Annotated in this window: 43 protein-coding genes and 1 pseudogene; 25 read left to right on the top strand and 19 right to left on the bottom strand. The window is 72.3% G+C overall.

From position 1 onward, the window contains the following. Positions 1-129: 129 nt before the first annotated feature. The 3 genes from ACZ6C1_RS17380 to ctaC are packed head-to-tail and all read right to left on the bottom strand — an operon-like array spanning position 130 to position 3,241. Positions 130-528 carry a cytochrome c oxidase subunit 4 gene (locus ACZ6C1_RS17380; RefSeq protein ID WP_469241828.1) on the bottom strand — a complete coding sequence of 133 codons (399 nt, stop codon included), beginning with the start codon at positions 526-528 and terminating at the stop codon, positions 130-132. Beyond that, positions 525-2,273 (bottom strand): aa3-type cytochrome oxidase subunit I, encoded by a 1,749-nt coding sequence (gene ctaD, locus ACZ6C1_RS17385; RefSeq protein ID WP_469241830.1) that lies wholly within the window; start codon positions 2,271-2,273, stop codon positions 525-527. The genes ACZ6C1_RS17380 and ctaD overlap by 4 nt, the downstream gene beginning before the upstream one ends. Next, entirely contained in the window at positions 2,270-3,241 is a 972-nt protein-coding gene (gene ctaC, locus ACZ6C1_RS17390; protein ID WP_469241832.1) for an aa3-type cytochrome oxidase subunit II, read from the bottom strand. Before ctaC ends, ctaD begins: the two co-directional genes overlap by 4 nt. Before the next feature lie 645 nt (positions 3,242-3,886). Between ctaC and ACZ6C1_RS17395 the strand changes: the two genes are divergently transcribed. Then, positions 3,887-5,266 (top strand): aminotransferase class V-fold PLP-dependent enzyme, encoded by a 1,380-nt coding sequence (locus tag ACZ6C1_RS17395; RefSeq protein ID WP_469241834.1) that lies wholly within the window; start codon positions 3,887-3,889, stop codon positions 5,264-5,266. Between the two features lie 14 nt (positions 5,267-5,280). Here ACZ6C1_RS17395 and ACZ6C1_RS17400 read toward each other — a convergent pair whose 3' ends face one another. Next, positions 5,281-6,255 carry a carbohydrate kinase family protein gene (locus ACZ6C1_RS17400; RefSeq protein WP_469241836.1) on the bottom strand — a complete coding sequence of 325 codons (975 nt, stop codon included), beginning with the start codon at positions 6,253-6,255 and terminating at the stop codon, positions 5,281-5,283. Positions 6,256-6,383: 128 nt separating this feature from the next. Here ACZ6C1_RS17400 and ACZ6C1_RS17405 point away from each other — a divergent pair, with 128 nt between their 5' ends. Next, a complete protein-coding gene (locus tag ACZ6C1_RS17405) occupies positions 6,384-6,596 on the top strand; it encodes a hypothetical protein (protein ID WP_469241838.1) in 213 nt (70 codons plus the stop codon). Positions 6,597-6,672: 76 nt separating this feature from the next. Then, positions 6,673-8,214, top strand: a complete 1,542-nt coding sequence (locus ACZ6C1_RS17410) for a hypothetical protein (protein WP_469241840.1) — start codon at positions 6,673-6,675, stop codon at positions 8,212-8,214. Between the two features lie 131 nt (positions 8,215-8,345). Here the strand turns inward: ACZ6C1_RS17410 and erpA are convergent, their stop codons facing one another. Further along, positions 8,346-8,702 carry an iron-sulfur cluster insertion protein ErpA gene (gene erpA, locus ACZ6C1_RS17415; RefSeq protein ID WP_064071056.1) on the bottom strand — a complete coding sequence of 119 codons (357 nt, stop codon included), beginning with the start codon at positions 8,700-8,702 and terminating at the stop codon, positions 8,346-8,348. Between the two features lie 258 nt (positions 8,703-8,960). On the opposite strand from erpA, the gene nadA reads away from it, so the two are divergent. Continuing rightward, the gene (gene nadA, locus ACZ6C1_RS17420) at positions 8,961-10,148 is read left to right on the top strand and encodes a quinolinate synthase NadA (protein WP_469241842.1); all 1,188 of its coding nucleotides are present in this window, start codon (positions 8,961-8,963) and stop codon (positions 10,146-10,148) included. A gap of 271 nt (positions 10,149-10,419) precedes the next feature. Here nadA and ACZ6C1_RS17425 read toward each other — a convergent pair whose 3' ends face one another. The 5 genes from ACZ6C1_RS17425 to ACZ6C1_RS17445 form a co-directional block, all read right to left on the bottom strand. Then, positions 10,420-13,533 (bottom strand): efflux RND transporter permease subunit, encoded by a 3,114-nt coding sequence (locus tag ACZ6C1_RS17425; RefSeq protein WP_469241844.1) that lies wholly within the window; start codon positions 13,531-13,533, stop codon positions 10,420-10,422. A gap of 129 nt (positions 13,534-13,662) precedes the next feature. Beyond that, positions 13,663-14,352 (bottom strand): response regulator, encoded by a 690-nt coding sequence (locus tag ACZ6C1_RS17430; protein WP_469241846.1) that lies wholly within the window; start codon positions 14,350-14,352, stop codon positions 13,663-13,665. Beyond that, positions 14,349-15,533, bottom strand: coding sequence for a sensor histidine kinase (locus ACZ6C1_RS17435; RefSeq protein ID WP_469241936.1), 1,185 nt, complete (start codon positions 15,531-15,533; stop codon positions 14,349-14,351). Before ACZ6C1_RS17435 ends, ACZ6C1_RS17430 begins: the two co-directional genes overlap by 4 nt. 362 nt (positions 15,534-15,895) lie before the next feature. Further along, positions 15,896-16,174, bottom strand: coding sequence for a PspA-associated protein PspAA (gene pspAA, locus ACZ6C1_RS17440; protein ID WP_469241848.1), 279 nt, complete (start codon positions 16,172-16,174; stop codon positions 15,896-15,898). 12 nt (positions 16,175-16,186) lie between these two features. Further along, the gene (locus ACZ6C1_RS17445; RefSeq protein ID WP_469241850.1) at positions 16,187-16,993 is read right to left on the bottom strand and encodes a PspA/IM30 family protein; all 807 of its coding nucleotides are present in this window, start codon (positions 16,991-16,993) and stop codon (positions 16,187-16,189) included. A gap of 240 nt (positions 16,994-17,233) precedes the next feature. Between ACZ6C1_RS17445 and ACZ6C1_RS17450 the strand changes: the two genes are divergently transcribed. The 4 genes from ACZ6C1_RS17450 (at position 17,234) to ACZ6C1_RS17465 (ending at position 21,593) form a co-directional block, all read left to right on the top strand. Further along, positions 17,234-17,830: a DUF3043 domain-containing protein gene (locus ACZ6C1_RS17450; protein WP_469241852.1), complete on the top strand. Its 597-nt coding sequence runs from the start codon at positions 17,234-17,236 to the stop codon at positions 17,828-17,830. Then, the gene (locus ACZ6C1_RS17455; RefSeq protein WP_469241938.1) at positions 17,827-18,624 is read left to right on the top strand and encodes a class I SAM-dependent methyltransferase; all 798 of its coding nucleotides are present in this window, start codon (positions 17,827-17,829) and stop codon (positions 18,622-18,624) included. Before ACZ6C1_RS17450 ends, ACZ6C1_RS17455 begins: the two co-directional genes overlap by 4 nt. A gap of 72 nt (positions 18,625-18,696) precedes the next feature. Further along, entirely contained in the window at positions 18,697-20,457 is a 1,761-nt protein-coding gene (locus tag ACZ6C1_RS17460) for an ABC transporter ATP-binding protein (protein WP_469241854.1), read from the top strand. A gap of 59 nt (positions 20,458-20,516) precedes the next feature. Next, positions 20,517-21,593: a S1C family serine protease gene (locus tag ACZ6C1_RS17465; protein ID WP_469241856.1), complete on the top strand. Its 1,077-nt coding sequence runs from the start codon at positions 20,517-20,519 to the stop codon at positions 21,591-21,593. Positions 21,594-21,760: 167 nt separating this feature from the next. Here the strand turns inward: ACZ6C1_RS17465 and ACZ6C1_RS17470 are convergent, their stop codons facing one another. After that, complete coding sequence (locus tag ACZ6C1_RS17470) at positions 21,761-21,970, bottom strand: hypothetical protein (protein WP_469241858.1); 210 nt, start codon at positions 21,968-21,970, stop codon at positions 21,761-21,763. 80 nt (positions 21,971-22,050) lie between these two features. Between ACZ6C1_RS17470 and ACZ6C1_RS17475 the strand changes: the two genes are divergently transcribed. The 6 genes and pseudogenes from ACZ6C1_RS17475 to ACZ6C1_RS17500 all read left to right on the top strand — a co-directional run bounded on the left by ACZ6C1_RS17475 (position 22,051) and on the right by ACZ6C1_RS17500 (position 27,459). Next, a complete protein-coding gene (locus ACZ6C1_RS17475; protein WP_469241860.1) occupies positions 22,051-23,250 on the top strand; it encodes a bifunctional adenosylcobinamide kinase/adenosylcobinamide-phosphate guanylyltransferase in 1,200 nt (399 codons plus the stop codon). Positions 23,251-23,309: 59 nt separating this feature from the next. Continuing rightward, positions 23,310-24,383 carry a nicotinate-nucleotide--dimethylbenzimidazole phosphoribosyltransferase gene (cobT, locus tag ACZ6C1_RS17480; RefSeq protein ID WP_469241940.1) on the top strand — a complete coding sequence of 358 codons (1,074 nt, stop codon included), beginning with the start codon at positions 23,310-23,312 and terminating at the stop codon, positions 24,381-24,383. A gap of 103 nt (positions 24,384-24,486) precedes the next feature. Then, positions 24,487-24,817 (top strand): annotated as a pseudogene (locus ACZ6C1_RS17485) (phosphatidylglycerol lysyltransferase domain-containing protein); the annotation flags it as partial. Further along, positions 24,814-25,632, top strand: coding sequence for a hypothetical protein (locus tag ACZ6C1_RS17490; RefSeq protein WP_469241862.1), 819 nt, complete (start codon positions 24,814-24,816; stop codon positions 25,630-25,632). The pseudogene ACZ6C1_RS17485 and the gene ACZ6C1_RS17490, both read left to right, overlap by 4 nt. A gap of 741 nt (positions 25,633-26,373) precedes the next feature. Beyond that, complete coding sequence (locus ACZ6C1_RS17495) at positions 26,374-27,192, top strand: adenosylcobinamide-GDP ribazoletransferase (RefSeq protein ID WP_469241942.1); 819 nt, start codon at positions 26,374-26,376, stop codon at positions 27,190-27,192. A gap of 63 nt (positions 27,193-27,255) precedes the next feature. Beyond that, entirely contained in the window at positions 27,256-27,459 is a 204-nt protein-coding gene (locus ACZ6C1_RS17500; protein WP_073752079.1) for a cold-shock protein, read from the top strand. A 6-nt stretch (positions 27,460-27,465) separates the two neighbouring features. Here ACZ6C1_RS17500 and ACZ6C1_RS17505 read toward each other — a convergent pair whose 3' ends face one another. Genes ACZ6C1_RS17505 through ACZ6C1_RS17525 form a run of 5 tightly spaced genes read right to left on the bottom strand, consistent with a single transcriptional unit; the run spans position 27,466 to position 33,974 of the window. Further along, positions 27,466-28,260, bottom strand: coding sequence for an endo alpha-1,4 polygalactosaminidase (locus ACZ6C1_RS17505; protein WP_469241864.1), 795 nt, complete (start codon positions 28,258-28,260; stop codon positions 27,466-27,468). Continuing rightward, positions 28,257-28,865, bottom strand: a complete 609-nt coding sequence (locus ACZ6C1_RS17510; RefSeq protein ID WP_469241866.1) for a spherulation-specific family 4 protein — start codon at positions 28,863-28,865, stop codon at positions 28,257-28,259. The genes ACZ6C1_RS17505 and ACZ6C1_RS17510 overlap by 4 nt, the downstream gene beginning before the upstream one ends. A 19-nt stretch (positions 28,866-28,884) precedes the next feature. Continuing rightward, on the bottom strand, positions 28,885-30,342 hold the full coding sequence (locus tag ACZ6C1_RS17515) for a hypothetical protein (RefSeq protein WP_469241868.1): 1,458 nt from the start codon (positions 30,340-30,342) through the stop codon (positions 28,885-28,887). Continuing rightward, complete coding sequence (pelF, locus tag ACZ6C1_RS17520) at positions 30,342-31,880, bottom strand: GT4 family glycosyltransferase PelF (RefSeq protein ID WP_469241870.1); 1,539 nt, start codon at positions 31,878-31,880, stop codon at positions 30,342-30,344. Before pelF ends, ACZ6C1_RS17515 begins: the two co-directional genes overlap by 1 nt. 39 nt (positions 31,881-31,919) lie before the next feature. Continuing rightward, positions 31,920-33,974: a hypothetical protein gene (locus ACZ6C1_RS17525; protein WP_469241872.1), complete on the bottom strand. Its 2,055-nt coding sequence runs from the start codon at positions 33,972-33,974 to the stop codon at positions 31,920-31,922. 305 nt (positions 33,975-34,279) lie between these two features. Between ACZ6C1_RS17525 and ACZ6C1_RS17530 the strand changes: the two genes are divergently transcribed. From ACZ6C1_RS17530 to ACZ6C1_RS17555, 6 genes are all read left to right on the top strand, one after another. Next, positions 34,280-35,800, top strand: coding sequence for a leucyl aminopeptidase (locus tag ACZ6C1_RS17530; RefSeq protein WP_469241874.1), 1,521 nt, complete (start codon positions 34,280-34,282; stop codon positions 35,798-35,800). A gap of 293 nt (positions 35,801-36,093) precedes the next feature. After that, entirely contained in the window at positions 36,094-37,482 is a 1,389-nt protein-coding gene (lpdA, locus tag ACZ6C1_RS17535) for a dihydrolipoyl dehydrogenase (protein ID WP_351821644.1), read from the top strand. 57 nt (positions 37,483-37,539) lie between these two features. Next, entirely contained in the window at positions 37,540-39,330 is a 1,791-nt protein-coding gene (sucB, locus tag ACZ6C1_RS17540; RefSeq protein ID WP_469241877.1) for a 2-oxoglutarate dehydrogenase, E2 component, dihydrolipoamide succinyltransferase, read from the top strand. Between the two features lie 165 nt (positions 39,331-39,495). Further along, positions 39,496-40,119 carry a GntR family transcriptional regulator gene (locus tag ACZ6C1_RS17545; protein WP_469241879.1) on the top strand — a complete coding sequence of 208 codons (624 nt, stop codon included), beginning with the start codon at positions 39,496-39,498 and terminating at the stop codon, positions 40,117-40,119. A gap of 277 nt (positions 40,120-40,396) precedes the next feature. Next, positions 40,397-43,087 carry a pyruvate dehydrogenase (acetyl-transferring), homodimeric type gene (gene aceE / locus ACZ6C1_RS17550; protein WP_469241880.1) on the top strand — a complete coding sequence of 897 codons (2,691 nt, stop codon included), beginning with the start codon at positions 40,397-40,399 and terminating at the stop codon, positions 43,085-43,087. A gap of 53 nt (positions 43,088-43,140) precedes the next feature. Continuing rightward, positions 43,141-44,106 (top strand): helix-turn-helix transcriptional regulator, encoded by a 966-nt coding sequence (locus ACZ6C1_RS17555; RefSeq protein ID WP_469241882.1) that lies wholly within the window; start codon positions 43,141-43,143, stop codon positions 44,104-44,106. 18 nt (positions 44,107-44,124) lie between these two features. Here ACZ6C1_RS17555 and ACZ6C1_RS17560 read toward each other — a convergent pair whose 3' ends face one another. Beyond that, a complete protein-coding gene (locus tag ACZ6C1_RS17560) occupies positions 44,125-45,060 on the bottom strand; it encodes an SDR family oxidoreductase (RefSeq protein WP_469241884.1) in 936 nt (311 codons plus the stop codon). A gap of 98 nt (positions 45,061-45,158) precedes the next feature. On the opposite strand from ACZ6C1_RS17560, the gene ACZ6C1_RS17565 reads away from it, so the two are divergent. After that, positions 45,159-45,677 carry a DUF4240 domain-containing protein gene (locus ACZ6C1_RS17565; RefSeq protein ID WP_469241944.1) on the top strand — a complete coding sequence of 173 codons (519 nt, stop codon included), beginning with the start codon at positions 45,159-45,161 and terminating at the stop codon, positions 45,675-45,677. On the opposite strand, the gene ACZ6C1_RS17570 is transcribed toward ACZ6C1_RS17565, so the two are convergent. Continuing rightward, a complete protein-coding gene (locus ACZ6C1_RS17570) occupies positions 45,678-46,175 on the bottom strand; it encodes a GNAT family N-acetyltransferase (protein WP_469241886.1) in 498 nt (165 codons plus the stop codon). A 33-nt stretch (positions 46,176-46,208) separates the two neighbouring features. Between ACZ6C1_RS17570 and ACZ6C1_RS17575 the strand changes: the two genes are divergently transcribed. Further along, on the top strand, positions 46,209-47,114 hold the full coding sequence (locus tag ACZ6C1_RS17575; RefSeq protein WP_469241888.1) for a TIGR01777 family oxidoreductase: 906 nt from the start codon (positions 46,209-46,211) through the stop codon (positions 47,112-47,114). 872 nt (positions 47,115-47,986) lie between these two features. After that, positions 47,987-49,258 (top strand): NAD(P)/FAD-dependent oxidoreductase, encoded by a 1,272-nt coding sequence (locus ACZ6C1_RS17580; RefSeq protein ID WP_469241890.1) that lies wholly within the window; start codon positions 47,987-47,989, stop codon positions 49,256-49,258. A gap of 18 nt (positions 49,259-49,276) precedes the next feature. Here ACZ6C1_RS17580 and ACZ6C1_RS17585 read toward each other — a convergent pair whose 3' ends face one another. Then, entirely contained in the window at positions 49,277-50,740 is a 1,464-nt protein-coding gene (locus ACZ6C1_RS17585) for a regulator (protein WP_469241892.1), read from the bottom strand. Positions 50,741-51,013: 273 nt separating this feature from the next. Here ACZ6C1_RS17585 and lipB point away from each other — a divergent pair, with 273 nt between their 5' ends. Continuing rightward, positions 51,014-51,862 (top strand): lipoyl(octanoyl) transferase LipB, encoded by an 849-nt coding sequence (gene lipB, locus ACZ6C1_RS17590; protein ID WP_469241894.1) that lies wholly within the window; start codon positions 51,014-51,016, stop codon positions 51,860-51,862. A 181-nt stretch (positions 51,863-52,043) separates the two neighbouring features. Continuing rightward, positions 52,044-52,997 (top strand): lipoyl synthase, encoded by a 954-nt coding sequence (gene lipA, locus ACZ6C1_RS17595; RefSeq protein WP_469241896.1) that lies wholly within the window; start codon positions 52,044-52,046, stop codon positions 52,995-52,997. The last annotated feature ends 148 nt before the right edge of the window (positions 52,998-53,145 follow it).

Genomic DNA, 53,145 nt, shown 5'->3' on the forward strand with positions numbered 1-53,145 from the left:
GCGGGGGTGTTGCACAAAAAAACCACAGGAAGCCGCCCCCCCCCACCCCCCCCCCCCCCCCCCCCCCCCCCCCCCCCCCCCCCCCCCCCCCCCCCCCCCCCCCCGGGCCCCTTGTCGAAGCGCGACCGCTTACTGGTTCTGGTTCTCGCCCCGGTAGTACTCGAAGACCCAGCCCCACAGACCGATCAGGATCAGCGGAGCGGAGAAGTACAGCAGCCACCAGCCGAGCGCGATGCTCAGGAAGGCGAACGCACCGCCGATCGCCAGGGAGAGCGGCTGCCAGCTGTGCGGCGAGAAGAAGCCGACCTCACCGGCCTCGTCCGCGACGTCGGCCTCCTTGTCGTCCTGGGCCATGGCGTCCACTCGCCGGGCCGTGAAGGCCAGGTAGTAGCCGATCATGATCGCCAGACCGAAGGCCAGGAACAGCGCCGTCGTACCGGCCGGCTCCTTCGACCACACGCCATAGAGGATCGCCATGGCGAGGATGAAGATGCTCAGCCAGATGAACATCTTGCCCTGGATCTTCACTTGCCGACCTCCTTGCCACCGAACAGCGCGGTGTCCTTCTGCCCGTGGTTCTCGAGCTGGCCGACAGCGGCGATCTCAGGGTGATGCAGGTCGAACGCCGGGGATTCCGAACGGATGCGCGGCAGCGTGAGGAAGTTGTGCCGCGGCGGCGGGCAGGAGGTCGCCCACTCCAGCGAACGGCCGTAGCCCCACGGGTCGTCGACCTCGATCTTCTTGCCGTACTTGGCGGTCTTCCAGACGTTGTAGAAGAACGGCAGGATCGACATGCCCAGCAGGAACGAGGCGATCGTGGAGATCGTGTTCAGCAGGGTGAAGCCGTCGGCGGCGAGGTAGTCCGCGTAACGACGCGGCATGCCCTCGGCACCGAGCCAGTGCTGCACCAGGAACGTGCCGTGGAAGCCGATGAACAGCGTCCAGAACGTGATCTTGCCGAGCCGCTCGTCCAGCATCTTGCCCGTGAACTTCGGCCACCAGAAGTGGAATCCGGCGAACATCGCGAAGACCACGGTGCCGAAGACGACGTAGTGGAAGTGCGCGACGACGAAGTACGAGTCGGAGACGTGGAAGTCCATCGGGGGCGAGGCCAGGATGACACCGGTCAGACCACCGAAGGTGAAGGTGACCAGGAAGCCGATCGTCCAGAGCATCGGTGTCTCGAAGGACAACGACCCCTTCCACATGGTGCCGATCCAGTTGAAGAACTTCACACCGGTCGGTACCGCGATCAGGAAGGTCATGAAGGAGAAGAACGGCAGCAGCACACCGCCGGTGACGTACATGTGGTGCGCCCACACCGTCACGGACAGACCGGCGATCGCGATGGTCGCGGCCACCAGGCCGATGTAACCGAACATCGGCTTACGGCTGAAGACCGGGATGATCTCCGAGACGATGCCGAAGAACGGCAGGGCGATGATGTACACCTCTGGGTGACCGAAGAACCAGAAGAGGTGCTGCCACAGCAGCGATCCGCCGTTGGCCGGATCGAAGATGTGGGCGCCGAACTTGCGGTCGGCCTCCAGCGCGAAGAGCGCGGCGGCGAGGACCGGGAAGGCGAGCAGGACCAGCACACCGGTCAGCAGCACGTTCCAGGTGAAGATCGGCATGCGGAACATCGTCATGCCCGGAGCGCGCATGCAGATGATCGTGGTGATGAAGTTGACCGAGCCGAGGATCGTGCCGAAGCCGGAGAAGGCCAGACCCATGATCCACATGTCGGCGCCGACACCCGGCGAGCGGACCGCGTCCGACAGCGGCGTGTAGGCGAACCACCCGAAGTCGGCCGCACCCTGCGGGGTGAGGAAGCCGGCCACCGCGATGATCGAGCCGAAGAGGTACAGCCAGTACGCGAACATGTTCAGCCGCGGGAACGCCACGTCGGGCGCGCCGATCTGCAGCGGCATGATCCAGTTGGCGAATCCGGCGAACAGCGGCGTCGCGAACATCAGCAGCATGATCGTGCCGTGCATCGTGAACGCCTGGTTGAACTGCTCGTTCGACATGATCTGCGTACCCGGACGGGCCAGCTCGGCGCGCATGAAGAGCGCCAGCAGACCGCCGATGCAGAAGAAGACGAACGACGTGACCAGGTAAAGCGTGCCGATCGTCTTGTGGTCGGTGGTGGTCAACCACTTCACGACCACACCGCCGGGGTGGCGGCGCCGAACGGGCAGCTCGTTCTCGTACGGCTCACGCGAGCCGTCGGCTGCCTCGGCGGCACCCTGAGGTTCGTTGAGGATGCTCACAGTTGGTTGCTCTCCGAGTTCCTGGCCGAGTCGGTGATCTGCATGCCCGCCGGGATGTAACCCGTCTGCCCCTTCTCGGCCAGCTCCTTCAGGTGCTGCTGGTAGCGCTCCGGGGAGACGACCTTGACGTTGAAGAGCATCCGGGAGTGGTCGACGCCGCAGAGCTCGGCGCACTTGCCCTTGAAGGTGCCCTCCTCCGTGGCGGTCACTTCGAAGACGTTCACGTTGTGACCGGGGAAGACGTCCTGCTTGAACAGGAAGGGGACGACCCAGAACGAGTGGATGACGTCACGGGAGGTCAGGATGAACCGGACCTTCTCACCCTTCGGCAGCCACAGGGTCGGGCCGGGGTTGCCGTTCTGCGGATTCCGCGTGCCCGGGATGCCGTAGTCGTAGACACCCTCGGCCCCCTGGGGGAACTCCTTTTGGTACTTGTCAGGAACGACGGCGAGTTCCTTGGCGGGCGTGGCGCCCGTGTCGGCCTTGCCGTCGACGTTCTCGATGTAGTTGAAGCCCCAGCTCCACTGGTAGCCGACCACGCTGATGGTGTGGGCGGGCTTGTTGGAGAGAGCCAGGAGCTTCGACTCGTCACGCGCGGTGAAGTAGAAGAGCACCGAGACGATGATGAGCGGGGTCACCGTGTACAGCGCCTCGATGGGCATGTTGTACCGGGTCTGCGGAGGAACCTCGACCTTGGTGCGGCTACGCCGGTGGAAGATGACGCTCCACAGGATCAGGCCCCAGACCAGCACGCCCGTGGCGAGCGCAGCCGCCCACGAGCCCTGCCAGAGGGAGAGGATCCGCGGGGCCTCCTCCGTCACCGGGGTGGGCATACCAAGGCGGGGGAAGTCCTCCCAGTTGTACGAGCAACCGGAGGCGGTAGCCAGGATCAGGCCCGCAGTCAGCACCTGCGGCAGCTTCCGCCGCATCGGGCGCCGCGACGAGCGGTCGGAGCCGTTGGGACTCACGTAGCGCCTTCCCGAGAGTCTCGCCCGCGCGGTCGGCTGCGGCCGTCACGCTGGTCGGTCGCCGGCCCTGACGCGGGCAGGGGTTTGGATGTTTATGCGGACCAAACCCTACTGGACGCTATTTGGGGTCGCGCGGGGAGGGTGCCCAACGCGCCGCAGGGCACCCCGAAGGGGTGTTCAGGGCCGATTTTCCGAGGGTCCTGCTCGGACTTCGGCGCGGGGTGCGCTCCGCTTCGGTGCGGGGGTGCGCTCCGCTTCGGTGCGGGGGTGTGCTGCGCTGCGGTGCGGGGGTGTGCTCCGCTGCGGCGGTGGCCCGGCGCCGGGAGGCGTCCCGCTCCGGGGGCGCGGTGCGGCGCCGGGAGGCGTCCGGCCCCGGGGCGCGGTGCGGCGCCCGGAGGCGTCCGGCTCCGGGGCGCGGTGCGGCCGGATTCGGTTCGGGGTGCGGCCCTGGCGGCCTTCGGCCGGGGGTCTGCTTCGGTTCGGGGGGCGGCCCGGACTCGGGGCGGTTTCGGTCGGGGCGGCCTGCTTCGGTTGGGGTGCGGCTGGGACTCGGGGGCTCGGATGCGGGGGTGGGCCGGGCAGCCCAGGGTCGTTTCCGTCGCGGCCGGGGCCCGGGGTGGGGCCCACCGGAGTTAGCGTGGCTGCGTGCCCTATTTCGATTCCGCTTCCGCCGCCCCCCTCCACCCGGTTGCCCGGCAGGCCCTGCAGGCCGCGCTGGACGAGGGGTGGGCCGATCCCGCCCGGCTCTACCGGGAGGGGCGGCGCGCCCGGCTGCTGCTGGACGCGGCGCGGGAGGCGGCCGCCGAGGCGGTGGGGTGCCGTCCCGACGAGCTCGTGTTCACTCCTTCGGGGACGCGCGCGGTTCACTCGGGGGTTGCCGGGGCGCTCGCCGGGCGCCGCCGGGTGGGGCGGCATCTGGTCGTGTCGGCGGTGGAGCACTCGTCCGTGCTGCACGCGGCGGCCGCACACGAGGCGGACGGCGGGGCGGTGACCGAGGTGCCGGTGGACCGGGCCGGGCGGGTCGCACCGGACGCGTACGCCGCCGTGTTGCGGGACGACACCGCGCTCGCCTGCCTCCAGTCAGCCAACCACGAGGTGGGCACCGAGCAGCCCGTGGCCGACGTGGCCGCGGCGTGCCGGGAGGTGGGCGTGCCGCTCCTGGTGGACGCCGCCCAGTCACTGGCGTGGGGCCCCGTGCAGGGCGATTGGTCCGTGCTCACGGCAAGTGCCCATAAATGGGGCGGCCCTGCGGGGGTCGGATTGCTCGTTGTTCGCAAGGGTGTGCGGTTCGCCCCCCAAGGACCGGCGGACGAACGCGAGTCGGGCCGGTCGGCCGGGTTCGAGAACATCCCGGCGGTCGTGGCGGCGGCGGCCTCCCTGCGGGCGGTCCGCGCGGAGGCTACGGCGGAGGCCGGGCGGCTGCGGGAGCTGGTCGAGCGGATCCGGACGCGGGTGCCGGAGGCGGTGCCCGATGTGGAGGTGGTCGGCGATCCCGTCCGGCGGCTTCCCCACCTGGTGACGTTCTCGTGTCTCTATGTCGATGGGGAGGCGCTGCTGCACGAGCTGGACCGGGCGGGTTTCTCCGTTTCCTCCGGTTCGTCGTGCACGAGTTCGACGCTGACGCCCAGCCATGTCCTGCGCGCCATGGGCGTGCTGTCGGAGGGCAATGTCCGGGTGTCGCTGCCGTTCGGTACGGCGGAGGCGGACGTGGAGCGGTTTCTGGAGGTGCTGCCGGGCACGGTGGCGGGAATCCGGGAGCGGTTCGGGGCGCCGGCGGCCGGGCCCGTGACCGGGGACGGGGAGTCGCTGGTGGTGGACGCGCTCGGCAGGCGGTGCCCGATCCCGGTGATCGAGCTGGCCAAGGTGTTCGGCGACGTTCCGGTCGGCGGCACCGTCACGGTCCTCTCCGACGACGAGGCGGCCCGCCTGGACATCCCCGCCTGGTGCGGGATGCGCGGCCAGGAGTACGTCGGTGAACGCCCGGCGGACCACGGCACGGCGTACGTGGTCCGCCGGACGTCCTAGGGACGGCGGGGCCGTTACGGCAGGTGCGCCTGGACCTCGGCCGCCGCCTCATGGCCGTACGCCTTGGTGAAGCGGTCCATGAAGTGGGTGCGGCGCAGGGTGTACTCCTGGGTGCCGAGCGTCTCGATGACGAGGGTGGCCAGCATGCAGCCGACCTGGGCGGCGCGCTCCAGGCCGACGCCCCAGGACAGGCCGGACATGAAGCCGGCGCGGAAGGCGTCGCCGACACCGGTCGGGTCGACCTTGGCCTCCTCCTCCGGGCAGCCGACCTCGATGACGGGTCCGCCGACGCTCTCGATGCGGACACCCCGCGAGCCGAGGGTGGTGACGCGGTGGCCGACCTTGGCGAGGATCTCCTCGTCGGTCCAGCCGGTCTTGGACTCGATGAGCCCCTTCTCGTACTCGTTGGAGAAGAGGTACGTCGCCCCTTCGAGGAGCGTGCGGATCTCGTCGCCGTCCATCCGGGCGATCTGCTGCGAGAAGTCGGCGGCGAACGGGATGTTCCGCGCGCGGCACTCCTCCGTGTGGCGGAGCATCGCCTCGGGGTCGTCCGCGCCGATCGACACCAGGTCGAGCCCGCCGACCCGGTCGGCGACGGCCTTCAGCTCGATCAGGCGGGCCTCGCTCATCGCGCCGGTGTAGAAGGAGCCGATCTGGTTGTGGTCGGCGTCGGTGGTGCAGACGAAGCGCGCGGTGTGCAGGACCTCGGAGATCCGGACGGACCCGGTGTCCACGCCGTGCCGGTCGAGCCAGGCACGGTACTCGTCGAAGTCGGAGCCCGCCGCACCGACCAGGACGGGGCGCGTGCCGAGCTGCCCCATGCCGAAGCAGATGTTGGCCGCCACCCCTCCCCTGCGTACGTCGAGGTTGTCGACCAGGAAGGAGAGGGAGACCGTGTGCAGCTGATCGGCGACCAGTTGGTCGGCGAATCGGCCGGGGAAGGTCATGAGGTGGTCGGTGGCGATGGAGCCGGTGACTGCGATACGCACGGCTGGGTGCTCCTGCGGGAAGGTGGAGTTGACAGTTCACGCTACCGGGTCGGCGGCACCCCCCACATGCGGAAACTACCCGATAGTAGGTCTTTTTCGGTCGGCTCTCACGTGCGTACGGTGCGTTCATGTCGAAGTTGAGCGTTCCGCGTGAGCAGCACGAGTCCGATGTGAGCCTGGCAGAGCTGCGCGGGGACAGCGCGCGCATGGTTCCGCACTGGGTGGATCCGGCGGAGGCCGCGCCCGTTCCGGCCCCCGTGTCACCGTCCCTGATCCATGGCGTGGTCGTCCCGCCGGCGTCCGCCCGGCTGATCGACGCCGCGCCGGAGTACGGCGCCTGAGGGAACCGAGTGCTCCTCGGCTCCGTCCCACGGGTGTCTCCCGTAAAGGGGCCACGGCGTACGAAGGAGCATTGCGGTGAGCAGTACGGAGCCGGAGCCGGCCACGGAGCCGACACAGGAGAGCCCTCGCCGGGGGCGTTCGCCGCTCGCCGTCGCCTCGGTGGCGGCGGCGGTGCTGCTCGCCGGGGGCGGCGGTGCCTACTTCGCCACGGTGGCGTCGGACGGTGACGACCGGCGTGGTGGCGTTCCCGCGGCGGGCGCCGCGCAGCCGCCGCCGCTCGCCCTCGACGGCCACACCGAGAGCGGCGCGGGGCCGGGCGGGTCACCGGGCGGCGGCCCGGGCATCGCGCCCGGTGAGCCGGACCCGGACGGGGTGGTCTACCGGGCCGCGGGCGCGCTGCCGAAGGGGCCGGACTCGGCACACCTGTACCGGCCGTCGGGCACCGTCGGGGCCGACGAGGTGGCCAGGCTGGCCAAGGCGCTGGGCGTCGACGGCACGCCCAAGGCCGCCGGCACGGCCTGGAAGGTGGGACCGGACAAGGACGGTTCGGGCGCGACGCTGCAGGTGGAGCGGCAGGCCCCGGGCGTCTGGACGTTCGGGACGGCCCCGGTCGGCGACAACTGCCTCAAGGGCAAGGAGTGCCCCACCGGCGGGCAGTCCCCGGGCGGGAAGCCCCAGGGAGGACAGCCCCAGGGTGGCGCGCGGCCGGTGAGCGAGGAAGCCGCGAAGAAGGCGGCGGCCCCGGTGCTGAAGGCGCTGGGCCAGCAGGACGCCGAGCTGGACGCCACCCAGGTGATGGGCGCGGTACGGGTGGTGAACGCGGACCCGGTCGTGGGCGGGCTGCCGACGTACGGCTGGTCCACCGGCATCCAGGTGGCCGCGGACGGCACGCTCAGCGGCGGCAGCGGCCGGCTGAAGGCACCGGTGGAGAGCCATGAGTACCCGGTGATCGGCGCGGCCGAGGCGCTGAAGCTGCTGAACGCCGGGGCCGGTGACGGCCGGGTGGGCATCGGCGGTGGCGGCAGCGGCGGGAACATCGGCGGGTGCGCCACGCCCGCGCCGCTGGAGGACTCGGGAACCAAGCCGGTCGCCCCGTGCGGGCCGAAGCAGGGCCCGGCGGCCAAGGAGACGGTGACCATCTCCAAGGCGGTCTTCGGGCTGGCGGCGCACTACACGGCGGGCCGCCCGGCGCTCGTACCGTCCTGGCTGTTCGAGGTGGCGCCCAAGGGCGACGCGCGGCCGTTCACGATCACCTATCCGGCGGTGGCGCCCAAGCATCTGGTGCCCGCGCCGCCCCTGCCGGCGCCGCGCCCGGAGCCGTCCGGCACGCCGGGGACGCCGGGGACCGGGAAGGCGCCGCGGCAGGTCGAGTCGTACAGCCCGGACGGGAAGATCCTGACCGCGCGCTTCTGGGGCGGGGTGTGCAGCAAGTACACCGTCGAGGCCGAGGAGAGCGGCACGCAGGTGAAGCTGAAGGTGGTCGAGACGCCGATCGAGCCCGGCCGGGTGTGCATCCTGATCGCCAAGGAACTGACCGGCACGGTGACGCTGGACCAGCCGGTGGGCGACCGGCAGGTCGTGGACGCGGCGAGCGGTGAGCGGGTGCCGCGGAGGTAGTCCTTCGGGTGCGGCACACGGCGGAGCCCGGCGACACGCGGCGGAGCCCTGCGACACACAACGGCACACGGCAAAAGGCGGCGGCCCCGGGGATGGTCCGGGGCCGCCGCCTTGCGTTTCCAGCTCCAGCTTTAGCTGAAGGAGTCGCCGCAGGCGCAGGAGCCGGTGGCGTTGGGGTTGTCGATGGTGAAGCCCTGCTTCTCGATCGTGTCGACGAAGTCGATGGAGGCGCCGCCCAGGTAGGGGGCGCTCATGCGGTCGGTCACGACCTTGACGCCGTTGAAGTCCTTGACGACGTCGCCGTCGAGCGAACGCTCGTCGAAGAAGAGCTGGTAACGCAGGCCGGAGCAGCCACCGGGCTGAACGGCGACGCGCAGTGCCAGGTCGTCGCGGCCTTCCTGGTCGAGCAGGGCCTTGACCTTGGCCGCGGCGGCGTCCGACAGAAGGATGCCGTCGCTGACAGTGGTCTTCTCGTCCGATACGGACATCTGCTTCTCTCCCGGGTTGTACGGAGACTGCTTGCCGACCGGTTGCAACCGGCGGGGCCGCGGATTCATTCCGGGCACAGCGCTTGTCTTTCCCTTTCATGCTCGCACATCGGGCCCCGGGCAAGCACCGACCTGTGGAGGGGGGGATGTGTCACATCGACACTATGGCCATCGTCAAAGTGACGTGAAGCGGTTATGATAGATAACGTCATTTAGACGAAAAGGCTCTCCGCAGAAGTTCTCCGCAGAAAAGAAAGGGTGCGTGACGTGACCACCGCCCAGCCCCTGGACGTCCAGCCGTCGCCCCTCGCCCTGCTGCTGCTCGGCCGCGAGGCCGACCCGAAGAGCGAGCGGGGAGTCGACTGCCCCGGCGACCTCCCCTCGCCCTCGGACCCCGACCTGGTCGAGCGTGCCCGCGCGGCCAAGGAGAAGCTCGGGAACAAGGTCTTCGTCCTGGGGCACCACTACCAGCGTGACGAGGTCATCCAGTTCGCGGACGTCACCGGCGACTCCTTCAAGCTCGCCCGGGACGCGGCGGCGCGGCCGGAGGCCGAGTACATCGTCTTCTGCGGCGTGCACTTCATGGCCGAGTCGGCGGACATCCTGACCCGTGAGGAGCAGAAGGTCGTGCTGCCGGACCTGGCGGCCGGGTGCTCCATGGCCGACATGGCCACGGCCGAGCAGGTCGCGGAGTGCTGGGACGTACTGACGGAGGCGGGCGTCGCGGACGTGACGGTCCCGGTCTCGTACATGAACTCCTCCGCCGACATCAAGGCCTTCACCGGCAAGCACGGGGGCACCATCTGTACGTCCTCCAACGCCAAGCGGGCGCTGGACTGGGCGTTCGAGCAGGGCGAGAAGGTGCTCTTCCTGCCGGACCAGCACCTGGGGCGGAACACCGCCGTGCGGGACATGGGCATGTCCCTGGACGACTGCGTGCTGTACAACCCGCACAAGCCGAACGGCGGCCTGACCGCGGAGGAGCTGCGCGGCGCCAAGATGATCCTGTGGCGTGGCCACTGCTCGGTGCACGGGCGCTTCTCACTGGACTCCGTCAACGACGTGCGGGAGCGCATCCCGGGCGTGAACGTGCTGGTGCACCCCGAGTGCAAGCACGAGGTCGTGGCGGCGGCGGACTACGTCGGCTCGACCGAGTACATCATCAAGACCCTGGAGGCGGCCCCGGCCGGCTCGAAGTGGGCGATCGGTACGGAGCTGAACCTGGTCCAGCGTCTGGCGAACCGTTTCGCCGGGGAAGGCAAGGAGATCGTCTTCCTCGACAAGACGGTCTGCTTCTGCTCGACCATGAACCGCATCGACCTGCCGCACCTGGTGTGGGCGCTGGAGTCGCTGGCCGAGGGCAACCTGGTCAACCAGATCCAGGTCGACCGCGAGACGGAGAGCTTCGCGAAGCTGGCGCTGGAGCGGATGCTGGCACTGCCGTAGCGCTTGCGCTGCCGTAGCGCTTGCGCCGCGTATGTACGCCCGAGGGGCGCCCCGCCGGTTGCGGGGCGCCCCTCGGGCGTTCGGTGGGTGCGGGCGGGCTGAGGCGGTGGGTGCGGGCGTGGCCCCTCCGGGCTCGCCTTGAGGGCGGCGGCCTCGGGCCCGGACACGGGAGCCGTATCGGCGCCGCCGGCCTCTGCGTGGGGTGCCCCTGCACGGCCCCGCCCCGGCCGTACGCCGGGTGCGGGGTCGTGCCTGGCCGGGCGCGCGGGCGTTACGCGTTGGCCGGGGCCGGGGACTTCTCCTCGGCGGGTGCCGACTTCGCCGCGCGCTTGGCCTCACGCTTGGCGCGGCGCCGCTCCTTGCGGAGCTCCACCATCGCGTACAGCGTCGGGACCAGGAGCAGGGTGAGCAGCGTGGACGTCACCAGGCCGCCGATCACCACGACCGCGAGCGGCTGGGCGATGAAGCCGCCCTCGCCCGTGATGCCCAGGGCCATGGGGAGGAGGGCGAAGATCGTCGCCAGGGCCGTCATCAGGATCGGGCGGAGGCGGTGACGGCCGCCCTCGATGACCGATTCGATGACCCCGAGGCCCTGTGCCCGGTACTGGTTGATCAGGTCGATCAGCACGATCGCGTTGGTGACCACGATGCCGATCAGCATCAGCATGCCGATCATCGCCGGGACGCCCATGGCTGTTCCCGTGGCCACCAGCAGGCCGATGGCTCCCGTGGCCGCGAAGGGGATGGAGACCAGCAGGATCAGCGGCTGGACCAGCGAGCGGAAGGTCGCCACCAGGAGCATGAAGACGATCGCGATCGCCGCCAGCATCGCCAGGCCCAGGTTGGCGAACGCCTCGTCCTGGTCCTCGGAGACGCCGCCGATGGACGCGGTGGCGCCGTCGGGCAGATCGAGTGCGCTGATCTTCGACTGGAGCGCGCTGCTGACCGCGCCCGTGTTGTCCCCGGTCGGCTTCGCCGTGATGGTCGCCGCGCGCGAGCCGTCGATGCGGGTCATCGAGACCGGGCCGGGGACCAGCTTCACCTCGGCGATGTCGCCGAGCTTCACGGGGCCGAGCGGGAGCGCCTTGAGGTCCGACAGCGTCCTGGCGGGCGTGGCGGAGGTGATCACGACGTCGCGCTCGGTGTCGTTCAGGACCGCCTTGCCGGCCGGGGTGCCGCGTACGGACTGGGCGACGGCCATGCCGAGGGCGGCGTCGGTGAACCCGGCCTCCGCGGCCTTCGCGGTCGCCCGGACCGAGACGCGGGGGACGGACTGCGAGAGGTCGCTCTGGACGTCGGTGACGTCCTTGAGACCGGCGACCTCGGCGCGTACCTGCTCGGAGGCCTGCTTGAGGATGTTCGCGTCGGCCGCCTTCACCACGACGCTCAGGTCCTGGTTGCCGAAGCCGTCGCCCGCCGCGATGGTCGTGTCGCCGATGCCGTCGAGCTTGCCGAGCTCGGCGTCGATGCGGTCACGGGCCTTCTCGTACGAGGCGGAGTCCGTGAGCGTGACCTGGTACGAGGCCTGGTTGGCGCCCGTACCGCCGCCGAAGGCCGCCATGAAGCCGGACGAGCCGACGGTGACCTGGTAGTCCTTCACCTCGTCGACCGAGGCGAGGGCCTTCTCGACCTTCTTCGCCGCGGCGTCCGCGGCCTCCAGGCTGGTGCCGGCCGGCAGCTCCTGCTTGATGGAGAGGACTTCCTGCTCGCCCTGGTCGAAGAAGTTCGTCTTCAGCAGCGGCGCCATGCCGAAGGTGCCGACGAGGACGACGATCGCGAGGGCCACGCTGGTGAGGCGGCGGCGGGTGGCGAAGCGCAGGACGGGGACGTACATGCGCTGGAGGACGCTGCGGGACTCCTTCGCCTCCGCCTCGCGGCGGGCCTCGTCGGGGTCCGCCGACGTCCCCTTGGGGGCGCGGAGGAACCAGTAGGAGAGGACGGGGACGACGGTCAGCGAGACGAGGAGGGAGGCCAGGAGCGCTGCCGTGACGGTGAGGCTGAACGAGCCGAACAGCTCGCCCACCATGCCGCCCACCAGGCCGATGGGGAGGAAGACCGCCACGGTGGTGAGGGTGGAGGAGGTGACCGCGCCGGCCACCTCGCGCACCGCCGTGAGGATCGCCGCCTGGCGCTCCTCGCCGTAGCCGAGGTGCCGCTTGATGTTCTCCAGGACCACGATCGAGTCGTCGACGACCCGGCCGATCGCGATGGTCAGCGCGCCCAGGGTGAGCATGTTGAGCGACAGGTCGCGGGTCCACAGGACGATCAGGGCGAGGACCACGGAGAGCGGGATGGAGACCGCGGTGACCAGGGTCGAGCGGAGGGACGCCAGGAAGACCAGGATGACGATCACGGCGAAGAGCAGACCGAGCGCGCCCTCGGTGGTCAGGCCGGAGATCGACTTGGACACCGCCGGGCCCTGGTCGGAGACGACCGTCAGCTCGGCGCCGGACCCGAGGTCCTCGCGCAGGTCCGGGAGCTTGTTCCGGACCGCTTCCGAGATGGCGACGGCGCTGCCGTCGTTGTCCATGGTGGCCATGACGGCGAGGCTGGGCTTGCCGTTCGTTCGGGTGAGGGAGACCCTGCGGGACTCCTCCTGCTTCACGGTGGCGATGTCGCCGAGGCGTACCGCATCGCCCTTCTCGGGCTTGATCGTCAGGTCCTGGATCTGCCGCAGCGAGGTGAAGCCGCCGCCGACCTGCACCGTGCGGCTCTTGCCCGCCTCGGAGAAGGAGCCGGCCGGGACGGTCGCGCCGCCCGCCTTCAGCGCCTCGGACAGGGTCATGGGGTTGAGTCCCGCCGCGGCGAGCTTCCGGTCGTCCGGCGTGACGGAGACCTGGAGGTCCTGAACGCCGTCGATCGACACCTGGCCGACGCCGTCGATGTCCTCCAGGGCCGGGACGACGGTCCGCTCGAGCTGGTCGGCGAGCGCCTGCTGGTCCTTGCCCGAGGTGACGGCGAGGACGACGGTCGGGATGTCGTCGGTCGAGCCGGCGACGACCTGCGGGTCGACGTCCTCGGGCAGCTGCGCGCGGGCGCGGTTGACGGCCTGCTGGACGTCGGCGACGAGCTGCTTGGTGCCCTCGTCGCCGTAGTCGAAGGTGGCCATGATGAGGGCGTTGCCCTCGCTGGCCGTGGAGGTGACGCCCTTGATGCCGTCGACCGCCTTGATGGTGCTCTCGAGCGGTTCGACGACCTGCTTCTCGACCACATCGGGGGAAGCGCCCTGGTACGGGGCGAGGACCGACACCATCGGCAGTTCGATGGAGGGCAGCAGCTGTTGCTTGAGCTGCGGGATGGCGATCGCCCCGAAGACGATCGCCACGATCGACATCAGCCCTATCAGGGCCCGTTGCGCGAGGCTGAATCTGGACAGCCAGGACATGGGGTCTCTCTTCTGTGGCGGATCGGCAGGTCTTCATACGATCAGCCACCGAGGAGGGGGATCCGTCGCCCCCAGGTCCCGTTTACTTATCCCCCGCATACACCGAACGGAGTACTCGGGCGTGCGCGCTCACTCCACCCTGGGACGTACCAACCCCGACTCGTAGGCCGTGACCACGAGCTGCGCCCGGTCGCGGGCGCCGAGCTTCGCCATGGCCCGGTTGACATGGGTCTTGACGGTCAGCGGACTGACCTCCAGCCGCTCGGCGATCCGGTCGTTGGAGTGTCCGCCCGCGACGAGGACGAGGACCTCCCGTTCGCGCACGGTGAGGGCGGCGAGCCGCTCCGAGTAACCCTCCCCGTCCGGGCGGGCGGCGTCCGAGCTGCCGCCCTGAGCGAGGAACTTGGCGATCAGCCCCTTGGTGGCGACCGGCGACAGCAGCGCCTCGCCGGCGGCGGCGATCCGGATGGCGTTCAGCAGTTCGTCCGGTTCCGCGCCCTTGCCGAGGAAGCCGGACGCCCCGGCGCGCAACGACTGCACCACGTACTCGTCCACCTCGAAGGTGGTCAGCATGACGACGCGTACACCGGCCAGGTCGGGGTCCGCGCTGATCAGGCGGGTGGCGGCGAGGCCGTCCGTACCGGGCATGCGGATGTCCATCAGCACGACGTCGGCCCGCCGCGAACGCGCGAGGGCGACGGCCTCGGCACCGTCGGCCGCCTCTCCCACGACCTCCATGTCCGGCTCGGAGTCGACGAGCACCTTGAACGCGCTGCGCAGCAGCGCCTGGTCGTCGGCGAGCAGCACCCTGATGGTCATGTGGCCTCCCCTGTACGTGCCGTGAGGGGAAGTATCGCCTGGACGCGGAAGCCCCCTCCGTAGCGGGGGCCCGCGGTGAGGGCGCCGCCGAGTGCGGTGACGCGCTCACGCATGCCGATGAGACCGTGGCCGCCGCTGTCGTCGGTCTTCTCGGTGGGTACGCCGTTGTCGAGGACCGTCACCTCGACGGTCCGGCCCACCCGGACGACGCTCACCTCGGCCTTGGCGTCCGGGCCCGCGTGCTTGCGCACGTTGGTCAGCGCCTCCTGGATGATCCGGTACGCGGCCAGGTCGACGGCCGCCGGGAGTGGGGTGCCCTGGTCGGTGCGGGCCAGCTCCACCGGGAGGCCGGCGTGGCGGAAGGTGTCGAGCAGCTCGTCGAGGACGGCGAGGCCCGGGGCCGGTTCGGTGGGCGCCTCGGGGTCGCCGGACTGGCGGAGCAGACCGACGGTGGCGCGCAGCTCGTTGAGGGCGGAGCGGCTGGCCTCGCGGACGTGCGCGAGGGCCTCCTTGGCCTGGTCGGGGCGCTTGTCCATGACGTGGGCGGCGACGCCGGCCTGGACGTTGACCAGCGCGATGTGGTGGGCGACGACGTCGTGCAGGTCCCGGGCGATGCGCAGCCGCTCCTCGGCGACCCGGCGGCGCGCCTCCTCCTCGCGGGTGCGCTCGGCGCGTTCGGCGCGCTCGCGAATGGCGTCGACGAAGGCACGGCGGCTGCGGACGGCGTCCCCGGCTGCGGCGGCCATGCCGGTCCACGCGAAGACGCCCAGGTTCTCCTGGCTGTACCAGGGTGCGGAGCCGCACAGCATCGCGGCGCCCGTCAGCACCGTCATCGTCAGCAGGCCGACCCGCCAGGTGGTGGGGCGGTCGGTGCGCGAGGCGACGGTGTACAGCGCGACGACGGCGCTCATGGCGACCGGGGCGGGGGGATCCTCGGCGACGTGCTCCAGGAGCGTGACGGAGCCGGTGACCAGCAGGACGCCCAGCGGATTGCGGCGCCGAGGGACCAGGGCGGCGGCCCCGATCAGCATGAGCAGCACGCTGCTCGCACCGGGGGTCCGCCCCCCGAAGTCGGGCCCGCCGTGCGGCCCGCCGTGCCGGTCGACGAACGAACCGGCGACCATGCACACGAGCACGCCGAGGGCCAGGACGCCGTCGAACGCGAGGGGATGCTCCCGCATCCAGCCCCGCCCGCGCGCGAGCCGTTCTCCGAGGTTGGTCACGGAGGAAAACGGTACGGCCTGCCCAACCACCCACCGGCTCGCACCGGGGATCCGACCCGGGGTGGGGCCGTGCCGGGCCCCCCGCAGGGGTTGGCTGCGACGGGCGGGCTTCCTCTCCCGGCGCCCGGGGCCGCCGGCCCCGAGAAGGTGAGTTCGGAGGGGCCCGCCCCACCACCACCGGGCAGGCACCGCACCGCGTAGGGGGCAAGCCCACCAGGGTGGCACCCGGCGGACAAAAACCCGGAGGCCCGGGCCGGAGCGCGAGGGTCCCGGCGCCGGGCACGAGGGTGTTGGAGTGGGCGGTCCGCCCACCGGGGGTGTCAGCCGGGGATGAGGCCGTCGTCGGAGAGCATGGCGCGGACCTCTTCGAGCGTCGCGTCCGGTGCCGGAAGGATCAGTTCGGAGGGTTCGAGCGCGTCGTCCGGCAGCGGCTCGCCCAGCTGGCGCACCGTGTCCAGCAGGGCGTGGAGCGTGCGGCGGAAGCCTTCGCCGTCGCCGCCCTCCATTTCCGCGAGCAGTTCGTCGTCCAGCTTGTTGAGCTCGGCGAAGTGGCTGTCGGCCAGCCTCACCTGGCCCTCCCCCATGATCCTGACGATCATGACGCGTCGTCCTTAGCTCTTGTCGAACCGGGTCTGGGACTGCGACTGCGACTGCTGCTGGGCCTGGTCCTGCGGGGTGCCCGCGCCGCCCTCCAGGGCCTGCTGCGAGGTGGTGCCCCCGGCCAGCTCGGCCTTCATCCGCTGGAGCTCCAGCTCGACGTCCGTGCCGCCCGACAGGCGGTCCAGCTCGGCCTGGATGTCGTCCTTCTGGAGGCCCGACTGGTCGTCCAGCGCCCCGGACGCCAGCAGCTCGTCGATCGCGCCGGCCCTCGCCTGGAGCTGCGCGGTCTTGTCCTCGGCGCGCTGGATGGCGACGCCGACGTCGCTCATCTCCTCCGAGATGCCCGAGAACGACTCGGCGATGCGGGTCTGTGCCTGGGCGGCGGTGTAGGTGGCCTTGATCGTCTCCTTCTTCGTACGGAAGGCGTCGACCTTGGCCTGGAGGCGCTGCGCGGCGAGCGTCAGCTTCTCCTCCTCGCCTTGGAGGGTCTGGTGCTGCGTCTCCAGGTCCGTGACCTGCTGCTGGAGCGCGGCCCGGCGGGAGAGCGCCTCGCGCGCCAGGTCCTCCCGGCCGAGTGCGAGCGCCTTGCGGCCCTGGTCCTCCAGCTTCGCGGACTGGCTCTGGAGCTGGTTCAGCTGCAGTTCCAGGCGCTTGCGCGAGGTGGCCACGTCGGCGACGCCGCGGCGCACCTTCTGGAGCAGCTCCAGCTGCTTCTGGTACGAGTAATCAAGGGTCTCGCGCGGATCCTCGGCCCGGTCAAGGGCCTTGTTTGCCTTCGCGCGGAAGATCATCCCCATACGCTTCATGACACCGCTCATGGGCTTCGCGCGCCCCCTTCTGACGGACTTCGGCTCCAGCACTCCAACAGAACCCACAGTACGGGCCCCACATCCATTACCGCACTGTTCGGGCGCGGATGCGCTCATCCCCAAGGACGACTGCGGCCGCCTCCGGTCCGGCGCAAGGAGTAGGGATCCCTCTACGGGGACGCGGGCCGTTGCCGGATCGTTCCCCGCGGGGGTGGGGTCCCCGCGGCGTACCCCGTACCCTTGGGCTTTGTGTTCCGTAGCCGTTCGAAGGAAGAGAAGGCCCCCACCGACAAGGTGACGGCGGACCTCTCCAAGCAGCCCCGCGACCCCCAGGCCCCCAAGGGCCGCCCGACCCCGAAGCGGAGTGAGGCCCAGACCCAGCGTCGCCGTGCCCAGACCGTGCCGACCGACCGCAAGGAGGCCATGCGCCGCCAGCGCGAGGCGCGCCGTGCGGACCTGGCCAGGCAGCGCCAGGCGCTCGCCAGTGGTGACGAGCGTTATCTGCCGGCCCGCGACCAGGGTCCGGTCCGCCGTTACGTCCGCGACTTCGTGGACTCGCGCTTCTGCGTCGCCGAGTTCTTCCTGCCGCTGGCGGTCGTGATCCTGATCCTGTCCAGCCTGCCCAACACGCAGCTCAAGAACATCGCCCTGCTGCTGTGGCTCGCGGTGATCGCCCTGATCATCGTGGACTCGATCGGCATCTGGCTCCGGCTCAAGAAGCAGCTCAACACCCGCTTCCCGGACGAGCCGAAGCGCGGCGCCGTGGCGTACGGCCTGATGCGTACGCTCCAGCTGCGCCGACTGCGGCTGCCCAAGCCGCAGGTCAAGCGTGGAGAGCGGCCCTGAGCACTTTGGTCTCCGGTTTCGGAGGCGCATCGGGGAACTGGCTGGACGGGCTCGGCGGACTGCGCAACACGGTCCGTCAAGAGCTCGTCGCACGCCAGCTGGACGAGCAGATAGCCGCCCGCTACCCGGTGGGACAGCGGCTGCGGATCCTCGACGTCGGCATGGGCCAGGGCACTCAGGCTCTGCGGCTGGCCCGGGCCGGGCACACCATCACGGGCCTGGAGTCCGACCCCGAGATGCTCAGAGCGGCCCGTGAGGCGCTGGCGTCCGAGCCGGCCGGCATCCGGGAGCGGGTCCGGCTGATCGAGGGGGACGGCCGGGAGACCGGTGTGCACTTCCTGCCCGGCAGCTTCGACGTGGTGCTGTGCCACGGCGTGCTGATGTACGTCGAGGAGCCGGACGCCATGCTGGCGGGGCTCGCCCGGATGCTCGCGCCGGGCGGTCTGCTGTCCCTGCTGGTGCGGAACGCGGACGCGCTGGCCATGCGGCCCGGCCTGGCCGGGGACTGGTCGGGGACGCTGGCGGCGTTCGAGTCCGACACGTACGTCAACAGGCTGGGACTGCCGGTGCGGGCCGACCGGCTGGAGACCCTGACCGCGACGCTGGCGGGGATCGCCGCGCCGCTGCAGGCCTGGTACGGGGTGCGGGTCTTCACCGACCTGGTACCGAACGAGGAGGGGCTGCCCGCGGCCGAGGAGCTGGAGCGGCTCCTGGCGGCGGAGGACCGGGCGGGGCGCACGGAGCCCTACCGCCGGGTCGCGGCACTGCTGCACCTGTGCGGCGTACGGGGCTGACGGCGGGGGCCGTCGGCGGGGTCAGGTGATCGGGGGGTTCTCGCGTCTTCCTCCGACGTGAGCGACGTGAGCATGACGGAAACGGACAACACGCCCAAGCTGCCCGCCCGCGAGACCTGGCGGGCCCTGTACCGGCACTTCCGGCCGCACCGCTGGACCGTCGCGTTCGGCACCCTCCTGGCCCTGATCGGTGCGGGCACCGGGATACTCCAGCCCCTCGCGGCCAAGGAACTGGTGGAGCGCCTCGGCCAGGACCAGCCCGTCGGCCAGGTGCTTCTGGCGCTCACCGCGCTGGTGGTGCTCGGGACCGCGATCGAGTCGGTCGGCGCGTACGTCCTGGAGCGGACCGCCGAGTCCGTGGTGCTCGCCGCCCGCCGCACCCTGATCGGCCGGCTGCTGCGGCTGCGGCTGCCGGAGGTGGAGCGGACCCAGCCGGGCGACCTGATGTCGCGGATCACCTCCGACACGACCCTGCTGCGCGCGGTGACGACCGACTCGATCGTGTCGGCCGTGACGGGCGGTCTCGCGTTCCTCGCCACGCTCGTGATGATGGCCGTGATGGACGTCGTCCTCCTCGGGGTGACGCTGGGCGTGATCGTGCTGATCGGTGGCGCCATGGCGCTGGTGATGCCGCAGATCTCCCGGGCGACCCGGCGCTCCCAGGAGGCGGTCGCGGAGATATCGACCCGGCTGGAGCGGGTGTTCGGCGCGTTCCGCACGGTGAAGGCGTCGGGCGCGGAGGAGCGCGAGGCGGCGGTCGTGGAGGCCGCGGCCGAGGAGGCGTGGCGGCAGGGGCTGAGGTCGGCGAAGTGGCAGGCGGTGTCCGGGTCGTCGGTGGGGCTGGCCGTCCAGGTGTCGTTCCTGGCGGTGCTGGGCATCGGCGGGGCGCGGGTGGCGTCGGGCGCGATCTCGGTGGCGGACCTGGTCGCCTTCCTGCTCTACCTCTTCTACCTGACCGAGCCGATCTCCAAGCTGGTGTCGGCGGCGACCGAGTACCAGGTCGGTTCGGCGGCCGTGGCCCGCATCGAGGAGGCCGAACGGCTGGCGGCGGAGAGCCCCGGCCCGTCCGGCGCCGCCCGGGGCGGCCCGCCCGCGACCGTCACCTTCGAGGACGTCACCTTCCGCTACCGGGACGACCTTCCGTACGTCCACCACGGCGTCTCCTTCGAGGTGCCGGGCGCCGGCATGACGGCGTTCGTGGGACCGTCGGGCGCGGGCAAGACGACGGTGTTCGGTCTGGTCGAGCGGTTCTACGAGGCGACCGGCGGCCGGGTCCTGGTGGACGGCAGGGACGTACGGGACTGGCCTCTGGCCGAACTGCGCGCGGCCATCGGCTACGTGGAGCAGGACGCCCCGGTACTGGCCGGGACGCTGCGCGAGAACCTGTGCTTCGCCGCGCCGGGGGCGACGGAGGAGGAGCTCCGCGAGGTGCTGGTGCGGGCACGGCTGGACGCGCTGGTGGACCGGCTGCCGGACGGGCTGGAAACCCTGGTCGGGCACCGCGGCTCCAAGCTGTCGGGCGGTGAGCGGCAGCGGGTGGCCATCGCGCGGGCGCTGCTGCGCAAGCCCCGGTTGCTGCTGCTCGACGAGGCGACCTCGCAGCTCGACGCCGTCAACGAGCTGGCGCTGCGGGACGTGGTGGCGGAGGTCGCCCGGGAGGTGACGGTCCTGGTGGTGGCGCACCGGCTGTCGACCGTGACGCTCGCGGACCGGATCGTCGTCATGGAGGCGGGGCGGGTACGGGCGGTGGGCACCCATGCGGAGCTGGTGGCGGCCGATCCCCTGTACGGGGAGCTGGCGGCGACCCAGTTCCTCACGGCCACCGCGGGGTGACCCCCTGATCGGGTGCGCAGCGGGCGCCGCACGAGCAGGGCGAAAGGGATACTCCGGACATGGATGTCCTTCGTGTGCTCGCGCCCCTGACCTCCGTGGTCTGCGCGGCCGCCCTGGTGGGCGGCTGTTCGGCCGGCCTGCCGCCCACGGGCAGGCCGGCCGCCGAGCCGCGGGCGGCCACGGCCCGGGCGGCGGCGCCGGAGGCCGGCCGGGCGGCCGAGCTGGAGGACGACTACCGCAACGCCATCAGGGACGTACTGCCGTCGGTCGTGCAGATCGAGGCCCGGACGGGTCTGGGCTCCGGCGTCGTCTACGACGAGCAGGGGCACATCGTGACCAACGCGCACGTGGTGGGGCGGGAGAGGACGTTCAGGGTCACCATCGCGACGGGTGAGGAGTCGCTGACGGCCAAGCTGGTCTCCAGCTACCCGGAGCAGGACCTGGCCGTGATCAAGCTGGACCGCCGCCCCGACGGGCTGAAACCGGCGACGTTCGGCGACTCGTCGAAGGTGGAGGTGGGCCAGATCGTGCTGGCCATGGGCTCACCGCTCGGCCTGTCCGGCAGCGTCACCCAGGGCATCGTGTCCGCGACCGGACGGACCGTCAGCGAGAGCCGGTCGGGCGGCGGTACGGGTGCGACGATCGGCAACATGGTCCAGACGTCCGCGGCGATCAACCCGGGCAACAGCGGGGGCGCGCTGGTCAATCTGGACAGCGAGGTCATCGGCATCCCGACGCTGGCGGCGGCGGACCCGGAGCTGGGCGGCAGCGCGGCGCCGGGCATCGGCTTCGCCATCCCCGCATCGATGGTGCGGACGGTCGCCGACCAGATCGTCCGGACGGGCCGGGTCACCGACTCGGGCCGGGCGGCCCTGAACATCACCGGCCGCACGGTCCTGACCGACGACTACCAGCCGGGCGGCGTCGCCATCGTGGAGGTCTCGCCCGGCGGCGCGGCGGCGGACGCGGGCCTGAGGGCGGGCGACATCATCACCAAACTGGACGACGAGCGGATCACCACGATGACCTCCCTGCTGGAGGCCCTGGCGTCGGCGAAACCGGGCGACCAGGTGACGGTGACGTACACCCGCGGCGGTCGCTCGGCGACGGCACGGGTCACGCTGGGCGAGATCTGAGTGACGTGGGCGCCATGCAAGCCATGACCGGCCGGAATCTGCGCGTCGTACTGGAGGCCGGTCCGTCGTGGCGAGCCGAGGCACGGCAAGGTGACTCCCGAGAACACAGTCCCCGCCCATGAACGGCCCCGCCCCTTCCGGGGCGGGGCCGGCCCGTCAAGACTCGGTCACGCGTCTGCCGCGGCGCGGAGGCTCATCCGGTAGATCTCCGAACCGTCGTCGAAGAGCGTCACCTGTTCGGCACCGCCCTCCAGGAGCTCCTTCCAGACCTCGCCGATCCAGGACTCCGCGTCTCCCTGGGTCGTGAACTCCTCGGGCTCGACCGCCGGTGCGACCTCCGCTCCGTCAGACCCCTCGAACCGCCACGTCCATGCCATGTGGGCCTCCAGATGATCGGTTTCCTGCCCGCAGCGTAGCCGGGCGCGCACCCCGCGCGGGGACGCGGGAGGATCGTCCCGTGGAAGTGACTCTGCTCGGTACCGGCGCCCCCGAGGGCCTGCCCCGCCCCGACTGCCCCTGCGCCGCCTGCGCCGCCGCCCGCGGCACCCGGGCGCGTGCCGCCACCGCGCTGCTCGTGGACGGGGCGCTGCTGCTCGACCTGACGCCCGGAGCCGCACTGGCGGCCGCGCGGGCGGGGCACTCCTTGACCGGCGTACGGCAGGTGCTGCTCACCCATCCGCACGACGGGCCGGCCCTTGAGCTGCCCGCCGGGCTGCCGGCGGCGGGGCGGGTCCCGGACGGGCGGGAGCTGACGCTGATCAGCGGGCACCGGGTCCGGGCCGTGCCCATGGACTCGCCCGGGACCGGCTACGAGGTGACGTCGCCGGAGGGGCTGCGCCTGCTGTACCTGCCGCCGGGCGGCGCCCCGGCCGGGGTCGCCGGGGTACGGCGGCCCTACGACATGGTCCTCGCCGACGTCGTCGCCCGGCCGGACGGGCTGGCACGCCTGCGGGCGGCCGGGGCCGTGGGGCCGGCGACGGACGTGGTCGCGGTGCACCTGGACCACGACGTGCCGTCGCCGCGGGAGCTGGACCGGCGGCTCGCCGCGGCGGGGGCGCGGGCGGTTCCGGACGGGACGACGCTGATCGTGGGCGAGTACCACGAAGTGCCCGACGTGCCCCGGCGCACGCTGGTGACCGGCGGGGCGCGGTCGGGCAAGTCCCTGGAGGCCGAGCGGCGCCTGGAGGCGTTCCCGGAGGTGGTGTACGTCGCGACGGGCGGCTCTCGAGACGGCGACACCGAGTGGGCGGCCCGGGTGACCGCCCACCGCGACCGGCGGCCGGGCTCGTGGCGTACGGAGGAGACCTGCGAACTGGCTCCCCTGCTGGCCCAGGACGGGCCACCGCTGCTGATCGACTGCCTGTCGCTGTGGCTGACCGACGCGATGGACCGGGTCGGTGCCTGGGACGACGACACCTGGGCCAAGAGCGGGGAGCGGGAGCTGGGCGAGCGGGTGGCGGAGCTGGTGGCGGCGGTGCGGGCCACCTCCCGCACGGTCGTCGCGGTGACGAACGAGGTGGGGGCGGGAATCGTGCCGGGGGACGCGGGCAGCAGGCGGTTCCGTGACGAGCTCGGGCGGCTGAACGCGGCGTTCGCCGACGAGTGCGAGCACGTGCTCCTCGTCGTCGCCGGGCAGGCCCTCGTGCTGCGCGGGTGACCTTCCGGCACCCCGGCGAACGCGGGGGCGGCGCCTGTACTGTTCGTCGAATGAGCAGGCTGAATCTCGACGACTTCTCCGATCTGATCGAGCGCCCCGACAGCGGTACGCGGCGTGACGCCGAGGAACGCCGGGAGCGCCTCACCGTGCCGCCGGGCGCGCTGGGGCGTCTCGACGAGTTGGGCGAGTGGCTGTCGGCCGCCCAGGGGGCCGTCCCGGTGCGGCCGATCGAGCAGCCGCGTGTGGTGCTGTTCGCGGGGGACCACGGGGTGGCGAAGCTGGACGTGTCGGGGCGGCCCGCCGGCGGCACGCACGAGCTGGTGCGTGCCGCGCTGGACGGGGCGAGCCCGGTCGCGGTGCTGGCGCGGCGGATGAACGTGCCGGTGCGTGTCGTCGACGCCGGGGTGGACTGCGATCCGGAGCTGCTGCCCGCCGACGTGGTGCGCCATCGGGTGCGCCGCGGCAGCGGCCGTATCGACATCGAGGACGCCCTCTCCCCCGAGGAGGCCGAGCAGGCCGTACGCCTCGGGATGGCGATCGCCGACGAGGAGGCCGACTCGGGCACCGACCTGGTCGTGCTCGGCGACCTCAGCGTCGGCGGCACGACGCCCGCCTCGACGCTGATCGCCGCCCTGTGCGGGACGGACGCCTCGGTGGTGACCGGCCGGGGCGGTGCGGGGATCGACGACCTGGCGTGGATGCGCAAGTGCGCGGCGATCCGTGACGCGCTGCGCCGGGCGCGGCCGGTGCTGGGCGACCAGCTGGAGCTGCTGGCGGCGGTCGGCGGGGCGGACCTGGCGGCGATGACCGGGTTCCTGTTGCAGAGCGCGGTGCGGCGGATGCCGGTGATCCTGGACGGCGTGGTGTCGGCGGCATGCGCGCTGGTGGCCCAGCGTGCGGCGTTCCGAGCACCGGACTGGTGGCTGGCGGGTCAGGTGAGCGGTGAGCCGGCGCAGTCGAAGGCGCTGGACCGGATGGCGCTCAACCCGCTGCTCGACCACGGCGTGACCGTCGGGGAAGGAGCCGGGGCCCTGCTGGCGCTCCCCCTCGTCCAGGCGGCCGCGGCGTTGGCGGCCGAGCTGCCCGAGAAGCCGGCCGAACCGCCGCGGACGCAGTCGGCGGAGGAGGACTGAGGCCCACCGGCACGGCCGCCCGGGAGGTCGCGGGCGGCCCGCCGGGGGACCGGCCGGGCCGGGTGATGCCCCGGGCGCCGGGGTTCGTTCCGTCGGGCCGCCGCGGCGCGCCGGAGAGATCCGGATCACGCCGGTCTCACTGAACTTCCCGGTGTTCAGGTCGGTCTTCGAACGTGGCGCGAAGCTCGGGGCGGTGTCCCGTGCTGCGACTGTGGCGCTCCCTGCTGAGCTTCTTCCGCTGGTGGCAGATCGAGTCGCCGTGCCGCGCCGACGCCACGTACCGACCGATCTGGGAGCCGCGATTCATGCTCTTCGAGAAGAGTTCCGACCGCTTGCGCATCGGGCCGGCCGCGGGCCCCGCGGAAGGGTCCCCGCAGGCGCCCGGACTGCCCGGGGGGACGACGCACCGGCACCCGGAAGGCAGACGGCGTTGAGGCGGTTCGCGCGCCGCGAGTGGGGGGCGCTGTACACGGCCGTGCGGACCGCTCTGGCGACGCGAGGATGGCGGGCGGTCACCATGACGCTGTGCGCGGTGAGCCTGACGGCCGTCTTCCAGGTGGTGCAGAACCAGCCCTGGGGGTACGGGCCGGTCCAGGACATCGGCTCGGTGCGCGCCGAGGACCCGCTGTGGCTGGCGCTGCTGCGGACGCCGCTGTCGCTGTTCGTCCCGGCGCTCGACCTGCCGGTGTGGGGGGCGCTGGCGCAGATCCTGCTGGTGTTCGGCCTCGCGGAGATCTGCCTGGGCCGGCCACGGACCCTGCTGATCGCCTACGCGGCGACGCTGGCCGGGACGATGTACGCGCGTCTCGGCATCATGCTCGGCCCCGACGCGCCGCTGGGGCTGGGACTGCCCGCCTCGGACGCGCGGGTCGTGGACACCGGGCCGTCGGCGGCGGTCGTGGGGCTCGCCGTGTACATCTGCTGGCGCCACCGGGCATGGCTCACGGGCGGCCTGGTGGTCGTGGCGATGGTGGTCGAGGTGCTGGTGAAGTGCAACCTCGCGGGCAAGGAGCACCTGGCGGCGATCGCAGCGGTCCTGGTGGTGTGCGCGGCCGGCTCGTGGCGTCACCGCCGGTCGGGCGGCGGGCGGTCGTCCGGCGGCACCCCCGGCGAACGGTCCGGGGGAGGCGACGCCGGCGCTCCGTCCGAGGGAGGCGCCTGCGGCGGGCGTTCCACGGGCGGCGGGCGGTCGTCCGGCGGGTGGCGCAGGGGCAGTACGCGGTCGGGGGCGCCGGCGATCAGGTCCTGAAAGCGGCGCCTGGCCCCGTCCCAGCGCCGGTCGTGGTGGAAGGCCCGCAGCCGGGCCCTGGCGCGGGCCTTGGGCCGGTTGCGGTAGAAGCGGCGGGCCCACAACGAGCCGGGGCGGGCCAGCCGCAGCGCCCCGAAGATCGCGACGGGCGACAGGAACAGGCCGAGGATCGCCATCCGGAACTTGCCCTTGAACAGCGCGATGAGCACGAAGAGGAAGTTCAGGACGAGGGTGAGGATGAAGCTGCCGCGGCCCTGCCGTTCCTCGGGGGTGATCTCGTCCACGCCGAACGGGGCGAAACCGCCGAGGACCAGCAGGAGCAGCGCGGTGGTGAGGACCACGACCTCCACGCTCTGGCGGCCCTGCTCGCTCCAGTAGACGTCGTCGAGGTGGAGGATCAGCGCGAACTCGTCGAGGACGAGCCCCGCGCCCATTCCCAGGAGCACCGCGCAGGCGATGGCCCCGGCCTCGTGCCGTCCCACCGCGACCCCGCCGAAACCACCGATCAGGGTGAGGACGACGCCGGGCACCACGTGGTGGATGTGCATCCCGCCGGGTCTGACGTTGCGGAAGGGCCCCTTGCCCGCCCGGATCAGCCGGGTGACGGTCCGGGTGATCAAAAAGGTCAGCACGAAGGAGGCAAGGGCGACGAGCAGGGGGAGCTTCCCCGGTTCGACGATGTTGCGGTAAAACCAGTGACCCATCCCACCCGCTCCATGATCGCGCGTTCTACCGACTACCCTGCGCGCGGTGACCACTTCCCGCACCCGTAACCACGCCCGTACGAGCGTCGACGGCATACGTTTCGCCTTCGGCACCCTGACCGTGCTGCCTGTCCGGGTCACCCGCTGGGACCGTGAGGCGGCCCGCGCGGGCATGCTGGGGGCGCCGCTCGCCGGCCTGGTGGTGGGCCTCGCCTCGGCGGCGGCCGGCGGTCTGTTCTGGCTGCTCGGCGCGGGCCCGCTGCTCGCCGCGGTGGCGTCGGCCGCCGTGCCCGCCGTCCTGACCCGGGGTCTGCATCTGGACGGGCTCGCCGACACGGCGGACGGGCTGGGCAGTAACAAGCCCGCCGAGGACGCGCTGCGGATCATGAAGCAGTCGGACATCGGGCCGTTCGGGGTCATCACGCTGCTGTTCGTCCTCCTCGCCCAGGTGGCCGCGCTGCACGCGCTCTACGCGGGGCACGGCTGGGCCCACGGAATGGCCGGCGCCGTCCTCAGTGGCACGGTGGCCCGCCTGGCGCTCACCCTCGCCTCCCGCCCCGCCGTCCCGGCGGCCCGCCCGGAGGGGCTGGGCGCGGTGGTGGCGGGCACGGTCCCGGTGAGGGCGGCACTGGCGGTGACGGTGCCGGTCCTGGTCGCCGCGGCCGGGGCGGGCGCAGCGCTGGGCGGCCCGTACGACGCGCTGCGGCACGTCGTGGCGGTGGTGGTGGCCCTGGGGGCCGCGCAGTGGCTGCTGGCCCGCTGTGTGCGCCGTCTCGGCGGGGTGACGGGCGATGTGTTCGGCGCGGTGGAGGAGACGGCGGCCACGGCGGCGCTGGTGGTCCTGACTCTCGGCTGACGGGTGTTTGAGGCGCGCAGGCCCCGGTAGTCGGCGGGGGAAGGAAGAAGGAGATCGATCAGCATGGCTACTGGCACTGTGAAGTGGTTCAACCCTGAGAAGGGCTTCGGTTTCATCGAGCAGGACGGCGGCGGCCCCGACGTGTTCGTGCACTACTCGGCCATCGCCTCCACCGGATACCGGGAGCTCCACGAGGGCCAGAAGGTTCAGTTCGACGTCACCCAGGGCCCCAAGGGCCCACAGGCCGAGAACGTCAGCCCTTCCTGACCGCCGTCAGCAGGGCTCGCGCCAGGCGCCCAGTTCGTACCGCTTCAGTATCGAGCTCATCCGCAGCCGCTTCGCCTCCGGGCAGAACTCCCGCGTCTGCAGCTCGTACTCCACGTGGAAGACGGCCTTGCCCGCCTCGACGAACGGGCTGAGGGCGGCGCATTCGTCGTACTCGGCGCACTGCTCGTTGACCGCGAAGTCGAAGTCGTCGAGCAGGTGCGGGACCTGGTCCAGGTCGTTCTTGAGACCGACCGCCAGGCCCCGCTCGTGCGCGAGGCGGGCGACGAGGCGGTTGTAGCGGAGCTGGTCGGCCGCCGTCAGGGGAAACCCGGTGGTGTTGGCGTAGCCGTCCATGTTGTCCGGCTCGACCGCGTCGAAGCCCTTGTCCCGGCACATGTCGAGGCGGGCGGCCATCAGGGGTTCGAGGACGTCCGTGCGGCGGATGTCGAGCCACCGCTCGCCCTTCCAGCCGTTGCCCTTCCCGAGCACGGCCCTGGGGAACTTCGCCGCGTCGGGGCGCCAGTCCTCCCACGCGCCGGTGGACAGGTAGCAGATCACCTTGCGGCCGCGCCGGTGCAGGTCGGCGACGGTGGAGGCCGGGTGGTCGAAGCCGTCGATGTCGTACACCGGCACGTCCACGCCCGTGTCGAGGCGGCCGCTGAGCTGCCACTGCCATTCCTGGCCCGGCGTGGGCTGCCAGCGGCCGCTGCGGGGCGGGGCGGGCTCGTCGTCCGACGTGCTGGTGCAGCCGGCCAGCACGAGCACCAGGACGGCGAGGAGGAGCGGAACGCGGCGGGTCACGGGCACTCCAGGGGATACGGGAGGGTTCCCCAGGGATGTGCCCCGGTACCGGGGACCGCGCACTGCACGCGGGTGGAGAGGCGTGCACTCGCCGGGGCGGCGTACACCAGGTGGCAGTAGTGGTCGGCGACCGGCAGGTCCATGCCGCGGTAGGTGTCCCAGGGCCCCTCGAACGTGACCAGCAGCTCGGCCAGTTCGTCGTACGCGGGATGGGGCTGGGCCCCGTGGTTGAGGACGACCGTCGCCGCCCCGGCCGCGCGGGCCGCCACGCCCAGGCGCCGGTAGTGCGGGGCCGCCTCGGGAGCGGTCGGCACCTGGTCGAGGAACGCGCCGTCGGCGCCGTACCAGTCGCGGTGGCGGACCAGGTCGGTGAGGACGTCGGCGTGCGGCCGGCGGCCGTAGTCGGTGTCGGTGTAGCCGAGGACGCACACCCCCGCCGCGCGCAGCCGGTCGGCCACGGTCACGAACGCGGGGTCGGGCGCCCGGCCGGCGCCGCTCGCCGGGTTGAGGACGACCCCGAACAGCAGCGGCGCCGAGGCGATGATCGCGTCCCATTCGGCGGGTCGGGCGGCGGGGTGCTCGTAGTAGGGCACCAGCAGGTCCACGTGTGCTTCCTTCGTGTGTCTACGTACGGTGTGCGGTCGCCCGCCCGAGCAGGACCCCGCCCAGCACGGCCAGCACCACCGCGGCCGCCCCGGCCACGGCCGCCCCGACCAGCCCGGGGTCACCCGTCCCGGTCGCCAGCGCCACCGTCTGCGCCCCGGCCGCCGCCCCGCACACGACCGCCGCGCTCAGCACCGCCCCGAACGACTGGAGCAGCAGGGCGGCCCACAGCACCGTACCGATCAGGAGCAGCGACACGAGGCGGATCCCGCCGATGTCCGGCGCGCCCGGCCACAGCAGTGTTCCGGTCACGGCGAGGGCCAGCAGGATCGCCAGGTAGACGGTGAGGCACAGCGCGAGCGTGGCGGCCGTGGCGCGGCGGAACGCTCGGGAGCTGGTGGAGGCCCGCAGTCCGGCGAGGCTCTCGCTGCGGAACCGGTGCAGCAGCCACTCGGCGGGCCCCATGGACAGGGTGAGCGCCACGGCGGTCGGCCCGGCCGCGGACGCCCCGGGGCCCCCGTCGACGACGTCGCCGATCGCGGCGTACAGGACGAGGCCGCCGGTGCCGAGCCCGAACAGCCCGTACGGCACGGACGCCGCGAGCCGGGGCGTGGCCCCTCCCCGCTCACCCGCGGGCGCGGTGCCGGGCAGCAGTTCACGTCCGGCGAGGGCGATCGCCAGCGCCAGGGAGGTACCGAGCAGCGCCGCCCGTGCGGGGTCGGGCAGTCCGAGCAGGTACGCGGCGGGGGTACCGGCCATCAGCGGCGCCAGTGCGCCCAGCAGCGCCTTCTCCCGGTCCAGGACCAGCAGCACGGTCGCGGCGCCCAGGTAGACCGCCTGGCCCGCGGCGAACACGGCGCCGCCCCATTCGCCCGGCCCGGCCGCCGCCGCGAGGGCGACCAGGGCGCCGATCAGGGCGCCGGCGGGGGCGCCGCGCAGCAGGGTCCGCGCGGCGGCCGCGCGGTCCCCGAGGCCGAGCCAGGAGTAGGCGCGGTGGGACAGGGCCTGGTTCCACACCCAGCCGGTGACCGCCCCGGCGAGCAGCGGGACCGTTCCGGCGGGCAGGCCGAGGACACCGGGCGGACCGGCCAGGAGCGGGGCGCCGAGGACGTAGGCGAGACCGGGCAGGGCGAAGACCAGGCCGCGCAGGAGGCAGCCGCCGAGGCCGGTGTGCCAGGGGTCCGTGGGCGGGCCGTCCGGTTCGGGGAAGCGCCGTTCCACGCGCGCGTAGAGGTCTTCGGCGAGGGCGAAGGAGTTCTCCCGCCCGTAGGTGAGCCTTATGTGGTCGTCCGTCATCCCGTCCGATTCGAGGATGGCGGCTATCTCGTCGGGGTGGACGGCGGCCGCTATCACGTCCTGGAGCCGGGTGGTCAGCTCGTCGACGGGGTCGGCGGCGGCCCAGCTGGGTCGCCGGCGAGGCACGACGGGCAGGGTGTCGAGCCCGGCGGACTCCTCTTTGAGCCACAAGGAGCCGCTCATCAGGCCGCCTCCTCGGCGAGGAGGTCGTCCTCGGTGACGAGTTCGCGCCAGGGGTCGGCGATCCGGAGCTGGAGGGTCCAGTCGCGGGTCTCCTCGACCTCCGGCTCGGGCTCGGCGTGTCCGGCCAGTTCCCGGTAGATGCGGCGGAAGCCGTCGACGGAGCGGCGCAGGGTGAACTGGTCGACGACCCGCTGCCGGGCGAGCCGCCCCAGTTCGGCGCGGCGCGCGTGGTCGCGGAGCAGGGTGAGGACGGCCTCGGCCATCACCGCGGGCTCGCGGGGCGGCACCACGAGCCCGGTGTCGCCGACCGCCTCCCGTACGCCGCCGACGTCGGTGGAGACGGTGGCCCGGCCGCACGACATGGCTTCGATGAGGGAGAAGGGGAACCCTTCGCTGATGGAGGAGAGCATGACCAGGTGGCCCGCCGCGTAGGCGCTCGCCACGTCGGAGACCCGGCCCTCGTAGGTGATGCCGTCGGTGACGCCCAGTTCGGCGGCGAGCTTCTCCAGCTTCGTCCGGTAGTCCTCGTTGCCGGCCGGGACGGGGCCGAACAACCGCAGCCGCAGTTCGGGGAGTTCGGCGCGGGCGATGGCGTACGCCCTGATGAGCGTCTCCAGGTCCTTGATGGGGTCGACGCGGCCGCACCAACTGAGGGCGGGCACGTCCGGTTCGGGCCCGGCGAGGGGGAAGGCGTGCGGGTCGACGCCGTTGTAGACGGTGCGGATGCGGTCGGCGGGGGCGCCGCCGCGTTCCTCCCAGCGCCGGTTGTACTGGTTGCAGGGGGTGATGAGGTCGGCCTTGCGGTAGCCGAGGGTGTTGAGCTCCCGGTAGAAGCCGAGCATCAGGGCCTTGACGGGCCAGCGCTGGGCGGCGCTGCGGTAGCCGAGGTAGCGCTCGCGCAGGTAGATGCCGTGCTCGGTGAGGAGGAACGGTACGCCGTCGAAGTGCTGGGCGGTGAGCGCGGGGAGGGTGGCCAGGCCGCTGGAGACGGCGTGGGCGACGCTGTCGGCCGGGATGCGGGCGGCGAGCGGGCGCAGCGCGTGTTCGAGGAGGTCGGTGGCGGTGAGGGCGTCGTGGACGGTGGGGCGGGCGGCTGCCGTCTTGAGGTGCGGCATGGTCCATATCCACATCAGCGAGCGGAGGACGGACTCGGAGCGGAGGGCCGCCGAGAGTCTGCCGCGCCGGGCCAGTGCGGCCAGGTCGTACAGGCTCGTCGCGAAGTCGCAGCCGGCGGAGGGGTCGAGTATCGACAGCAGGAAGCGTTCGTAGGTGTCGGTGAAGCGGCGCCGCTCCCGGCCGATGAGGGGCCGGCCACGCCCCTGGGCGGGCCCCCACAGCGGGAACGAGGTGTGCCGGTAGACGTTGGACGGCAGCTCCCAGGTGACCGGCTCGCGGCCGCTGCCGGTCAGTGCCAGGACGTGGAAGTCGACCTCGGGCATGCCGCGGACGAGCTGGTCGCACCAGGTGCTGACGCCCCCGTGGACGTGCGGGTAGGTGCCTTCGGTGAGCATGGTGACATGGCGGCCGCTGCTCGGCATCGGTGTCCCCCCGGATGTGAAGTGGTCGTGCGTCGGGCGTCAGGTGGTCGGCAGCGTGAGGGTGATCGCCGACTGGAGCACCTCGGGCGTGGTCCAGGCCGAGCGGGCTCCGGCGTACGGGGTGCCGAACGCCGCCGTGCCGAGCAGCAGGTTCTTGCGGGTCCCTTCGGGGGCGGTGACGGGGGCGGTCACTCCGGCCGGTGCCTTGACGGTGACGGTGTTGCCGATGCGGTACGCGGTGACCTTGCCCTCGGCGAGGGCCTTGTCCCAGGCGGCACGGCGGGACAGCTCCGTACCGGCGTCGCGGTGGCGGGGGTTGACGATCGGGGTGTTGTCGGCGAACAGGCCGCGGTAGTCGGCGAGGATCTTGTCCAGGACGGGGTAGAGGAGGCGGTCCTCGGCGAGGTTCGACTGGTGGACGTAGTGCGGGCGCGGGTCGTTGCCCATGACGTGGCCCAGCGCGATCCGGGCCTCCTGCGGGACGATGTACGAGGCGTAGCCGGTGTTCACGTCGAGCGGCTCGTCGAGGCAGGTGGAGGCGGGGTTGGTCTCGCAGACGCCGCTGCCCCCGTCCTCCTTGGACGTGTAGACCCAGTTGTACTCGTCGGTCATCTCGGCGGCCGTGCCGACGTTGTAGTACACGTTCATCGGGTGGCGCGGGACGGTCTTCGCGGCGCCGACGGGGCGCTGCTGGGGTTCGCGCGAGTTGTCGCTCGCGATCCACTTGACGCCGGTGTCGGCGAGGGCGCCGGCGAGGTTCGGGTTGTCGGCGGGCTGCTGCGGGAGGGTCTTGAGGCCGGAGTGCTCGCCGGTGACCAGTTCGGCGCGGTCCACGGCGACGCCCCTGTTCACCGCCCAGGTGTGGTTGTTGCGGATCTGGGCGGCGATCTCGGCCCGGCTCATGTAGCGGGTGTTGCCGTACGCGTCCTTGGCGCAGCTCCAGGGGACGGTGGAGGTGTCCTGGACGCAGCCGAGGAACGGGTGCGTGTAGGTGTGGTTGACCCAGCGGTACTGGGCGCGGTCGGCGAGGAGTTGGGCGGTGAGCGGGTCGCTGCCGCCGTTCTCGGTCTTCCACTCCTCGCCGGAGCCCGCGTTGTAGACCATGTCGAGGGTGAAGCCGGACGAGCGCTGCCACTGGGCGGCGTGCTGGGCGTCGGCCGCGGTCATGCGGATCGGCGGGGTGGACTCGCCGCCGCCTCCGACGCAGTCGATGTCGCCGGGCGTGCAGTTGCGTTCGGTGTCCCAGCGGGCGTCGGGGGCGAAGACGTCGTCGACGTGGACGGAGAGGTAGTTGCGGTTCTGTCCGAGGTGGACGCCCTGGGTGAGCCATTCCACGATGCCGCGGGCGAGGGCCCGGAACTGCCGCTGGTACTGGTTGTAGGCGAAGGTGACGACCAGTTCGCGCCGGCCGTCGTGGGCGTACTGCCCGATGAGGCTGGCGCGTCCGCCGCCGTCGACCGGAATGTCGAGGTAGCTGGTGAAGCCTTCGCGGGGCCTGCCCGCGTATCCGTAGCTCTCCGCGATGTCCGGGGCGTTGTCCTCGAAGGTGAGCGGCCCGTCGAGGTAGCGGAACGGGCCCGCCTTCCCGGCGGCGGTGAGGTCGGTGCGGACGCCGTCGAGGACGCCGGAGCGCCCGCCCTCGCTGGTGTAGTCGAGGCCGACGCCCGGGTGGGCCCAGGTGTAGGCGTCGACCTGGGGCACGGCGTACTTCTGCTCGTACGCGGTGAGCGCGGCGCGCTCCGCGGCCGCCAGGCCTCCCGGTGCCTCGTCGGGCAGCACCACGCCCTGGTACTTGGCGCGGGGCCGCCCGTCGACCGTGTCGGCGAGGAACGCGGCGTCGATGACGGGGCGTGCGGGGTCGGTGAGGCGGACGGTCCGGTACGGGACGCCGGAGCCCTTGAGTTCGGAGGTGATCGCCCCGACCGCGCCGCCGCCGTCGTCCACGACCAGCACGGTCAGGTCGACACGGGGCGTGGGTTCGGCCGCCGCCGCGGAGCCGGCCGGGACCGCCGTGGCGAGCAGTGCGGTGGCCAGCAGCGTTGCGGTCGGCAACGCCGCCGCCGTTCTTCCGCCCCGGAGTCCGAATGTGTGCATATGACTTCCCCCCTTGTGGGTCCTCCGCGCGCGTGCGGGCACAGGGAGGATCTGTGGAGATGATGCAAAGGGGTACGTTGCTCCCCTGTGCGATTGCAGGGAGTGTGACGCAGCTCTCATCGGTTGACGCAGCAAACGTTGAGGAGACGCCACGGATGAGTGAATCGCCGTCGCCGTGAGCGGAACGCGGCAGCACGCGTAGGCTCGTGCCCGGTGTTTCCCGGGCCCGACTTACGATGCGACAGGACCCGGTCGTCCCATCCCTCGACCGCCTCAGAACTCAATGGAAGCGAGATTTCACCACCGTGACTGCTCTCACTCTCAGCACCGCCGGCGCGGCGACACTGCGCGCCGACGCTCTCGTCGTCGGCGTCGCCAAGAGCCCGAAGGGCGGCAAGGGACTCGTTGTCGCACCGGGTGCCGAGGCCGTGGACAAGGCGTTCGGCGGAAAGCTCGCAACCGTCCTGGAGACCCTCGGCGCGTCGGGCGCCGAGGGTGAGGTGACCAAGGTGCCCTCGCCGTCCGGCCTGAAGGCCCCGGTCGTGCTCGCGGTGGGACTGGGCACGGCTCCCGAGAAGGACGAGACGTACGACGCCGAGGCGCTGCGCCGGGCCGCCGGCTGCGCCGCCCGCGCGCTCAACGGCACCAAGAAGGCCGCCTTCGCCCTGCCGGTCGAGGCGGTGGAGGACGCCGAGGCGATCGCGGAGGGCGCGCTGCTGGGCGCGTACGCGTTCACGGCGTACCGGGAGCAGGGCAAGGACGCCAAGGGCCCGCTCGCCGAGGTGGTGCTGCTGGGCGGCAAGCCGCGCGACAAGGCGTACAAGGCCGGGGCCGAGCGCGCCGTCGCGCTGGCCGAGGAGATCAACCGGGCCCGCGACCTGATCAACACCCCGCCGAACGACCTCTACCCCGAGTCCTTCGCCGCCGTCGCCACCGCCGCCGGCAAGGAGCACGGCATCAAGGTGCAGGTCCTCGATGAGAAGGCGCTCGTCAAGGGCGGGTACGGCGGCATCCTCGGCGTCGGCCAGGGCTCGGAGCACGGCCCGCGCCTGGTGCGGCTCGCGTACACGCACCCGAAGGCGGAGAAGACCCTCGCCCTGGTCGGCAAGGGCATCACGTACGACTCGGGCGGCATCTCCCTGAAGCCGGCCGGCCACAACGAGACGATGAAGTGCGACATGAGCGGCGCGGCCGCGGTGTTTGCCGCCGTCGTCACGGCCGCCCGCCTCGGCCTGCGGGTGAACGTCACCGGCTGGCTGGCGCTCGCCGAGAACATGCCGTCCGGTTCCGCCGTCCGCCCCGGTGACGTGCTGCGCATGTACAGCGGCAAGACCGTCGAGGTCCTGAACACCGACGCCGAGGGCCGCCTGGTGCTGGCCGACGCCCTGACCAAGGCGTCGGAGGAGAACCCGGACGCGATCGTCGACGTGGCGACGCTGACCGGCGCGATGGTGCTGGCGCTGGGCAACCGCACGTTCGGCATCATGGCGAACGACGACGCCTTCCGTACGGCCGTCCACGAGATCGCGGAGGAGGTCGGCGAGCAGTCCTGGCCGATGCCGCTCCCGGCCGACCTGCGCAAGGGCATGGACTCCCCGACCGCCGACATCGCCAACATGGGCGAGCGGATGGGCGGCGGCCTGGTGGCCGGCCTGTTCCTGAAGGAGTTCGTGGGCGAGGGCATCACCTGGGCCCACCTGGACATCGCCGGTCCCGCCTTCAACGAGGGCGGCCCGTTCGGCTACACCCCGAAGGGCGGCACCGGCTCGGCCGTGCGCACCCTGGTGAAGCTGGCGGAGCGCACGGCGGCGGGCGACCTCGGCTGACGCCTCCCTGGACGGTGATGTGACGTGTACGGCCCCGGGCGGACGATCCGGGGCCGTCGCACGCCGGAAGCACGACGGAATCCGTGGCTTCGTACCCGTCCGGGGCCCGCCGGGACGGACGATCGGCCGTCTCAGAGCCTGGCCCCGCGTCCCGCGTCCCGGCAACAAGTGCGAAGATGGGTTCTCGGCAGGACAGGGCCCCCACCACAGGGCCGAAGAAACAGCGGCCGAACACCAGCCGCCGCCCGGTCATCGAGGACCGGCGACCGGCGCACATGCATGGAGGACGTGACGTGGCGAACGACGCCAGCACCGTTTTCGACCTAGTGATCCTCGGCGGTGGCAGTGGCGGGTACGCCGCGGCCCTGCGGGGTGCGCAGCTGGGCCTGGACGTCGCACTGATCGAGAAGAACAAGCTCGGCGGCACCTGCCTGCACAACGGCTGCATTCCCACCAAGGCCCTGCTCCACGCCGGTGAGATCGCGGACCAGGCCCGTGAGGCCGACCAGTTCGGTGTGCTCGCCTCCTTCGAGGGCATCGACATCAAGGCCGTCCACAAGTACAAGGACGACGTGATCTCCGGCCTGTACAAGGGCCTGCAGGGTCTGGTCGCCTCCCGCAAGGTGACCTACATCGAGGGTGAGGGCCGGCTGTCCTCCCCGACCTCCGTCGACGTGAACGGCCAGCGGGTCGAGGGACGCCACGTCCTCCTCGCCACCGGTTCCGTACCGAAGTCCCTCCCGGGTCTGGAGATCGACGGCAACCGCATCATCTCCTCGGACCACGCCCTGACCCTGGACCGGGTCCCGGAGTCCGCGATCATCCTGGGCGGCGGCGTCATCGGCGTCGAGTTCGCCTCGGCGTGGAAGTCCTTCGGCACGGACGTCACGATCATCGAGGGCCTGAAGCACCTCGTCCCGGTCGAGGACGAGAACAGCTCGAAGCTTCTTGAGCGCGCCTTCCGCAAGCGCGGCATCAAGTTCAACCTCGGTACGTTCTTCCAGAGCGCCGAGTACACCGACAACGGCGTCAAGGTCACCCTGGCGGACGGCAAGACCTTCGAGGCCGAGGTGCTGCTCGTCGCCATCGGCCGCGGCCCGGTCTCCGCCGGTCTCGGGTACGAGGAGCAGGGCGTCGCGATGGACCGCGGCTACGTCCTGGTCGACGAGTACATGCGGACGAACGTCCCGACCGTCTCCGCCGTCGGCGACCTCGTCCCGACCCTCCAGCTCGCGCACGTCGGCTTCGCCGAGGGCATCCTGGTGGCGGAGCGTCTGGCCGGTCTGAAGACCGTTCCGATCGACTACGACGGCGTGCCCCGGGTGACGTACTGCCACCCTGAGGTCGCCTCCGTCGGCATCACCGAGGCCAAGGCCAAGGAGATCTACGGCGCGGACAAGGTCGTCGCCCTGAAGTACAACCTCGCGGGCAACGGCAAGAGCAAGATCCTGAAGACCGCGGGCGAGATCAAGCTCGTCCAGGTCAAGGACGGTGCCGTGGTCGGCGTCCACATGGTCGGTGACCGCATGGGCGAGCAGGTCGGCGAAGCGCAGCTGATCTACAACTGGGAGGCGCTGCCCGCCGAGGTCGCGCAGCTCATCCACGCCCACCCGACGCAGAACGAGGCGCTCGGCGAGGCGCACCTGGCGCTGGCCGGCAAGCCCCTCCACTCCCACGACTGAGCCCTCAGTCAGGGCGCGACGACCACTTTCCGCAATTCGTTAGGAGCAACTGAAACCATGTCGGTTTCCGTAACCCTGCCGGCGCTCGGCGAGAGCGTCACCGAGGGCACTGTCACCCGCTGGCTGAAGGCCGAGGGCGAGCGCGTCGAGGCCGACGAGCCGCTGCTGGAGGTGTCGACGGACAAGGTCGACACCGAGATCCCGGCTCCCGCCTCCGGTGTCCTCGCCTCCATCAAGGTCGCCGAGGACGAGACCGTCGAGGTCGGCGCCGAGCTGGCCGTCATCGACGACGGCACGGGCGCCCCCGCGGCCGCCCCGGCCCCCGCCGCCGAGGCCGCCCCGGCCCCGGCCCAGGAAGCCCCGGCGCCCGCCGCCGAGGCTCCGGCCCCCGCTCCGGCTCCGGCCGCCGAGGCCCCGGCTCCGGCCGCCGCCCCGGCCGGTGGTGCCGAGGGCACCGACGTCGTCCTGCCCGCGCTGGGCGAGTCGGTCACCGAGGGCACCGTCACCCGCTGGCTGAAGGAGGTCGGCGAGGAGGTCGCGGAGGACGAGCCGCTGCTCGAGGTCTCCACGGACAAGGTCGACACCGAGATCCCGGCCCCGGCTGCCGGTGTGCTCCTGGAGATCGTGGTCGGCGAGGACGAGACCGCCGAGGTCGGCGCCAAGCTGGCCGTCATCGGCGCGCCGGGTGCGGCTCCCGCCGCTGCCCCCGCCGCTCCGGCCGCCCCCGCCGCCGAGGCCCCCGCCCCGGCTCCGGCCCCGGCGCCCGCTCCGGCCCCGGCCGCGCCCGCCCCGGCCCCCGCTCCGGCTCCGGCCCCGGCCGCGCCCGCCGCCGCTCCGGCTCCGGCTCAGCCCGCGGCTCCCGCCCCGGCTGCCGCTCCCGTCACGCCCGCCCCCGCCGCCGCACAGCCGGCGGAGGACGGCGCGTACGTGACCCCGCTGGTCCGCAAGCTCGCGGCCGAGAACGGTGTCGACCTGGCGTCCGTCAAGGGCACCGGCGTCGGTGGCCGTATCCGCAAGCAGGACGTCGTCGCCGCCGCCGAGGCCGCGAAGGCCGCCGCCGCCCCGGCTCCGGCCGCCCCGGCCGCTGCCGCCGCCCCGAAGGCCCCGGCCCTGGAGGCGTCCCCGCTGCGCGGCCAGACGGTCAAGATGACCCGGATGCGCAAGGTCATCGGCGAGAACATGATGAAGGCCCTGCACTCGCAGGCCCAGCTGACCTCGGTCGTCGAGGTCGACATCACCAAGCTGATGAAGCTGCGCAACCGCGCGAAGGACACGTTCGCCGCCCGTGAGGGCGTCAAGCTCTCCCCGATGCCGTTCTTTGTGAAGGCGGCGGCCCAGGCGCTGAAGGCCCACCCGGTCATCAACGCCCGGATCAACGAGGACGAGGGCACGATCACGTACTTCGACTCGGAGAACATCGGCATCGCCGTGGACGCCGAGAAGGGCCTGATGACCCCGGTCATCAAGGGCGCGGGCGACCTGAACATCGCCGGTATCGCCAAGAAGACCGCGGAGCTGGCGGGCAAGGCCCGTGGCGGCGGCCTGACCCCGGACGACATGTCCGGCGCCACCTTCACGATCAGCAACACCGGTTCGCGCGGTGCGCTGTTCGACACGGTCATCGTGCCGCCGAACCAGGCCGCCATCCTGGGCATCGGTGCCACCGTCAAGCGCCCGGTGGTCATCAACCACCCGGACCTGGGCGAGACCATCGCGGTGCGCGACATGACGTACCTGTCGCTCTCCTACGACCACCGTCTGGTGGACGGCGCCGACGCGGCCCGCTACCTGACGGCCGTCAAGGCGATCCTGGAGGCCGGCGAGTTCGAGGTCGACCTCGGGCTGTGAGCCTCTGAGGCACGTGACCAGCGGCGCCCCCGGCCGGAACACCTCCGGCCGGGGGCGCCGTCGTCGTGTGATCACGAGTGACGGGCGTCTCCCGCACGGAGCAGCCGTACGGGCTGACCGGGCGGAATAATGGCCAGCGACCGCCGCAGCAGCGAAGGAGCCCCCATGACCCCGCCCGTCGTCCACTCGCTGCGCGAGCAGATCCGCGAGCACATCGTGGAGGGCATCGTCAGCGGCCGCTGGAAGCCGGGCGAGCGGATCGTCGAGCGGCGGATCGCGACCGAGCTGGCGGTCAGCCAGACGCCCGTGCGCGAGGCCCTGCGGGAGCTGGAGAGCCTGCGGCTCATCGAGTCGGCGCCCAACAAGGGCGTACGGGTGCGCAACCTCACGGCGGCGGACCTGGAGGAGAGCTACCCGGTGCGGGCCGGCCTGGAGCAGATCGCCGCCGAGCTGGCGGCCGACCGCCTGGGCGACGACTGCTCGGCCCTGGAGCCGCACGTGGCGGCGCTGTACGAGGCCGACGCGCGGGCGGACGGCACGGCGCAGGTGCGGCACACGGTGGGCTTCCACCGGGAGCTGGTGCGGGCGGCGCACAACAGCGTGCTGCTGCACACCTGGGAGGGCCTCGGCATTGAGGTCTTCACGGCACTGTCGATCCGCTGGCTCGGCACCGTCCAGAAGTCGTACGCGGAGGAGCACGAGGAGCTCGTTCAGGCCTTCCGCCGCCGCGACCCCAGGATCGGGGTCCTGGTGAAGGAGCACGTCCTGGGCTGCGCCCCGCGCGCCTAGCGCACGCCCCTCGTGCGCCGGTCGCGCACGCCTCCCGCTCATCGGTCGCCGCGCACGCTCATTCGCTGCCCTCACCTGCGAAAACAAGGCACCCGGTGCCCATTTTTGTGGCACCGAATGCCGACTTTGGCCTCTGGGCAAAGATTTTTCCCTCAACGCTTTGATCGATCATCGATCACGGTCGTACAGTCGTCCGCGGACTTCAACAGAGGTCCCCTCGCCCTGTCCTGCCAAGACCAAGGGCTCCACACCCCTTCGACTCCGGAAGGCGGCGACTATGACCGACCCCACCCGCATCCAGCCGAGCGAGCTCGACCAGCTGCCGGACCGCGACCCCGAGGAGACCGCCGAGTGGCAGGCGTCCCTCGACGCCGTCGCCAAGGCCGCCGGGCCGCACCGCGCCGCGTACCTGATGCGACGCACCCTGGAGCGCGCCGAGGGCGCAGGTCTCGCGCTGCCCAAGCTGCTCGAAACCGACTACGTCAACACCATCCCCACCGCCGCCGAGGCCGGCTACGGCTTCGACGGCGACGAGGAGATGGAAGCGAGGATCACCGCCTGGAACCGCTGGAACGCGGCGGCCATGGTCTCCCGCGGCTCCAAGTACGGCGTCGGCGGCCACATCGCCACCTTCGCCTCCGCCGCCTGGCTCTACGAGACCGGCTTCAACCACTTCTTCCGCGGCAAGGAGCAGGACGGCTCCGGCGACCAGCTCTACATCCAGGGCCACGCCTCCCCCGGCATCTACGCCCGCGCCTTCCTCGACGGACGGCTGAACGCGCAGCACCTGGACAACTTCCGTCAGGAGTCCGGCGGCAACGGCCTGCCGTCCTACCCGCACCCCCGCCGCCTGCCCTGGCTGTGGGAGTTCCCGACGGTGTCGATGGGCCTCGGCCCGCTCTCCGCGATCTACCAGGCGCGGTTCAACCGCTACCTGACCAACCGCAACATCAAGGACGTCTCGAACTCCCACGTGTGGGCGTTCCTCGGTGACGGCGAGATGGACGAGCCCGAGTCGACGGCGGCCCTCGCGCTCGCCGCCCGCGAGGAGCTGGACAACCTCACCTTCGTCATCAACTGCAACCTCCAGCGCCTCGACGGCCCGGTCCGCGCCAACTTCAAGATCGTGCAGGAGCTGGAGGCCCAGTTCCGCGGCGCCGGCTGGAACGTCGTGAAGTCGCTGTGGGGCAACGCCTGGGACGAGCTGTTCCAGCTCGACACCACGGGCGCGCTGGTACGCCGCCTGCGCGAGGTGCCGGACGCGCAGATCCAGACGTACCAGACGCGTGACGCGGCCTACATCCGCGAGGACTTCTTCGGCAAGGACCCCGCCCTCGTCGAGATGGGCAGGCTGCTCTCCGACGACAAGATCATCGAGTGCTTCCAGTACTCCCGCGGCGGCCACGAACCGCGCAAGGTGTACGCCGCGTACAAGGCGGCCCTGGAGCACAAGGGCGCCCCGACGGTGATCCTCGCGCAGACGGTGAAGGGCTTCACCCTCGGCAAGGGCTTCGAGTCCAAGAACGCCAACCACCAGATGAAGAAGCTCTCGGTGGACGAGTTCAAGGGCATGCGGGACCTGCTGGGCCTGCCCATCGCCGACTCCGCCTTCGTCGACGGCCAGGTGCCCTACGGCCACCCCGGCGCCGACTCCCCCGAGGTCCGCTACCTCCAGGAGCGCCGCGCGGCCCTCGGCGGCCCCGCCCCGGCGCGCCGCATGCACGCCCTGGACCCGCTGCCGGCCCCGGCCGACAAGACGTTCGCCGCGTTCGACAAGGGCTCCGGCCAGCAGTCGGTCGCCACGACCATGGCCTTCGTCCGGCTGATGAAGGACCTGATCCGCGACAAGCAGACCGGCAAGCGCTGGGTGCCGATCGTCCCGGACGAGGCCCGCACCTTCGGTATGGAGTCGCTGTTCCCGTCGCTCGGCATCTACTCGCCGAAGGGCCAGACGTACGAGCCGGTCGACCGCGACCAGCTGATGTACTACCGCGAGGCCAAGGACGGCCAGATCCTCAACGAGGGCATCACCGAGGCCGGCTCGATGGCCGACTTCATCGCCGCGTCGACCGCGTACTCCACGCACGGCGAGCAGATGATCCCGTTCTACATCTTCTACTCGATGTTCGGCTGGCAGCGGACGGCCGACCAGATGTGGCAGCTCGGCGACCAGCTCGGCCGTGGCTTCCTCGTCGGCGCCACCGCCGGCCGCACCACGCTGACCGGTGAGGGCCTGCAGCACGCCGACGGCCACTCCCCCGTCATCGCGGCGACCAACCCGGCCGCGCTGACGTACGACCCGGCGTTCGCGTACGAGGTCGCGGCGATCGTCAAGGACGGTCTGCGCCGGATGTACGGCGAGGCGGCCCCGGGCGAGGACCCGAACGTCTTCTACTACCTGACCGTCTACAACGAGCCGATGCCGCAGCCGGCCAAGCCCGAGGGTGTGGACGAGGGCATCATCAAGGGCCTGTACCGGTTCAAGGAGGGCACCCCGGTCACGGCCGACGCCCCGCGGCTCCAGCTCCTGTCCTCCGGTACGGCGATCCACTGGGCCCTGAAGGCCCAGGAGATGCTGGCCGCCGAGTGGGGCGTGACCGCCGACGTGTGGTCCGCGACCTCGTGGACCGAGCTGCGGCGCGACGCGCTGGAGGCCGACGCGGCGCTGCTGCGCGGCGAGGAGCGGGTGCCGTACGTCCGCCAGGTGCTGGCCGACGCCCCCGGCCCGGTGCTGGCGGTCAGCGACTACATGCGCCAGGTCCCGGACCAGATCGCGCAGTGGGTCGACCAGGACTACAGCTCGCTCGGCGCCGACGGCTTCGGCCTCTCGGACACGCGGGAGGCGGCCCGCCGCCACTTCGGCGTGGACGCCGAGTCGATCGTGGTCGCGGCCCTGGCCCAGCTCGCCAAGCGCGGCGAGGTGCCGGCCTCCCAGGTGAAGGAAGCCCGCGAGCGCTACGGCCTGTAAGGACCGTCGCACGAGGCCCCCGCTCCGGCGGGGGCTTCTTGCATGATGTGGACATGCGCGCTGCCCGGCTGATCAAGATGGTGCTCCTGCTCCAGTCCCGCCCGTCGATGACGGCCGCCGAGCTGGCGCGCGAGCTGGAGGTCTCCGAGCGCACGATCACCCGGGACGCCCTGGCGCTGTCCGAGGCCGGCGTGCCGGTGTACGCGGACCGGGGCCGGGCGGGCGGTTACCGGCTGATCGGCGGCTACCGGACGCGGCTGACCGGGCTCGCCCGCAGCGAGGCCGAGGCGCTGTTCCTGTCCGGGGTGCCGGGGGCGCTGCGCGAGATGGGGCTGGACGACGCGGCGTCGGCGGCCCGGCTGAAGGTGTCCGCCGCGCTGATGCCGTCACTGCGGGACGCGCCTTCCTCGGCCGCGCAGCGGTTCCACCTGGACGCGCCGGGCTGGTACCAGGAACCGGAGACACCCGAGCTGCTGCCGGTGATCGCGGAAGCCGTGTGGGACGACCGGCTCGTCGCGGCCCGCTACCGGCGGCGGGACGGGGAGGTGGAGCGGGAGCTGGCGCCGTACGGGCTCGTCCTCAAGGCGGGCGTCTGGTACGTCTGCGCCCGTGCCGGCACGTCCTTCCGCGTCTACCGGGTGGACCGGTTCACGGCTGTCGCGCTCGGCGACGAGCGGTTCGTACGGGACGAGGACTTCGACCTGCCGGCGTTCTGGGAGGAGCGGGCGGCCGAGTTCGCCCGCTCGATCCTGCGCACGGAGGCGGTGGTGCGGCTGACGGAGGCCGGCGCGCGGGCCCTGCCGTACGTGGCGGACCGCGCCGCCGCCCGGGAGGCGCTCCAGGCGGCCGGTCCGGCGGACGCGGAGGGCCGGGTGACGGTGACCCTGCCGGTCGAGTCGGAGGAGGTCGCCTACGGCCAGCTCCTCCGGCTCGGGCCCGAGGCGGAGGTGCTGGCGCCGGACTCGCTGCGGGAGCTGTTCGCCGCGGCGGCGGCCCGGATGGCGGACCTCTACCGGTAGTCCTCCACCGGCAGCCCTCTACCGGTAGTCCTCCACGGGCGCGTCCTTCCCGCCGTGCACGACGTCGATGAAGTACGCCCAGCCGTCCGGCCGTGATCCGTCGGTGTCGGTGAAGCCGTACACCTTGGCGAGCTGCCCGCTGGAGAGCGACTGGCCGTTCCACCGGTGGCGGGCGGGGTCGGCCGCGAGCGCGGCGACCGCCCGGCCGACGTACGCGGGCGACTCGGCGACGGCGAAGTGCGGCTCCTTCTTGGTCGCGTCGCGCCAGTTCTCCTCCGTGACGCCGTAGATGTCGAGCATCATCTCGGAACGGAGGTAGCCGGGGCTCAGCGCCACCGCCGTCCCCCCGACCTCCTTGAGGTCCTCGCCGAGGCTGAAGGCCATGCGCAGCGGGGCGTTCTTGGCGAGGTCGAAGTAGAAGTTCTCCCGGAGGCGTCCGTTGTTGTACTCGGTGGTGCCGTCCGTCATCTCGACGACCAGCCCGCCCGGGTGCCGGACGAGCAGGGGAAGCGCGCAGCTGCTGGTGATGGCGTGGCTGCGGAAGCCGAGGTCCAGGATGCGCAGGCCCTGGTCCAGATCCGTCTCCCACATCTTCTTGCCCCAGGGGATGAGGTGGTCGCCGCCCCAGAGGCTGTTGACGAGGACGTCGAGACGTCCGCGCTCGTCGTCGATGCGGGCGACGAGCGCGCGGACCTGGTCGGGTTCGAGGTGGTCGACCGGTACGGCGATGCCGTCGCCGCCCGCCGCCGTGACGAGCTCGGCGGTCTCCTCGATGGTCTCGGTGGGCCGGCCGACCTCGCTGACCCGCGCGCGGGTGGTGCGGCCGGTGACGTACACCGTGGCCCCGGCGGCGCCGAGCTCGACGGCGATGGCGCGGCCCGCGCCGCGTGTGGCGCCCGCGACGAGGGCGATCGTTCCGGCCAGTGGTGTGCTGTGCGTCGTGTCGTTCGTCATACGACCACAGTGCATCGCATAGACGACATCCTCTGTCCGGTTTCATTTTGGCCGCTCCGCGTGCACTGTCACCCCTGACCCAGGATGCTTGTCCCGTGATGGACGAGACGGAGTTCTGGGAGATCATCGACACGACCCGGGAGGCCGCCGAGGGCGACCCCGAGGACCACGCCGAGCTGCTCGTCGAGCGGCTCCTGCAGCTCGACCCCGACTCCGTGCTGGACTTCGCCCGGCACTTCGAGGCCCGCTACAACCGCGCGTACACCTGGGACCTGTGGGGCGCCGCCGCCGTGCTCCTGGGCGGCGCGAGCGACGACGCGTTCGACTACTTCCGCTGCTGGCTGATCGGCCAGGGGCGGGAGGTGTTCGAGGGCGCGGTGCACGAGCCGGACTCGCTCGCGGAGCTGCTGGAGGACTTCGACGAGGAGATCGACGGGGACGGCGAGGAGCTGGGGTACGCGGCGGACGAGGCGTACGAACAGCTCACGGGTGCCGTCGCACCGGACCTGGGCATCCCGCCGCAGGCCCCGGAGCCGGAGGGCACGCCGTTCGATTTCGACGACGACGCGGCGCTGGAGGAGCGCTTTCCCCGGCTCTGGGACCGTTTCGGCGTGTGATCAGCCCCGCAGGACGCGCCCCATGAAGACGTCGTCGACGTACCGGCCGTCCAGGAAGAACTCCCCCGGCAGGACGCCCTCGACGACGAACCCCTCCGACGCGTAGAGGGTGCGTGCGGGCTTGTTGTGGCCCAGGACGCGGAGCGTGACGCGGGTGGCGCCCTGACGGAGGGCCTCCGCGCACGCGGCGCGCAGCAGGGCCCGCGCGATGCCCCGGCCGCGCGCCCACTCGGCGACGGCGAGGCCCTGGATCTGCCGCACATGCTGGTTGCAGGCGAGGCGGGTGGGAGGCACGAGACGTATGTAACCGGCGGGGCGGCCGTCCTCGGCCACGGCCACCAGGAAGTCCTCCGGGCGGTGGGTGGAGTCGAAGAACGGGTCGTACGGCGGCTCGGGCTTCGGCTGTACGGCGTGCAGTGGCGACCAGGTGTCGCGGTCGAGCCGCCCGAGGGCGTCGCCGTCCTCGGGACGGGCGTGACGTATGTGCGGGGTGGTCATGCCCGACACTGTGCCACGCGGCAGGATGGGCCCATGAAACGTATCGGCATCGCTCGGATCGCGGTCACCGGCTCCTCCGGTCTCATCGGTGCGGCCCTGGTCCGCTCGCTGCGGGCCGACGGCCACGAGGTGGTCCGGCTGGTGCGCCGGCCGGCGCGGGCCGGTGACGAGGTCGAGTGGGACCCCAAGCGGCAGTACGTGGACGCCGCCGGGCTCGTGGGCTGTGACGCCGTCGTCCACCTCGCGGGCGCGGGCGTCGGCGAGCGCCGCTGGACCGAGGCGTACAAGAAGGAGATCCGGGACAGCCGCGTGCTCGGCACGGCGGCGATCGCGGAGGCCGTCGCCTCCCTGGACACCCCGCCGAAGGTCCTGCTGTGCGGCACGGCGCTCGGCTACTACGGCGACACCGGCTCGCGGGCGGTGGACGAGACGGCGCCCGCGGGGGACGGTTTCCTGCCGTCGGTGTGCGTCGAGTGGGAGGACGCCGCGGCGGCCGCGGAGGACGCGGGGATCCGTGTCGCGTACGCCCGCACCGGGCTGGTCGTGGCACGTGAGGGCGGCGCGTGGGGGCGGCTGTTCCCGCTGTTCCGCGCGGGGCTCGGCGGCCGTCTCGGCAACGGCGATCAGTACTGGAGCTTCATCTCCCTGCACGACGAGGTCGCCGCGCTGCGGCACATCCTCGACACCGAGTCCCTCGCCGGCCCGGTGAACCTCACCGCCCCGGACCCGGTCACCAACCGGGAGGTCACCGCCGCGATGGCCCGCGTCCTGCGCCGCCCCGCGTTCCTGCACGTCCCGGCGCCGGCGCTGAGGATCGCACTGGGCGACTTCGCCGCCGACGTCCTCGGCAGCCAGCGCGTCGTGCCCTCCCGCCTCCTGGACTCCGGCTTCCGCTTCGCGTTCCCCACGATCGACACGGCCATCGCCTCCGCCACCTGACCCCCACGGCACGGGCGCCCCGTGTCGCCGCGGTCGGCGTGCCCGGGGCAACGGGCGGCGGTAAACCGCCGCGCGCGAACGCGGGCGCCCCGCCGCCTGCCCGGGGCCCGGGCCCACCGGCCGGCCGCCGCCGCACACGCGCCCGGCACGAAGCCCCCAGGGCCCGGCCCGCCGCCGACTGCACCGCCCAGGGCGGGCACCCCGCCGCCACATCCCGGCGCGGCCCCGCCGCCCACCGCGCCGCCCCGGGGGCGCCCGGCCCGCCGGCGTCCAGGTACCCGCGGCGCGGAGCCAACCCCGGGACCCGGCCCCACCGCCCACCGCACCACCACCCGGACAAGGGCGCCGCCGCCACACCCCGGGGCGCGGGCACCGGCCGGCTACCGCCGCGCCGAGGGCACGTGCCCGACCGCCATGCACGTGGCGCGAAGCCACCACACCCCGGGGCGCGGCCCACCGCAACCACCCCGGACGGCACCCCGCTGCCACCCCCGCGCGGGCCTGACCCCGCACACGCAGTGCGAAGCCCCCCGGGCGCGGCCCCGCCGCCCACCACGCCACCCCGGGCGCGAGAGCCCCGCCGCCCCGGGGGCGCCCGGCCCGACGACGTACAGGTACGCGCGGCGCGGAGATGCCGTGGCCGGGGGTGTGGGGGCGTCGGCCACCGCGTACAACTCACCCCCAAAGAGGCGCGGGGCGCCGGGCCGTGGCGTGCGACCCCGTGCTTCGGTGACCCCCCGCACGCGCGTGTGACCGGTACCACCGCTCGCCCATACGCTCGAAGCCCGAACTCGGGTATTCCACGGCCCTGTTAAGGGCATGAGCCCCCCACGCACCCCCACGCAGCGAACCGCCACCCCGGGGAGGGACACGTGCTGAAGCACGCACGCCACGCGGACGTCGTCATCGTAGGAGCCGGAGTCGCCGGTCTTGCCGCGGCTCATCAGCTGACCAGTGCGGGAGTGAGCGTCAGCGTCCTTGAAGCCGCTTCTCACATCGGCGGCCGCATGGCCACCGACCACATCGACGGGTTCCGGCTCGACCGGCTCGGGCAGGTGCTCAGTACCTCGTACCCCGGACTGGGCGACGCAGACCTGCGGCTCTTCCAGCCGGGTGTCCTGGTGCACAGCGAGGGCCGGCTGCACCGCACCGGGGAGGTCGGCAGGACCGCCCGGTGGGCCAGGGCGCGTGCCCTGGCGAGCGCACCGCGCCCGCTGGACCAGGCCCGGCTCGGCGCCGCGCTGGCCCGGCTGGCCACGACCGGGGACGCACGGCTGCTGGCCCGTCCCGAGCGCCCGGCGCAGGACGCGCTGGCGGGGCGGGGCCTGCCGGCGCGGACGGTCAGCGGGTTCGTCCGCCCGCTGCTGTCGGCGCTGCTGTCCGATCCGGACCTCACGACGTCCAGCCGGTGCGCCGACCTCGCGCTGCGGGACTTCGCGCGCGGGCGGCTGTGCGTCCCGGCGGGCGGCGCCGCCACGTTGCCGGAGCGGCTGGCGGCGACGCTGCCGCCGGGGACGGTGAAGACCGGCGTCCACGTCAAGGACGCGTCGATCAACAAGGTCGTCACCGCCGAGCACGGCGAGCTGAGCTGCCGTTCCCTGGTCGTGGCCACCGGCGCCCGTGCGGCCGGCGAGCTGCTGCCGGGGCTGCGCGTACCGGACTTCCACCCCGTCACGCTCGTGCACCACACCGCTCCGGCCGCCCCGCTGCCGGACGCGGCGCTCGTGCTGGACGCCGACCGCACCGGCCCGGTGTCGCACTCGGCCGTGATGAGCGAGGTCGACCCGTCACGGGCCCCGCACGGCCGCGTACTGATCAGCTCGACGGTCCTGGGCGCTCCGCCGGACCGGCTCGACCAGCGGGTCAGGGCCCAGCTGGCCGCCCTGTACGGCACCGGCACCGACGACTGGGAGCTGCTGGCCGTCCACCACGACCCGGAGGCCGTCCCGGCGATGCCTCCGCCGCACGATCCGCAGCGGCCGGTACGGCTGCTGGGCGGGCTGTACGTGTGCGGCGACCACCGCGACACGAGCACCGTGCAGGGCGCGTACCGCTCGGGCCGCCGCGCCGCGGACGCGGTCCTGCGTGACCTGGGTGTCCCGGCCGTGCGCACGGCGACGCCCCCTCTCCGGGCGGCTGCCTAGGTCCCGGCCAGGCCCTGGCTAGCCGATGGCGCCGACCCGGTCCCGATAGTTCCGGACAGGGCTCGCGTCCCGGTAGGGCTCCAGTCGACGCTCGAAGTCGCGCACGTACTCCACGGCGCGGGCCGAGCGCATCTCGGAGGCCTGCTGGGCGGCCTCGGCACCGAGGGCGCACGCCTGCTCGAGTTCGCCGAGGCCGAGACGGGCGGTGGCGAGGACGATCCGGCAGAAGAGGCGGCTGCGCGCGAAGGCGGGCGGGCGGAGCTGGAGGGAGCGTTCCGCGTGCTGCACGGCGGCCCGGTACTGGTGGAGGTCACGGTGGCAGTGGCCGAAGTCGTCGGCGAGCTGTGCCTCGTCGAAGAACCGGGCCCAGTACGGCACGTCGTCCCCGGGGCGGGCGGCGTCGAGTGCCCGCTCGGCCCGGACGAGGGAGGAGGTGCAGGCCCGCACCTCGCCGAGGACGGCGTGCCCGCGGGCCTCGACGGAGTGCAGCATCGCCTGGACGACGGGCGGCGCGGAGGAGCCGACGCCCTGCTGGGCGACGCGCGCCAGTTGCACGGCCTCGCGCCCGTGGCCGAGGTAGACGGCCTGGCGGCTCATGGTGATCAGTACGTAGGAGCCGTAGGCGCGGTCGCCCGCGGCCTGCGAGAGCCGCAGGGCCTGGACGAAGTACCGCTGGGCGAGGCCGTGGGCGGCGATGTCGTACGAGGTCCAGCCGGCGAGCCGGGTCAGGTCGGCGGCGGCGCCGAACAGCCGGCGCCCGACGGTCTCGCCGTACACGCCGCGCAGCATGGGCTCGGCCTCGTGCTCCAGGTACCGGACGAGGGCCTGTCGGGCGTGCCCGCCGCCGTAGGCGTGGTCGAGGGTGCGGAACAGTTCGCCGATGGAGCGGAGGGCGGCGATGTCCCCGCCGGTGACGCGCTGCCCGGGCCCGCGGTCGGTGGAGCGCTGGCGCGGTACGGAGGCGGCCAGGGGGGCGGGGGCGCGGCCCTGGGCGGGCACCCGGGGCTCGGCCGGGTGCGGGTGGTCGCCACGGCCCACGCGTTCGTCGGCGCGGCCGATGAGCCAGTCGCGGCTGGGGACGACGAGTCCCGCCGGGGTGAAGGCGATCTTGCGGAGCTCGGCGTGGCTGCCGGAGTCCTTGCGCCACAGGCCGCTGACGATGTCGATGGCCTCGTCGGGCGTGGCCGCGAACTCGAGTCCGGCGTACACGGGCGCGCACGCGTCCAGGCCCAGGTCCTGGGCGGACAGTCGTCGCCCCAGTCGGCGGGTGAAGACCTCGGCGATCAGCGCGGGTGTGGTGCCGCGCGGCTGCTGGCCGCGCAGCCAGCGGGTCACCGACGTCTTGTCGTACCGCAGGTCGAGGCCGTGCTCGAGCCCGAGCTGGTCCACGCGTCTGGCCAGGCCCGCGTTGGAGAACCCGGCTTCGGCGATGAGGGCGGCGAGCTGGCGGTTGGGGGTGCGCTGCGGGGGGCGATCCGTCATCAGCTGTGCGGTCTCCTGCCTTGCCTTCTGGGCCGGGGTGCAGACCCCCTTGGAACGGCGCGAATTTAACCGCCCTGGACGTCCGGGCCGTGACCTTCGCCCCAGATTCATCCGATCGTGTGAGGATTGATGCCGTCGCTGACGGGCAGGGCCGGCCCCCACCGGGGGACCGCACCTGCCCGCCCGTGATCGACACCGCCGCCGTACAGTGGCGTGGGGCGCGATGAATGCACGCTGCAGGGTTCTGGTGCAAGGTTCTAGGGAGGCGTTGCCGTGAGTGAGCTGCGATTCGTCCATGTGGGCTTCGGCGCGGAAGCGGTCGAATACCAGCGGGCGTGGGACATGCAGCGCGAGGTCCACGCCGCCCGTTTCGCGGACGAGATCCCCGACACGTGTCTGCTGCTGGAGCACCTCCCGGTGTATACGGCCGGGCGGCGCACCGAGGACAGCGAGCGCCCCCTGGACGGTACGCCGGTCATCGACGTGGACCGCGGCGGCAAGATCACGTGGCACGGCCCCGGCCAGCTCGTCGGCTACCCGATCATGAAGCTCCCCCGGCCGGTGGACGTCGTCGCCCATGTGCGCCGCCTCGAAGAGGCACTGATCCGCACGGCGGCCCAGTTCGGCCTGGAGACCACGCGGATCGAGGGCCGCAGCGGCGTGTGGGTGCTGGGCGACCCGGTCGAGGAGCGGCCGTCCCTGGGCGGGCTGTCGCTGGACTTCGACCCGCGCCTGCACGACGACGAGTTCGACGCGCGGCTGAACGGCCCCGAGTACGCCCCGTCCAACGCCGGCCAGCGCCGCGAGGACCGGAAGCTCGCGGCGATCGGCATCCGGGTGGCCAAGGGCGTCACCATGCACGGCTTCTCGCTGAACGTGAACCCGGACAACACCTGGTTCGACCGGATCGTCCCGTGCGGGATCCGGGACGCGGGTGTGACGTCGCTGTCGGAGGAGGTGGGCCGGGAGGTGACGATCGCCGAGGTGCTGCCCGTGGTGGAGCGGCACCTGCGGGACGTGCTGGAGAACGCGGAGCTGAGGCCCCGCGAGATCGAGCGCGCCGCCGAGGCCCTGGCCCCTGTCGTCCCCGCCGCGCCCACCGAGGCCGTGGCGTCCGCCTAGGGACCGCCTGACCACCCCCTCGCCGCCCAGGGAACCGCTCAGGGAACCGCCCAGGTGACGTCCGGGAATGACCCTCTCTGGCCAGAGGTTTGCCAGGCGTAACGACAGTCGCCGAGAAGGCCACACTTTTATCGGGCGTACCCTGGTGTTCGCCGAGGAATCGAAGCCGTAGGAGCCAGCCGTGTCCGCAGTCGCACCCGACGGACGCAAGATGCTGCGCCTGGAGGTCCGGAACAGCCAGACCCCCATCGAGCGCAAGCCCGAGTGGATCAAGACCCGGGCGAAGATGGGCCCCGAGTACAACCAGCTCCAGAAGCTCGTGAAGAGCGAGGGCCTGCACACGGTCTGCCAGGAGGCGGGCTGTCCCAACATCTTCGAATGCTGGGAGGACCGCGAGGCCACCTTCCTCATCGGCGGTGACCAGTGCACCCGGCGCTGCGACTTCTGCCAGATCGACACGGGCAAGCCGCAGGCGCTGGACCGGGACGAACCGCGCCGCGTGGGCGAGTCGGTCGTCGCGATGGACCTGAACTACGCCACCATCACCGGCGTCGCGCGCGACGACCTGGAGGACGGCGGTGCCTGGCTGTACGCGGAGACCGTGCGCCAGATCCACGCGATGACCGCCGACCGCGAGGGCGGCCACACCAAGGTCGAGCTGCTGATCCCCGACTTCAACGCGGTGCCCGAGCAGCTCGCCGAGGTCTTCTCCTCCCGCCCCGAGGTGCTGGCGCACAACGTCGAGACCGTGCCCCGCATCTTCAAGCGCATCCGCCCCGGCTTCCGCTACGAGCGTTCGCTGGAGGTCATCACCAAGGCCCGCGAAGCCGGCCTGGTGACCAAGTCCAACCTGATCCTCGGCATGGGTGAGACCCGCGAGGAGGTCAGCGAGGCGCTCCAGCACCTGCACGACGCGGGCTGCGAGCTCATCACGATCACCCAGTACCTGCGCCCCTCGGTGCGCCACCACCCGGTGGAGCGGTGGGTCAAGCCGCAGGAGTTCGTGGAGCTGAAGGAGGAGGCCGACGAGATCGGTTTCTCCGGTGTGATGTCCGGCCCACTGGTCCGCTCCTCGTACCGCGCTGGCCGCCTGTTCCAGCAGGCGATGGAGCGACGGAGCCAGGCGACTGTGTGAATCGCCGCACAAGCGGCTGTGGCTGTCGTGGGGGGGGGGGGGGGGGGGGGGGGGGGGGGGGGGGGGGGGGGGGGGGGGGGGGGGGGGGGGGGGGGGGGGGAGGGGGGGGGGGGGGGGTGGGGTGGGGGGTTCCAATGTCAAGACAAAA

The sequence above is a fragment of the Streptomyces sp. NPDC041796 genome, assembly GCF_055590785.1.

Bases quoted from the DNA above. Each gene is read 5' to 3' on its own strand.
- ACZ6C1_RS17430 (WP_469241846.1), bottom strand. From the start codon at position 14,352: ATGACCATCAGGGTGCTGCTCGCCGACGACCAGGCGCTGCTGCGCAGC.
- ACZ6C1_RS17570 (WP_469241886.1), bottom strand. From the start codon at position 46,175: ATGACCACCCCGCACATACGTCACGCCCGTCCCGAGGACGGCGACGCC.
- ACZ6C1_RS17515 (WP_469241868.1), bottom strand. From the start codon at position 30,342: ATGAGCGGCTCCTTGTGGCTCAAAGAGGAGTCCGCCGGGCTCGACACC.
- ACZ6C1_RS17560 (WP_469241884.1), bottom strand. From the start codon at position 45,060: ATGACGAACGACACGACGCACAGCACACCACTGGCCGGAACGATCGCC.
- erpA (WP_064071056.1), bottom strand. From the start codon at position 8,702: ATGTCCGTATCGGACGAGAAGACCACTGTCAGCGACGGCATCCTTCTG.
- ACZ6C1_RS17405 (WP_469241838.1), top strand. From the start codon at position 6,384: ATGTCGAAGTTGAGCGTTCCGCGTGAGCAGCACGAGTCCGATGTGAGC.
- sucB (WP_469241877.1), top strand. From the start codon at position 37,540: ATGTCGGTTTCCGTAACCCTGCCGGCGCTCGGCGAGAGCGTCACCGAG.
- pspAA (WP_469241848.1), bottom strand. From the start codon at position 16,174: ATGATCGTCAGGATCATGGGGGAGGGCCAGGTGAGGCTGGCCGACAGC.
- ACZ6C1_RS17575 (WP_469241888.1), top strand. From the start codon at position 46,209: ATGAAACGTATCGGCATCGCTCGGATCGCGGTCACCGGCTCCTCCGGT.
- pelF (WP_469241870.1), bottom strand. From the start codon at position 31,880: ATGCCGAGCAGCGGCCGCCATGTCACCATGCTCACCGAAGGCACCTAC.
- ACZ6C1_RS17525 (WP_469241872.1), bottom strand. From the start codon at position 33,974: ATGCACACATTCGGACTCCGGGGCGGAAGAACGGCGGCGGCGTTGCCG.
- ACZ6C1_RS17425 (WP_469241844.1), bottom strand. From the start codon at position 13,533: ATGTCCTGGCTGTCCAGATTCAGCCTCGCGCAACGGGCCCTGATAGGG.
- ACZ6C1_RS17585 (WP_469241892.1), bottom strand. From the start codon at position 50,740: ATGACGGATCGCCCCCCGCAGCGCACCCCCAACCGCCAGCTCGCCGCC.
- ACZ6C1_RS17545 (WP_469241879.1), top strand. From the start codon at position 39,496: ATGACCCCGCCCGTCGTCCACTCGCTGCGCGAGCAGATCCGCGAGCAC.
- ACZ6C1_RS17565 (WP_469241944.1), top strand. From the start codon at position 45,159: ATGGACGAGACGGAGTTCTGGGAGATCATCGACACGACCCGGGAGGCC.
- ACZ6C1_RS17555 (WP_469241882.1), top strand. From the start codon at position 43,141: ATGCGCGCTGCCCGGCTGATCAAGATGGTGCTCCTGCTCCAGTCCCGC.
- ACZ6C1_RS17500 (WP_073752079.1), top strand. From the start codon at position 27,256: ATGGCTACTGGCACTGTGAAGTGGTTCAACCCTGAGAAGGGCTTCGGT.
- ACZ6C1_RS17465 (WP_469241856.1), top strand. From the start codon at position 20,517: ATGGATGTCCTTCGTGTGCTCGCGCCCCTGACCTCCGTGGTCTGCGCG.
- ACZ6C1_RS17460 (WP_469241854.1), top strand. From the start codon at position 18,697: ATGACGGAAACGGACAACACGCCCAAGCTGCCCGCCCGCGAGACCTGG.
- ACZ6C1_RS17470 (WP_469241858.1), bottom strand. From the start codon at position 21,970: ATGGCATGGACGTGGCGGTTCGAGGGGTCTGACGGAGCGGAGGTCGCA.
- aceE (WP_469241880.1), top strand. From the start codon at position 40,397: ATGACCGACCCCACCCGCATCCAGCCGAGCGAGCTCGACCAGCTGCCG.
- ACZ6C1_RS17445 (WP_469241850.1), bottom strand. From the start codon at position 16,993: ATGAGCGGTGTCATGAAGCGTATGGGGATGATCTTCCGCGCGAAGGCA.
- ACZ6C1_RS17435 (WP_469241936.1), bottom strand. From the start codon at position 15,533: ATGCGGGAGCATCCCCTCGCGTTCGACGGCGTCCTGGCCCTCGGCGTG.